The 57553-nt window shown below is 61.6% G+C and carries 49 protein-coding genes and 1 pseudogene (2 of these 50 cut by a window edge); 18 read left to right on the forward strand and 32 right to left on the reverse strand.

Annotated elements, in window-relative coordinates:
- The 3 genes in view from MMW58_RS21520 to MMW58_RS21530 are tightly spaced (at most 47 nt apart) and all read right to left on the reverse strand, a layout consistent with a single transcriptional unit that may run on beyond the window.
- Positions 1–606, reverse strand: partial view of an amino acid ABC transporter permease gene (locus tag MMW58_RS21520; RefSeq protein ID WP_133596705.1) — the 5' portion only. Its footprint begins 60 nt before the window's first position; the window shows 606 of its 666 coding nt (coding positions 1–606); the start codon lies at positions 604–606; its stop codon lies off the left edge, out of view.
- A gap of 13 nt (positions 607–619) precedes the next feature.
- Positions 620–1261, reverse strand: a complete 642-nt coding sequence (locus MMW58_RS21525) for an amino acid ABC transporter permease (protein ID WP_045854390.1) — start codon at positions 1259–1261, stop codon at positions 620–622.
- Between the two features lie 47 nt (positions 1262–1308).
- Positions 1309–2160, reverse strand: a complete 852-nt coding sequence (locus tag MMW58_RS21530; protein WP_133596703.1) for a transporter substrate-binding domain-containing protein — start codon at positions 2158–2160, stop codon at positions 1309–1311.
- A gap of 232 nt (positions 2161–2392) precedes the next feature.
- Between MMW58_RS21530 and pdxR the strand changes: the two genes are divergently transcribed.
- Positions 2393–3859: a MocR-like pyridoxine biosynthesis transcription factor PdxR gene (gene pdxR, locus MMW58_RS21535; protein ID WP_241722063.1), complete on the forward strand. Its 1467-nt coding sequence runs from the start codon at positions 2393–2395 to the stop codon at positions 3857–3859.
- 28 nt (positions 3860–3887) lie between these two features.
- Here the strand turns inward: pdxR and MMW58_RS21540 are convergent, their stop codons facing one another.
- The 7 genes from MMW58_RS21540 to MMW58_RS21570 are packed head-to-tail and all read right to left on the reverse strand — an operon-like array spanning position 3888 to position 11929.
- Positions 3888–5156 carry a Zn-dependent hydrolase gene (locus MMW58_RS21540; protein WP_241722064.1) on the reverse strand — a complete coding sequence of 423 codons (1269 nt, stop codon included), beginning with the start codon at positions 5154–5156 and terminating at the stop codon, positions 3888–3890.
- Positions 5146–6330: an amidase gene (locus MMW58_RS21545; protein WP_241722065.1), complete on the reverse strand. Its 1185-nt coding sequence runs from the start codon at positions 6328–6330 to the stop codon at positions 5146–5148. The genes MMW58_RS21540 and MMW58_RS21545 overlap by 11 nt, the downstream gene beginning before the upstream one ends.
- Positions 6331–6340: 10 nt before the next feature.
- Positions 6341–7360: an ABC transporter ATP-binding protein gene (locus MMW58_RS21550; protein ID WP_241722066.1), complete on the reverse strand. Its 1020-nt coding sequence runs from the start codon at positions 7358–7360 to the stop codon at positions 6341–6343.
- Positions 7350–8393 (reverse strand): ABC transporter ATP-binding protein, encoded by a 1044-nt coding sequence (locus MMW58_RS21555; protein WP_241722067.1) that lies wholly within the window; start codon positions 8391–8393, stop codon positions 7350–7352. The genes MMW58_RS21550 and MMW58_RS21555 overlap by 11 nt, the downstream gene beginning before the upstream one ends.
- A gap of 3 nt (positions 8394–8396) precedes the next feature.
- Positions 8397–9290, reverse strand: a complete 894-nt coding sequence (locus tag MMW58_RS21560) for an ABC transporter permease (protein WP_241722068.1) — start codon at positions 9288–9290, stop codon at positions 8397–8399.
- A 2-nt stretch (positions 9291–9292) separates the two neighbouring features.
- Positions 9293–10246 carry an ABC transporter permease gene (locus tag MMW58_RS21565; protein ID WP_045854382.1) on the reverse strand — a complete coding sequence of 318 codons (954 nt, stop codon included), beginning with the start codon at positions 10244–10246 and terminating at the stop codon, positions 9293–9295.
- A gap of 18 nt (positions 10247–10264) precedes the next feature.
- Entirely contained in the window at positions 10265–11929 is a 1665-nt protein-coding gene (locus MMW58_RS21570) for an ABC transporter substrate-binding protein (RefSeq protein ID WP_241722069.1), read from the reverse strand.
- A 363-nt stretch (positions 11930–12292) separates the two neighbouring features.
- Between MMW58_RS21570 and MMW58_RS21575 the strand changes: the two genes are divergently transcribed.
- Together MMW58_RS21575 and MMW58_RS21580 are read left to right on the forward strand one after the other, a co-directional pair.
- Complete coding sequence (locus MMW58_RS21575) at positions 12293–13408, forward strand: YbdK family carboxylate-amine ligase (RefSeq protein ID WP_133596695.1); 1116 nt, start codon at positions 12293–12295, stop codon at positions 13406–13408.
- A 49-nt stretch (positions 13409–13457) separates the two neighbouring features.
- Complete coding sequence (locus MMW58_RS21580) at positions 13458–14186, forward strand: phosphodiester glycosidase family protein (protein WP_241722070.1); 729 nt, start codon at positions 13458–13460, stop codon at positions 14184–14186.
- Here MMW58_RS21580 and MMW58_RS21585 read toward each other — a convergent pair.
- Genes MMW58_RS21585 through MMW58_RS21595 form a run of 3 tightly spaced genes read right to left on the reverse strand, consistent with a single transcriptional unit; the run spans position 14183 to position 21162 of the window.
- Positions 14183–17287, reverse strand: coding sequence for an efflux RND transporter permease subunit (locus MMW58_RS21585; RefSeq protein WP_241722071.1), 3105 nt, complete (start codon positions 17285–17287; stop codon positions 14183–14185). The genes MMW58_RS21580 and MMW58_RS21585 overlap by 4 nt on opposite strands.
- Before the next feature lie 13 nt (positions 17288–17300).
- Positions 17301–18380 (reverse strand): efflux RND transporter periplasmic adaptor subunit, encoded by a 1080-nt coding sequence (locus tag MMW58_RS21590; protein WP_241722072.1) that lies wholly within the window; start codon positions 18378–18380, stop codon positions 17301–17303.
- Positions 18381–18438: 58 nt separating this feature from the next.
- A complete protein-coding gene (locus MMW58_RS21595) occupies positions 18439–21162 on the reverse strand; it encodes a cation-transporting P-type ATPase (protein ID WP_241722073.1) in 2724 nt (907 codons plus the stop codon).
- A gap of 498 nt (positions 21163–21660) precedes the next feature.
- Here MMW58_RS21595 and MMW58_RS21600 point away from each other — a divergent pair, with 498 nt between their 5' ends.
- Entirely contained in the window at positions 21661–21909 is a 249-nt protein-coding gene (locus MMW58_RS21600; RefSeq protein ID WP_041144484.1) for a DUF1158 domain-containing protein, read from the forward strand.
- Here MMW58_RS21600 and MMW58_RS21605 read toward each other — a convergent pair.
- The gene (locus MMW58_RS21605; RefSeq protein ID WP_241722074.1) at positions 21838–23460 is read right to left on the reverse strand and encodes an alpha/beta hydrolase-fold protein; all 1623 of its coding nucleotides are present in this window, start codon (positions 23458–23460) and stop codon (positions 21838–21840) included. The genes MMW58_RS21600 and MMW58_RS21605 overlap by 72 nt on opposite strands.
- Positions 23461–23614: 154 nt before the next feature.
- Between MMW58_RS21605 and MMW58_RS21610 the strand changes: the two genes are divergently transcribed.
- Complete coding sequence (locus MMW58_RS21610) at positions 23615–25759, forward strand: TonB-dependent siderophore receptor (protein ID WP_241722075.1); 2145 nt, start codon at positions 23615–23617, stop codon at positions 25757–25759.
- Positions 25760–25795: 36 nt separating this feature from the next.
- On the opposite strand, the gene MMW58_RS21615 is transcribed toward MMW58_RS21610, so the two are convergent.
- Both MMW58_RS21615 and MMW58_RS21620 read right to left on the reverse strand, forming a co-directional pair.
- On the reverse strand, positions 25796–26137 hold the full coding sequence (locus MMW58_RS21615) for a RamA family antibiotic efflux transcriptional regulator (RefSeq protein WP_041144482.1): 342 nt from the start codon (positions 26135–26137) through the stop codon (positions 25796–25798).
- Positions 26138–26169: 32 nt separating this feature from the next.
- A complete protein-coding gene (locus tag MMW58_RS21620) occupies positions 26170–27270 on the reverse strand; it encodes an MBL fold metallo-hydrolase (protein WP_133596681.1) in 1101 nt (366 codons plus the stop codon).
- 189 nt (positions 27271–27459) lie between these two features.
- Here MMW58_RS21620 and MMW58_RS21625 point away from each other — a divergent pair, with 189 nt between their 5' ends.
- From MMW58_RS21625 to nfsB, 3 genes are all read left to right on the forward strand, one after another.
- Complete coding sequence (locus MMW58_RS21625) at positions 27460–28041, forward strand: TetR/AcrR family transcriptional regulator (RefSeq protein WP_133596679.1); 582 nt, start codon at positions 27460–27462, stop codon at positions 28039–28041.
- Positions 28041–28409 carry an MmcQ/YjbR family DNA-binding protein gene (locus MMW58_RS21630; RefSeq protein WP_241722076.1) on the forward strand — a complete coding sequence of 123 codons (369 nt, stop codon included), beginning with the start codon at positions 28041–28043 and terminating at the stop codon, positions 28407–28409. The genes MMW58_RS21625 and MMW58_RS21630 overlap by 1 nt, the downstream gene beginning before the upstream one ends.
- A 139-nt stretch (positions 28410–28548) precedes the next feature.
- Entirely contained in the window at positions 28549–29202 is a 654-nt protein-coding gene (gene nfsB, locus MMW58_RS21635; protein WP_045854371.1) for an oxygen-insensitive NAD(P)H nitroreductase, read from the forward strand.
- On the opposite strand, the gene MMW58_RS21640 is transcribed toward nfsB, so the two are convergent.
- Both MMW58_RS21640 and MMW58_RS21645 read right to left on the reverse strand, forming a co-directional pair.
- Entirely contained in the window at positions 29199–30161 is a 963-nt protein-coding gene (locus MMW58_RS21640) for a DUF2157 domain-containing protein (RefSeq protein ID WP_371823016.1), read from the reverse strand. The genes nfsB and MMW58_RS21640 overlap by 4 nt on opposite strands.
- Positions 30162–30335: 174 nt before the next feature.
- The gene (locus MMW58_RS21645) at positions 30336–31205 is read right to left on the reverse strand and encodes a helix-turn-helix transcriptional regulator (RefSeq protein ID WP_045854369.1); all 870 of its coding nucleotides are present in this window, start codon (positions 31203–31205) and stop codon (positions 30336–30338) included.
- 109 nt (positions 31206–31314) lie between these two features.
- Here MMW58_RS21645 and MMW58_RS21650 point away from each other — a divergent pair, with 109 nt between their 5' ends.
- Both MMW58_RS21650 and MMW58_RS21655 read left to right on the forward strand, forming a co-directional pair.
- On the forward strand, positions 31315–32742 hold the full coding sequence (locus MMW58_RS21650) for an MFS transporter (protein WP_241722078.1): 1428 nt from the start codon (positions 31315–31317) through the stop codon (positions 32740–32742).
- 77 nt (positions 32743–32819) lie between these two features.
- Entirely contained in the window at positions 32820–34064 is a 1245-nt protein-coding gene (locus tag MMW58_RS21655) for a mechanosensitive ion channel family protein (protein WP_159235990.1), read from the forward strand.
- Positions 34065–34066: 2 nt separating this feature from the next.
- On the opposite strand, the gene MMW58_RS21660 is transcribed toward MMW58_RS21655, so the two are convergent.
- Complete coding sequence (locus tag MMW58_RS21660) at positions 34067–35047, reverse strand: LacI family DNA-binding transcriptional regulator (protein WP_133596668.1); 981 nt, start codon at positions 35045–35047, stop codon at positions 34067–34069.
- Between the two features lie 308 nt (positions 35048–35355).
- On the opposite strand from MMW58_RS21660, the gene MMW58_RS21665 reads away from it, so the two are divergent.
- A complete protein-coding gene (locus MMW58_RS21665; RefSeq protein ID WP_133596666.1) occupies positions 35356–35772 on the forward strand; it encodes an Exc2 family lipoprotein in 417 nt (138 codons plus the stop codon).
- Between the two features lie 38 nt (positions 35773–35810).
- Here MMW58_RS21665 and MMW58_RS21670 read toward each other — a convergent pair whose 3' ends face one another.
- The 8 genes from MMW58_RS21670 to MMW58_RS21705 form a co-directional block, all read right to left on the reverse strand.
- Positions 35811–36962, reverse strand: coding sequence for a Gfo/Idh/MocA family protein (locus tag MMW58_RS21670; protein WP_159235989.1), 1152 nt, complete (start codon positions 36960–36962; stop codon positions 35811–35813).
- Complete coding sequence (locus tag MMW58_RS21675; RefSeq protein WP_076944846.1) at positions 36959–37987, reverse strand: sugar phosphate isomerase/epimerase family protein; 1029 nt, start codon at positions 37985–37987, stop codon at positions 36959–36961. Before MMW58_RS21675 ends, MMW58_RS21670 begins: the two co-directional genes overlap by 4 nt.
- 17 nt (positions 37988–38004) lie before the next feature.
- The gene (locus MMW58_RS21680) at positions 38005–39210 is read right to left on the reverse strand and encodes an MFS transporter (RefSeq protein WP_166646129.1); all 1206 of its coding nucleotides are present in this window, start codon (positions 39208–39210) and stop codon (positions 38005–38007) included.
- 186 nt (positions 39211–39396) lie between these two features.
- Positions 39397–40773 (reverse strand): phenylalanine transporter, encoded by a 1377-nt coding sequence (gene pheP, locus MMW58_RS21685; RefSeq protein ID WP_133596658.1) that lies wholly within the window; start codon positions 40771–40773, stop codon positions 39397–39399.
- 128 nt (positions 40774–40901) lie between these two features.
- Entirely contained in the window at positions 40902–43100 is a 2199-nt protein-coding gene (locus MMW58_RS21690) for a TonB-dependent receptor (RefSeq protein WP_241722079.1), read from the reverse strand.
- A 62-nt stretch (positions 43101–43162) separates the two neighbouring features.
- Complete coding sequence (locus tag MMW58_RS21695) at positions 43163–44248, reverse strand: YncE family protein (protein ID WP_241722080.1); 1086 nt, start codon at positions 44246–44248, stop codon at positions 43163–43165.
- A 354-nt stretch (positions 44249–44602) separates the two neighbouring features.
- Complete coding sequence (locus MMW58_RS21700) at positions 44603–45907, reverse strand: NAD(P)/FAD-dependent oxidoreductase (protein WP_159235987.1); 1305 nt, start codon at positions 45905–45907, stop codon at positions 44603–44605.
- Positions 45908–46241: 334 nt separating this feature from the next.
- The gene (locus MMW58_RS21705) at positions 46242–47726 is read right to left on the reverse strand and encodes an aldehyde dehydrogenase family protein (RefSeq protein ID WP_241722081.1); all 1485 of its coding nucleotides are present in this window, start codon (positions 47724–47726) and stop codon (positions 46242–46244) included.
- Positions 47727–47881: 155 nt separating this feature from the next.
- On the opposite strand from MMW58_RS21705, the gene MMW58_RS21710 reads away from it, so the two are divergent.
- From MMW58_RS21710 to MMW58_RS21725, 4 genes are all read left to right on the forward strand, one after another.
- Complete coding sequence (locus MMW58_RS21710; protein ID WP_133596648.1) at positions 47882–49183, forward strand: NAD(P)/FAD-dependent oxidoreductase; 1302 nt, start codon at positions 47882–47884, stop codon at positions 49181–49183.
- A gap of 13 nt (positions 49184–49196) precedes the next feature.
- Positions 49197–49562, forward strand: coding sequence for a cupin domain-containing protein (locus MMW58_RS21715; protein ID WP_133596646.1), 366 nt, complete (start codon positions 49197–49199; stop codon positions 49560–49562).
- Positions 49563–49746: 184 nt separating this feature from the next.
- Positions 49747–51246 (forward strand): APC family permease, encoded by a 1500-nt coding sequence (locus MMW58_RS21720; RefSeq protein ID WP_133596644.1) that lies wholly within the window; start codon positions 49747–49749, stop codon positions 51244–51246.
- Positions 51224–51775 (forward strand): DUF3156 family protein, encoded by a 552-nt coding sequence (locus MMW58_RS21725; protein ID WP_241722082.1) that lies wholly within the window; start codon positions 51224–51226, stop codon positions 51773–51775. The genes MMW58_RS21720 and MMW58_RS21725 overlap by 23 nt, the downstream gene beginning before the upstream one ends.
- 51 nt (positions 51776–51826) lie before the next feature.
- Here MMW58_RS21725 and MMW58_RS21730 read toward each other — a convergent pair whose 3' ends face one another.
- From MMW58_RS21730 to MMW58_RS21745, 4 genes are all read right to left on the reverse strand, one after another.
- The gene (locus MMW58_RS21730; RefSeq protein WP_241722083.1) at positions 51827–52942 is read right to left on the reverse strand and encodes a class II histone deacetylase; all 1116 of its coding nucleotides are present in this window, start codon (positions 52940–52942) and stop codon (positions 51827–51829) included.
- Position 52943: 1 nt separating this feature from the next.
- Entirely contained in the window at positions 52944–54131 is a 1188-nt protein-coding gene (locus MMW58_RS21735; protein WP_241722084.1) for an MFS transporter, read from the reverse strand.
- 116 nt (positions 54132–54247) lie between these two features.
- The gene (locus tag MMW58_RS21740; protein ID WP_123706908.1) at positions 54248–54931 is read right to left on the reverse strand and encodes a helix-turn-helix transcriptional regulator; all 684 of its coding nucleotides are present in this window, start codon (positions 54929–54931) and stop codon (positions 54248–54250) included.
- A gap of 152 nt (positions 54932–55083) precedes the next feature.
- Positions 55084–55287, reverse strand: a complete 204-nt coding sequence (locus MMW58_RS21745; protein WP_159235982.1) for a hypothetical protein — start codon at positions 55285–55287, stop codon at positions 55084–55086.
- Positions 55288–55356: 69 nt separating this feature from the next.
- Between MMW58_RS21745 and MMW58_RS21750 the strand changes: the two are divergent.
- The 3 genes and pseudogenes from MMW58_RS21750 to MMW58_RS21760 form a co-directional block, all read left to right on the forward strand.
- A pseudogene (locus tag MMW58_RS21750) lies at positions 55357–55504 on the forward strand (anaerobic sulfatase maturase); the annotation flags it as partial.
- Positions 55505–55588: 84 nt separating this feature from the next.
- Entirely contained in the window at positions 55589–56365 is a 777-nt protein-coding gene (locus tag MMW58_RS21755; RefSeq protein WP_241722085.1) for an SDR family NAD(P)-dependent oxidoreductase, read from the forward strand.
- A gap of 24 nt (positions 56366–56389) precedes the next feature.
- On the forward strand, positions 56390–57178 hold the full coding sequence (locus tag MMW58_RS21760) for a MoaF C-terminal domain-containing protein (protein ID WP_159235980.1): 789 nt from the start codon (positions 56390–56392) through the stop codon (positions 57176–57178).
- A gap of 40 nt (positions 57179–57218) precedes the next feature.
- Here the strand turns inward: MMW58_RS21760 and MMW58_RS21765 are convergent, their stop codons facing one another.
- Positions 57219–57553: the end of an aldo/keto reductase gene (locus MMW58_RS21765; RefSeq protein WP_159235979.1), read on the reverse strand. The gene runs 619 nt beyond the window's last position; the window shows 335 of its 954 coding nt (coding positions 620–954); its start codon lies beyond the right edge, outside the window — the gene reads right to left on this strand; the stop codon is at positions 57219–57221.

The following is a 57553-nucleotide window of genomic DNA, read 5'->3' on the forward strand; positions in this document are numbered from 1 at the left end:
CAGCAGAATGCCGATCGCCCAGTAGAGCGCAATGGCGACGATAAACGCGTTAAACGGGATAAACCAGGTCGCCTGGACGCTGTTGGCGGCGGCGGTAATTTCCTGGACGGTGATAATGCTCAGAAACGCGGTATCTTTCAGGCAAATAATCAGCTGGTTGCCCATCAGCGGCAGCGATGATGAAACGATATTGGGCAGAATAATGCGGGTAAATATTTTGTAGCGCGAAAAGCCCTGGGCCACCGCCGCCTCAATATAGCCGCTGGAGAAGACCCGCCGCTGGCTGCGCAGTATTTCAAAGAAATAGGCGCCGTGATAAATAATCAGCGCCACCAGCCCCGCCGTCCAGGCCTCGAGGCTAATACCGATTTCCGGCAGTCCGTAATAAAGCAGATAGGCGAGAATTAAAAAAGGAATGGCCCGCATCAGGCTGACGAAGCCGATAATGAGCCGGTTAAGGAACTTCTTCTGATATTCGCTGAGATAGCACAGCGCAATCCCGATAAATAAACCGGCCAGCGCCGCGATGATAAAGAGTTCAAGGGTGGCAAGCAAACCGGCAATAAAGCTCTCGCGCACCGACCAGATAACGGCCCACTGATTCATAGGATCTCCTGTTTTAGCGCGCCAGGCGTTTAGCTTTGCGTTCCGCCATACTCTGCAGCTTCAGCAGCAGCCCGATAATGACCACATACAGCAGCCCCGCGGCGAGGATCGGCGATAAAGGTTCGTAGGTCACCGAGGAGATACGGTTTGTGACGCGGGTTAAGTCCACCACCCCAATCACCGCAATCGCCGGGCTGCCTTTGATCAGAAAGGACATTTCGTTCACCAGCGCCGGCAGGCTCTCGATCCACATTTGCGGCAGCATGATGTAGCGGAAGTAGGTCCAGCGCCGCATGCCGACGGACTCGGCGGCCTCGCGCTGGTCGCGGGGGAAAGTGCGAAACGCGTTGCGCCAGATCTCGGCGTTAAAGGCCGAGGTATTCAGCGTCAGCGCCGCGATTGCCGACAGGTTCTTATCGAGGTTAATCCCCATCGTCGGTAGCGAAAGGAACAGAAACAGCACCAGCGTCACCAGCGGCGTGGCGCGGGCGAGGCTGATATAGACGACCAGCAGCTGATCGACAAGCGGAATTCGCATCATCCGCACCAGGGCGATCAGCAGGCCAATCACCACCCCGAGGGCGATGGCGATGGCCGAAATCCAGAGGGTCGTCCACGCGCCTTCAATCAATAACTGCCAGGAAATTGCATCCATGTTGCCCTCCTTCGCATCAACAGGCGGCGGTTGCCCGCCGCGACGTGTTACAGACCCGCCAGCTTATGGAACTGCTCAGGACTGGTTATCGCCTCCGTAGGGAGGTTATCGTAGGTCTCGCCAAACCATTTTTTCTGCAGCTCGGCCAGACGCCCCGTTTCACGCATATGGTTGATAAATTTGGTCATATAGGCCAAAAGCTGCGGTGAGTTTTTAGGAATAGGCCACGCCATATAGCCCGGACCGGACACCGCCAGCCCTTTGGCAAAGACCTTAGGCTTCGACTTCGCCAGGTCGTTTACCGAAATCACCACGTTAATTACGTAGTCAAGGCGCTTGTTGGCGAGATCGGCATAGGCTTCCGGATAGGAGGGATACTCCACCACTGGCCCAAGCTTGCCGCCGGTTTTCTCCAGCATCGCTTTCAGCTCCGGCAGCCGCGCCAGCAGCGCGCTGCCGGCCTGCAGGCCAACCTTTTTGCCGCTGAGGGCGGCGATGGTGTCGAGGGAGTCGTCCCCGGCGCGTTTCACGAAGTAGTGCTGGGCCGACGCCCACGGCGGAGTGAAGTCAAACACCTTCAGCCGGTCGTCGGTAATCACCGCGCCGGTAAGGGCCATATCGTACTGGCCGGTTGAAACCGCCGCCAGCAGGCCGGTCCACGGCAGGATGCTCTGGTCAACGTTGAATTTCGCGTATTTGCGTAACTCATCGAGCATATCTTTGTTAAAACCATCCGCCTGGCCATTATTCATAAAGTTAAAAGGCGCGTAATCATCCTCGGTCGCAACCTTCAGGGTGCCCGCTTTTTCGATTGCCGGCAGATCGGCAGCGGCTGCGTGATAAGAAAAGGCCATTGCCATAACGGCGCCCAGACAAACTGAACCCAATGATTTGTTCATCAATCTACCCCTTATTAATTCGCCAGACTGGTTCACTCCGGAACACGGAAAGGTTTTGCAAAATATGTGCCGACGGACGTTCCGGTCCACGACCGATAGACGGTTTCTTACTGTAGGGAGCGTTTTCAATTTCTGGATAGAGCCAGATTCGCCGCGCAGATGTGTCAGTCATTTTCAGGGTGGTATGGAGTTTGCAGCATGCCCGATACCCTATTTGCGTAAGGAGCTGAGCATGATCCGTCACCTTTTACACGTTGATTTCGACCCGCATCGCGGGCTGCAGGAACAGGTGCGAGAGACGCTGATTGACGCCATTCTGAGCGGCTTCTTCGCCGCCGATACCCCGCTCCCCTCCTGCCGTCAGCTGGCCAGCCAGCTGCGGGTCTCGCGCAATACCACGGCGCTGGTTTTTGAAAGCCTGGTCAACGAAGGCTATCTCATCAGCCGGCCGCGCAGCGGGTTCTATCTGCACCCGGACTACCTGCAGCCCGCCGCCGGCGCCGCCGTGCAGAGTGCACCGGAAGACGAGGCCGCTGCACCACGCTGGGGCGCCCGGCTGCAGATGACGCCCAGCCAGCAGGAGTCGATCCTCAAACCCGCCGGCTGGATGAACTACCGCTATCCGTTTATCTACGGCCAGCCGGATACCCGCCAGTTCCCGCTGGCCACCTGGCGCTCGGCGGCCAACTGGCTGCACGGCGGCGTGCGCGATCCGGCGTGGGTGGTCGATCACGTTGACCAGGACGTGCCGATGCTGATTGAGCAAATCCGCACCCGGGTGCTGCCGAAGCGCGGGATTGTCGCCGCCGCGGATGAAATTCTGATCACCCTCGGTTCGCAGAACGCGCTGTACCTGCTCACCCGCCTGCTGATGTCCTCCGCCACCCGGGTCGGCGTGGAGAATCCCTGCTTTCGCGAGGCGATCAATACCTTCCTGCTGGCGGATGCCGACATCGTGCCGCATCCGGTGGATGACGAAGGGATTGTGCTCAACGACGCCCCCTGCGATTACTACTACGTGACCCCCGGCCACCAGGTCCCCACCGGCGTGGCGATGAGTAAGGCCCGGCGCAGCCAGCTGCTGGAGTACGCCGCGCGCCACGACGCGGTGATCGTTGAGGATGATTACGATTCGGAGAGTAACTTTATGCTCAACCCCCTGCCGGCGCTGAAGGCCAGCGATCGCAGCGGGCGGGTGGTGTACGTCAGCAGCCTGTCAAAGGCGCTGTCGCCGGGGCTGCGCCTGGGCTTTATGGTGGCCGACCCGGATCTTATCGACGAGGCGCGGGCGCTGCGGCGCCTGATCTATCGCCATCCGCCCACCAATATTCAGTATCAGATGGCGCACTTCCTCGCCCAGGGGCACTATGAAACGCACCTGCGGCGCTACCATTACGATTCGGCCCAGCGCTGGGATCGGCTCAATAGCGCCCTGCAGAACCATCTCCCGGAGTGCCGGATCATACCCGGCAGCGAGTACGCCAACGCCTTTTGGCTGGCGACGCCGGAACATATCAATACCCAGCAGCTCACCTGGCGCGCCGCCCATGCGGGAGTGCTGATTGAGCCCGGCGCGCGCCATTTTCTCAGCGACGCGCCGCCGGATAACTTCTTTCGTATGGGGTTCCACGCCATCAACCCCGACGCCATCGAGCAGGGGGTTGAGGTGCTGTGCGGCCAGCTGGAGCAGATGGGGTAGCCCGGCTAAGGGCTACCGTTGCGCAGGACTATAGCGCCCGGGCGTACTGCAGCATCACCTGCAGCAGCACGTTGGCGCCGGCGGTGACGTGTTCCGGCGAGGCGTACTCGATTTCGTTATGGCTGATGCCGTCCCTGCAGGGGATAAAAATCATGCCGGTGGGCGCCAGATAGCTCATGTACACCGCGTCATGACCGGCACCGGAGACGATCTCGCGGGCCGGATAGCCCAGCCGCTGCGCCGCGGCGGCAATCGCGGCCTGACAATCAGGATGGAACGGCGCGGCCGGATAGTGGCTGACCTCTTTCAGCGCCACCGCGAGGCCGCTCTCCTGTTCGATTTTGGCGATAAACTCCCGTAGCTGGCGGTCCATCTCATCCACCAGCGCGTCGCTGAGATTGCGCATATCAATAGAGAAGGTCACTTCACCCGGCACCACGTTGCGGCTGTTGGGATAGACCTGCACCCGGCCAACGGTCCCGCGCCCCTCTTCGCTGCGCCCGGCGATCGCCACCACCTCCTGCATAATGTGGGTTGCCACCTGCAGGGCGTCTTTGCGCAGGCGCATCGGCGTCGGCCCGGCGTGAGACTCCTGGCCGCTGACCACGCAGTCGTACCAGCGAATGCCCAGCACGCCCTGCACCACGCCAATCACCTTCTCTTCGGCTTCGAGGATCGGGCCCTGCTCAATATGCGCTTCAAAGTAGGCGCCGACCGGCCGATCCCCCGGCGTCTGGCTGCCGATATAGCCAATGCGCGCCAGCTCTTCTCCCACCGTTTTCCCTTCCGCATCCTGCACGGCATAGATATCTTCCAGCGCAAACACGCCGGCAAAGACCCCGGAGCCCATCATCACCGGTACAAAGCGCGAGCCCTCCTCGTTGGTCCAGAACACCACCTCAATCGGCGCTTCGGTTTCGATATCGAGGTCGTTCAGCGTGCGCACCACCTCCAGCGCCGCCAGCACGCCGTAGTTGCCGTCAAACTTGCCGCCGGTGGGCTGGGTATCGATATGGCTGCCGGAAACGATCGGCGGCAGCTGCGGGTTGCGCCCTTCCCGGCGCATAAAAACGTTGCCGATTTTATCAACGGTGACGCTCAGCCCGGCCTCTTTCGCCCAGCCGATCACCAGATCCCGCCCCTGCCTGTCGAGATCGGTTAAGGTCAGACGACAGCAGCCGCCTTTCGGCGTCGCGCCAATCTCCGCCAGCGCCATTAACGAATCCCACAGCCGTTCGCCGTTGACCCGACCGGCGTCAACCCCGGCGACCGGGGTAAAAAGGACATCACTGCTCATTGTCTTCTCCTTGCACAAAAGCGGCGGCCAGCCCCACCAGCAGACGATCGCTGTCGCGCGGCCCCAGGAATGAAATACCCAGCGGCAGGCCGCCCACCAGGGCGACCGGCAGCGTCACCTGCGGGCGCCGGGTCATAACGGAAATCAGCAACAGATCGTGCGACAGGCGGCGCACCGCCTCAATTTCAGCGGCCTGCGCCGTCAGCAGCGGCGCGCCGTCGGGCACCGTCGGCAGCACTAAGATGGCCTCGCCCAGCTGCCGATCCCACCAGGCGCTGAAGCGGGCCCGCTGCCGGCAGGCGCTGTCGAACTGCGCCGCCGTCACCGCTTTCCCCCACAGGAACCGCTCGCGCACGTCCGGCCCCAGCTGCAGCCCGTAGCGCTCAATCGTCTCTCCCTGCGCCTGCCAGGCTTCATAACCCTGAATCTGGCGGAAGGCGAGATAGATCTCATCGACGTCCGGCAGCGGCGCGCTGAGCGAGGCGATTTCACCAAAAGCGCGGCCCAGGCGCTGGCGTACCGGCAGCAGCGCCTGCTGGCTGCGCAGCGGCAGACGCGAAAACAGCGCCTCGTGGCTGGCCAGCCTGACGCCATCTACCGCCGGGCGCTCGCCGCCGAGCAGGCATTCGGCGACGGCGCGAAAGACCTCCGCCGAGCGGGCAAAGAAGCCGCAGGTGTCCATGGTGGCGCACAGCGGCTGGCAGCCGTCGAGGGAGATCCCCCCGTGGGTTGGCCGCAGGCCGAACAGCCCGCAGTAGCTCGCCGGCGTGCGCACCGAACCACCGGTGTCGGTGCCGAGGGCAAAATCGCAGACCGCACTGGAGACCGCCGAGGCCGACCCCGAGGAGGAGCCGCCGGGAATATGATTCGGCGCCGCGCCGTTGCGCGGGGTGCCGTAATGCACGTTGTGGCCGCTCATCGAATAGGCCAGCTCGCTGGTGTGGGTTTTACCCATAAAGCGGGCGCCGCTATCCAGCAGCCTCTGCACGACCGGCGCGGTGCGGCTTTTAATCCCCGAGAGCGCCAGCAGATGCGGATTGCCGCCGCCGGTCGGGTAGCCCGCCACGTCGAACAGATCTTTTACCGCAAAGGTCATACCGCTCAGCGGCCCGCCGTGCGCGTGCGGCACCGGGTGCGCCGGATAGGGCATAAACGCGCGAATATCATCCTGCATGCTTGTCTCCTTATTTGATTCTGGCGTACTGCGCCGGGCTCTCGACGCTGGCGGCCAGCTCCCGCCAGCGATGGCAGCTCACCACGTGGCGCTCGCCAGCCTGCTCCGTCGCCGGCTGGCTTTGCCCGCAGACCGCCCTCGCATGGGGGCAGCGGTCGGCAAACGCGCAGCCCGCCGGCAGGCGCGCTAAGTCCGGCGGCGAGCCGGGGATGCAGCGCAGCGCATCGCCTTTTTTAAGCCCCTCTTTCGGGCGGCTGCCCAGCAGAACCTGGGTATAGGGGTGGCGCGGACGGTAGAGAATATCCTCCATCGACGCCTCTTCGACGATGCGCCCGGCGTACATCACCGCCACGCGGTCGGCAATCTCCACCGCCGCGCCGATGTCGTGGGTAACAAAGATAATCGACAGCCCGCGCTCCTTTTGCTGCTCGCGCAGCAGGATCAGGATCTGGATCTGCACCGTCGCATCGAGGGCGGTGGTCGGTTCATCCGCCAGCAGCAGCTGCGGGTTGCACGACAGCGCGAGGGCGATCATCGCCCGCTGGCGCATCCCGCCGGACATCTCGTGCGGATAGGCATCCAGCCGCCGCTCGGGGCTCGGAATGCGCACCTGACGCAGCGCCTCCAGCGCCCGCTCCCTTGCCGCCGGGCGCGAAAGCCCTTCATGGCGGCACAGGCCTTCGACGATCTGCTGCCCGACGGTATACACCGGATCGAAGGCCAGCAGCGGCTCCTGAAATATCATGGCGCAGCGCGCGCCGCGATAGCGCCGCAGCCGGGAAGCGCTCATCTCCAGCACCGCTTCGCCATCCACCCGCAGGGTTCCGGAAAGGACGCTGCTTTTGGGAGGATGCAGGCGCATCAGCGCTCTGAGGGTCACGCTTTTTCCGGAGCCGGACTCGCCAATCAGCGCCAGCACCTCGCCCTTTTGCACATCAAAAGAGACGCCGTTGACCGCATTGATCGTCTGACCGTCGCGGCGGAACTCAACCCGCAGATCGCGGATATGAACAAAGGCTTCATGCGACATGGCGTACCTCCCGTACGGCGATAGCGTGATGCCAGGGCGACGCCGGCTGCGCCATCAGGCAGGCGCTTTGATGCCCCTCCCCCACGCTTTCGAGGGCGGGTTTCACCTCGGCGCAGACCGCTCTGGCGTGCGGGCAGCGGGTATGGAAGCGGCAGCCCGCCGGGGGGGAAATCGGGCTGGGCGGATCGCCGCTGAGCGGCGAGGTCAGGGTGCGGTTTTTCGGGTCCATTGACGGCATCGAACTCAGCAGCGCCCGGGTATAGGGATGGGCCGAGGCGGTAAACAGCTGCTCCGCTGGCCCGATTTCCACCACCTCGCCGAGATACATCACCAGGATTCGATCCGACAGCCAGCGCACCACGTGCAGATCGTGGCTGATAAATACGTAGGTCAGCTCCAGCGTGCGCTTCAGCTCCTGCAGCAACTGCAGCACCTGCGCCTCCACCGATTTATCCAGCGCCGAGACCGCTTCGTCGAGGATCACCAGCCGCGGCTTCATCGCCAGCGCGCGGGCAATATTCACCCGCTGGCGCTGGCCGCCGGAAAGCTCGTGCGGATAGCGGTGGGCAAAGCGCCCCGGCTCAAGGCCCACGTGCGCCAGCAGATAGCGCGCGTACTCGCTGGCCTCCTTCGCGCTGACCCCGTGCACGCGCTGGCCGAAGGCAATGCTCTCCTCCATGGTCATTCGCGGGTTGAGCGAGGCGTAGCTATCCTGAAACACCATCTGCACCTGGCGACGGTACTCTTTCATCGGCAGGCGGGACGATCCCACCTCAAGTCCGTCGAAAACCAGCTCCCCGCGATCCTGGTTCAGGAGCTGCATCAGCAGCCGCGCGGTGGTTGATTTCCCGCAGCCCGACTCTCCGACGACGCCCAGCGTTTCGCCTTTGACCACCGTAAAGCTGACGTCATCCACCGCCTGCACCACTTCATGTCCCTTCCCGCCGCCGGCGCGAAAGTACTTCAACAGATTGTTGACCTGCAGCAGCGGCTGGGCCGGGCCGCCGAGGTCAATATTGACAAAAGGTTGCATCGTTTACTCCTTGATCGCCATCGCCGCGCGCAGGCGGTCGGCGAGGATATTGAACGAAATGGAGGTGATAAAAATCATCAATCCCGGCAGGGCCGCCACCCACGGCTGGGTGTAAATCGCCGTGCGCAGCGTGTTGAGCATCAATCCCCACTCCGGCTCGGGCGGACGCACGCCCAGCCCAAGGAACGAGAGCCCGGAGGCGAGGATCATGCAGACCGAAATTAAGCCGGTTGAGAAGACGAAGATCGGCCCCAGCACGTTGCCTAACACCTGAACGCGGATGATGGTCAGCGCGCTGGCCCCGGTTGCCCGGGCGGCGTCGATATAGTCCATGTGCCGCACCTGGGCGGTGACGCTTTCGGCAATGCGCGCCACCTGCGGGACGAAAACCAGCGTCAACGACAGCAGCGCGTTGCCAATGCCGGCGCCTAGCGCGCCGGAGAGCGCAATCGCCAGCAGCACCGAGGGAAAGGCGTAGAACACGTCAACGGTGCGCATAATAATGGTGTTGGTTTTGCCGCCCGCGTAGCCGGCAACGATGCCGATCGCTCCGCCGATGAAAAAGGCGAAGACCACCGGGACAATCCCCATAAACAGCGACAGCCGGGTGCCGAGAATCAGCCGCGACAGCATATCCCGGCCCAGCTCGTCGGAGCCCAGCGGGAAGCCGTCGGTACCAATCGGCTTCAGGCGCAGAAACATCGACGTCTGGTAAGGGTCTTTCGCGATCAGCCACGGGCCAAACAGCGCCAGAATAAGCAGCAGCAGAATAATTGACCCGACCGCCACGCCGCCGGGATCGCGCAGCAGGCGGCGGAATACGCCGCGCCAGTAGCCCTGGCGGGCGGGGATAGCCGGGGGAACGGGTCGCGCTTTCGTCGTCAAGGTATCTATCATGGTTAGCTCCTCTTAATGCGCGGGTCGAGGGCGGTTTGCAGAATATCCACCAGCAGATTGAGCAGCACGAAGAACAGCGCCAGCACCCAGATGGTGCCCTGCAGCAGCGGCAGATCGCGCTGGAAGATAGCGGTGTTGAGCAACAGGCCGGTGCCCGGCCACGAGAACACCGTTTCCACCAGAATCGAGCCGCCCATCAGATAGCCCACCTGCAGCCCCATCACCGCCAGCGCGGTGGGGGCGGCATTTTTCACCACGTGGAGGAAAATGCGCGATTCGCCCAGCCCGCGGGCGCGCAGCCCGACGATAAACTCCTGGCTGAGAATATCGGCAACCTGCGAGCGCACGGTGCGGGCAATGATCCCGGTCGGGATCACCGACAGGGTGATCGCCGGCAGCAGCATAAACTGCAGATGATCCCAATCCCATTGCCAGCCGATTTCGCCGATCGGCCCGCCGCCGGTGGCGGGTAAGACCGCCAGCTTGACGCTAAAGGCAATCACCAGCAGCATTCCCAGCCAGTAGTGCGGCACGCTGACGCCAAACACCGACAGCACCGATGCCAGACGATCGATGATGCTGTTGCGAAAATAGCCGGCGACAAAGCCGAACAGGCTGCCGAGCACGAAGCCGATAATCGTCGCCAGCAGCGCCAGGCGCAGGGAGTAGCTGACGGCGGTCATCACTTCGCCGATCACCGGGCGTCCGGTGGCGACCGACATCCCTAAGTCGCCGTGCAGCGCTCGCCACAGCCAGTGAACGAACTGCAACGGCAGCGGTTTATCAAAACCGTAGGCCTGCATCAGCGTCTGGCGCAGCGCCTCCGAGGCGTCCGGCGGCATCACCGACACCAGCGGATCCCCCGGCGCAATCTGCACCAGCATGAAACAGATTACCGCCACGCCGAGCATGGTCGGTACGGCCAGCAGAACGCGGTACAGCAGCGTATTGATCATCTTTGGCTCCCGTCTCGATTACTCTTTCTTACTCACCAGGCTGAGATCGATAAACCAGCTCTGCGGCTGCACCACGCCGCTAACCGCCGGCGAAATTGCCCGCGGTCCAACGTCATGCGCGACGAACAGGAACGGAACCTGGTCCACCAGCGCGGCGTGGAGCTCGCCGGCCGCTTTGTTCATCTCTTCGGGGGTAAAGGCGTGCTTCACCGCCGTTGCCAGCTTTTCGGTTTCCGGGGTGGAGAAATAGCCCCAGTTCGTCGCCACCGGCGGGAAGGCTTTGGCGGTTGAGAAGCGGATCATGCCGAAGTAAGGGTCGTTAACCGCCGCGCTGACGTTGATGGCATCAATGCCTTTTGCCGAAGGGTCTTTTGCCCCGAGGCGCCAGTTGGTGAACAGGGTGTTCCATTCGGCCACCTTGATGTCGACGTTAAAGAAGCAGCTTTTCAGGCTCTGCTGAATGTACTCATTCATCGGCAGCGGCTGCATCTGTCCGGAGCCGGACGCCGAGGTGGCGACGGTAACGTGCAGCGGTTTGCCGGTGCTGTACCCGGCTTCGGTCATCAGCTTACGGGCGGCTTCCGGGTCATATTTGATCTGGAAGGAGGGCTTGCCGTGCCACGGGCTGTCGGCCTCATAGACGCCGGTCGCTTCGGTCATATAGCCGCCGAGGTAGCTCTTCAGCTCCGCGCGGTTAAGGCACAGGTTGGCCGCCTTGCGCACGCGAATATCCTGCCACGGCGAGCCCTCTTCGAATGAGAACTGCCACGGCCACAGGTGTGGCTGGGTGTTGGCGTAGATTTTAAAGCCCTGGGCTTTGATTTGATCCACCGCGTCCGGGGCCGGAGCCTCAATCCAGTCCACCTGCTTCGACAGCAGCGCCGCGGTGCGGGCATTGGCCTCCGGGAGCGGGATCAGCACCACCTTATCGACCCGCGGGATGCGGTCTTTATTCCAGTAGTCCGGGTTTTTATCGAGGATCAGCTGCTGGCGGGGAACCAGTTTTTCCATTTTGAACGGGCCGCTGCCCACAGCATGGGCGGCAAACTCCGTCCACGCCAGCTTGCCGCGCGCGGCGGTATCGCCGGCGCTGGCCGGTACCGCGGCATACAGTTTCTGCCATGCCGTCGGCGAGACGATAAACAGGTTGGTAATGTTGTACGGCAGCAGGGCATCGGCTTCGGAAGTGGTGAGCGCCACGGTGCGATCGTTAATTTTTTCGGCCCCGGTCAGCGTCGGCATGCGGGACAGCGTATTGCCGATCTGCCCTGGGGCATACTGCGGCGCATTTTTGTTTAAGACCTTATCGACGTTCCAGACGATGGCGTCGGCGTTAACGTCGGTACCGTCATGAAACTTCACCCCGGGGCGCAGGGTAAAGATCCAGCGGGTCTGATTTTGCGGGTCAACGTGCCACTCCGTCGCCAGGCCCGGCACCAGCCCGCTCGGTTTCTCCCCCTGCGAGAGGTCCCATTCCACCAGCGCATCATACAGCGGGATGCCGGTAAAGCGGTTGCCTTCATAGCCCTGGTCAGGCTGGCCGAGGGTTAACGGGATATCGGCGGCGGTCATCGCGATCCGCAGCGTTGAGGCGCTCGCCTGCAGGGAGGTCAGCAGCGCCAGCGCGCCGGCCGCGGCGACAAGGGGGCGGCGTTTACGCAAGGGTAAGGTATTTTTGAGCATCACATTGTCCCTGTTAAATAAAAAGTCGTTATTTAACAGGCAAGATGCATACCACTTCTGAAAGCAAGGAAAATAAGTGTGAAAGCGCTTATAAAATAAGAATAAATTATACTATCTACATGATATGTATTAATAAAATAATAACAGCTTATTCTTACGCACCGCCGTTGTGAAATATGTTGCAGAACTGCACCAGCCTATTTTGTCGCGGCAGGTAATAATAACGCAGCGTAACTTAATATAAAATAAATTCATAATTCTGCTTTATTTATAAGGGCTCGCGCCGATCGCCTGATGTGGGCCGACGCTGAGCCGGAGAAATTTTACCTATACTTCCTGCATATCCGTACGCAAGGAATCGCCATGTCATTACCTGATTTTCACGTTTCGGACCCTTTTACGCTCGGTATCGAGCTGGAGCTGCAGGTGGTCAACCCGCCGGGATACGATCTGAGCCAGGACTCCTCGGCGCTGATTGCCGCCGTGGAGGACGCCATTCCTGCCGGGGAGGTGAAGCACGATATCACCGAGAGCATGCTGGAGGTGGCGACCGGGATTTGCCGCGACATTCACCAGGCGATGGCGCAGCTGACCACTATTCAGCAGGAGATACTGCGCGCCGGCGCGCAGCAGCATCTGCAAATCTGCGGCGGCGGCACCCACCCGTTTCAGGCCTGGCAGCGCCAGCAGATCAGCAGCAACCCGCGCTACCTGAAGACCGTCGAGCACTTTGGCTACCTCGCCCAGCAGTCAACGGTGTTCGGCCAGCACGTCCACGTTGGCTGCCAAAACGGCGACGATGCGATTTATCTTGTCCACGGATTGTCGCGCTACGTGCCGCATTTTATTGCCCTTAACGCGGCATCGCCCTGGCTCGACGGGGCCGACAGCGGATTCGCCACCGCCCGCCTGAACCTCTTTTCCGCCTACCCCGACAACGGTCCGATGCCGTGGGTTACCGACTGGCAGGCGTTTAACGGGCTGTTCCGGCGCCTCAGCTATACCAGCATGATCGACAGCATGAAGGATCTGCACTGGGACATTCGCCCCAGCCCGCGCTTCGGCACCGTTGAGGTGCGGGTGATGGATACCCCGCTGACCGTGGCGCAGGCGGTGAATATCGCCGGCTATATTCAGATAATTGCCTGCTGGCTGCTGGCGGAAAGGCCGTTTAAGCCGCAGCCCGAGGACTATCTGCTCTATCCCTTCAACCGCTACCAGGCCTGCCGCTACGGCCTCGAGGGGATCGTCACCGACGTCCACTCCGGGGAGCAGCGCAGCGTCCGGGAAGAGATTCTACGCCTGGCAGAGCGCCTGGCGCCCTTCGCCCACCGGCTCAACGCCACCAGCGCCCTTGACGCCATCGTCCGCCAGGCGCAGCGGGATCGCAGCGAGGCCCAGCGGATGCGCGAATTTGTCGCTAACGGCGGCTCGCTGATCGGCCTGGTGCAAAAGCACTGCGAGATCTGGGCGGCGTAGCGGCGGCAAAAAGGTATACTGCCCGCCTTTGCCGCCTCAAGGAATGCCCATGGCCCCGCGCCTCTCGCCGCGACTCGTCGCGCTTATGCTGTTGCCGTTTTCGGCCTTTGCCGCCGCAAAATGCGCCCTCACCGACCCGTCGCTGACGCTGCAAAGCTACGCCGTCAATCCGCAGCAGGAGCGGATCGCCATGTACTGGAAAAACGACGCCGGCAGCGCCTGGGGCTCCCTGCGATCGCTGCTGGCGGATATCAATCGCGACGGCCGGGTGCGGATGGCGATGAACGGCGGGATTTACGATAAAGCCTATGCGCCGCTGGGGCTGTATATCGAAAAGGGCAAACAGAGGGTTGCGCTCAACCGCGCCTCCGGCGGCGGCAACTTTTTCATTCGTCCCGGCGGGGTCTTTTTTGTTAAAGGCCAGCAGGCGGGGATCGTCAGCATCGATAAATACCGGCCGTCGCCGGCCATCGATTACGCCGTGCAGTCCGGCCCGATGCTGATTGAAAACGGCAGGATTAACTGGCGGCTGAAGCCGTCCGCCGGGTCGCGCAAGCTGCGCAACGGCGTCGGCCTCACCCGCCAGGGTCAGGTGATATTCATGCTCAGCGCGCGCGAAACCAACTTCTACGATTTCGCCTGCTACGCGCAGTCAAAGCTCAACGTCCGGCAGATGCTCTACCTCGACGGCACCATTTCGAAAATGTACCGGCAGGGCGGCGGCGTGCCCTGGCAGTACCATCCGTTCGTCAGCATGATTACGGTGGAAGCCCGCTAGCGCCGGGCCGACATCCGGCGGTGCCCCCACTCGCGCAGGCGCTGAAAAAGCACAAACAGCGTGGGGATAAACAGAATGCCGATTACCGTCGCCACCAGCATGCCGCTGAACACGGTGGTGCCGATAATCCGCCGACTCTGCGCTCCGGCGCCGGTGGCGAACATCATCGGCACGATCCCGATAATAAACGAGACCGCGGTCATCAGCACCGCGCGGAAGCGGCGGGTGGCCCCTTCGCGGGCGGCATCGGCTATCGACATCCCCTCTTCGCGCTTCGCGCGGGCAAACTCGACGATCAGGATCGCGTTCTTCGCCGCCAGCGCGATAAGCAGCACCAGGCCAATCTGCACGTACACGTCGTTGGCGTAGCCGGCTGCCCACAGCCACAGCAGCGCCCCGCCGATGGCGAACAGCACCGACAGCATCACGCTCGCCGGCAGCGTCCAGCTTTCATACTGCGCGACGAGGAACAGCCACGCCATCGCCACCGCCGCCAGCACGATCCAGATAGCCTGGTTGCCGGTCTGCTGCTCCTGCCACGAGATCCCGCTCCAGGCGTAGTCGTAGCCCTGCGGCAGATGGGCCTGCAGAATCTCCGCCATTGCCGCCATCGCCGCCCGGCTGCTGACGCCCTCAGCCGCCGAGCCGCTTATCGATACCGACGGGGACTGATTGTACTGCTGGATAAACGGCGCCCCCACCGCCGGGGTGACGGTGACCAGATTGCTCAGGCGCACCCGTTCGCCGTGGTTGCTGCGCACGTAGAGCTCGCTTATCTGCTCCGCCCGCTCGCGCCACTGCATCTCGTTTTGTATCACCACGTGGTAGACCCGATTATTGATGCTAAAGTCCCCGGCGCGGGTGCCGCCAAATGCCGTCTGCAGGCTGCTGAAGATCCGCGCAACCGGGACATCCAGCCGGGCGGCGCGGTCGCGATCGACGCTCAGCGTTAGCTGCGGCACGCTGCTGCTCCAGGTGGTAAAGACCCGGCTCAGCTGCGGATGCTGATTGGCAATTTGCAGCACCTGCAGCGCCACGCGCTCCAGCTCCGCCGACGATTGTCCGGCCTGGGCCAGAATGCGCAGGTTAAAGCCCGAGGCGTTGCCCAACCCCGGCAGCGTCGGCGGCGCAAAGGCCATAATCGTCGCCTCCGGCAGGGCCAGCAGCTGCCCCTGCAGCTTGCTCATCACCAGCTCCAGCGACGGCCGCCGGTGCCAGTCTTTCAGCATCACCGAGATAAAACCGCCGTTTGAGGCGCTGGTGCCGTTCAGAATATTGAAGCCCGATACCTGAATGACGTCCTCCACCGCCGGATTGGCCAGCAGCAGCTCGCGCGCCTGGGCCATCACCGCTTCGGTGCGCTCCAGCGAAGCCGCCTCCGGCAGCTGGACGCTGGCGAAAAAGTAGCCCTGATCTTCTTCGGGCAGAAAGCCCTTCGGCATGCTGCTGAAGCTGAACGCCACCGCCCCGGCAGCCAGCGCGACCGCCGCCAGCGCCAGCCACGGACGGCGGTTCATGCGGGCGACGAGCGCCCCGTAGCCGTCGCGCAGTCCAGCGAGGCCGCGATTGAACAACCGCCAGACGGCCGCGGGCTGCGCCGGACGCGGGCGCAGCAGCAGCGCGCACAGGGCCGGCGTCAGCGTCAGCGCCACGACGCTCGACAGCGTGACCGCCGTGGAGAGGGTGACCGCAAACTGGCGATAGAGCTCGCCGACGATGCCCGGCAGCAGCGCCACCGGCACGAACACCGCCAGCAGCACCAGGGTGGTGGCGATAACCGGCCCGGCGATTTGGCGCAGCGCCTGGGCGGTGGCCTCAAGGCGGCCCAGGCCTTCCGCCATCTGGCTCTCGACGCTCTCCACCACCACGATGGCGTCGTCCACCACCATCGTCAGGGCGAGGATCGCCGCAAACAGGCTGAGGGTATTGGCGCTGTAGCCCAGCAGATAGAGCACCGCGAAGGTGCCGATCAGCGAGACCGGGATCGCCAGCGCGACGATCAGCGTCGCCCGCCAGCTTTGCAGGAACAGCGAAACCACCGCCACCACCGCCAGCAGGGTGAGCACCAGCGAAACGGCAATCTCTTTGATGGTCGCCGCCACGAAGCGCGTGGTGTCGAACTTCACCTCCCAGGTGAGATCCGGCGGGAAGCGCGCGTGTAGCCGCGTGAGCTCGGCGCGCACCGCGCTGGCAACCTGCAGCGCGTTGGCGGTCGGCGTCGGATAAACCCCGAGATAGGCCGAGTCGCGACCGTTGAGCTGCGCGCCGGAGCTGTAGCTGCGGGCGCCGAGCTCGATGGTTGCCACCTCGGCCAGGCGCACCAGCTGCCCCTGCTCGCCGCTGCGGATCGCTATCTGTCCGAAGCTTGCCGCATCGCTCAGGCGCCCAATACCGTTGATGGTCAGCGTTTGCTGCTGGCCGTTAAACACCGGCGGCGTTCCCACCCGCCCGGCGGCGCCCTGCACGTTCTGCTCCCGCAGCGCCTGGGCGATATCTTCGCTGGTGACGTTGAGCGCATTCATGCGATCCGGACGCAGCCAGACGCGCATGCTGTAGTCGCGGGCGCCGAACATCTGCACCTCGCCGACGCCCGGCAGCCGGGCCAGCGCCTCGCGCACCTGGGTACTGGCATAGTTGCTGACAAACAGCGGCGAGAGCGTTTCCGTCGGCGAATAGAGGCTGATCCCCATCAGCAGATTGGTCGCCCGCTTGCGCACCTGCACCCCGTTCTGCTGCACCTCGGCGGGCAGCTGCGCCACCGCCTGCGAGACGCGGTTCTGCACGTCGATCGCCGCCAGGTCGGCGTCGGTGCCGGCCGCAAAGGTCAGGCTCAGGCTGTAGGCCCCTTCGTCGGAGCTGGTGGACTCCATGTAGAGCATATGGTCAACGCCGTTGAGCTGGGTTTCCAGCGGCGCGGCGATGGCCTCGGCCACGTCTGCCGCGCTGGCGCCCGGCCAGCTGGCGCTGACGCTAATCACCGGCGGCGTAATCTGCGGATACTGCTCAACCGGAATCAGCTTCAGCGCCACCGCGCCGGCAAAGGTTATCAGCAGCGCAATCACCATCGCGAAGCGCGGGCGACGGATAAAAAACGTCAGCATCCCTTCTCCTTTCTTATTTCAGTAGCCGTACGGCGGCGCCGTCACGCAGGCGCTGTACGCCTTCCGTCACCACGCGCTCGCCAACGTCCAGCCCCCGTGCGACCGCGTAGCGCTGTCCCTGCTGCTCGCCGAGCGTCAGCCGACGCAGCGCGGCGGTGTTATCTTCCATCAGCACCCAGCTATAGAAGCCCTGCGCGTCCTGCTGCACCGCCGCCAGCGGGATGGTCAGGCTCTCCTGCTGCTGGCGCGGGCGCAAAATCACCGTCACGCTGCCGCCCGGCAGCAGGCGATGCTGCGGATTAGCAAACTCGGCGCGCATCACCACGCTGGCGGTGCGGCTGTCGATGCGGTTATCCACCGAGGTCAGCACCCCCTCTTCGCGCGCGCCGCCGGGGGCAATCAACGCCTGCCACGCCTGCTTCAGCGCGCTAATATCGTCGTGCTGCCCCGCCTTACTGTAAAAAGCGTTTTCATCTAAGGCGAAAGAGACGCGGATCGGGTCGAGCTGGACGATATCCACCAGCGCGCCGCTGGCCGGATTCACCAGGCTGCCGACGTGAAACAGGCTGTGGCCCACGCGCCCGGTCACCGGCGAATCAATGCGGGTGTAGCCGAGCGTAATCTGCTGCGCGGCAACGCGCGCCTGCGCCTGCTCCACCGCGGCGGCGGCGACATCGCGCTGCATCTGCGCGTTATCGACATCGTTGCGGCTAATCGAGTGGTTGTTTTTCAGGCGCTGATAGCGGCTAAGCAGCTGTTCGGCCTGGCGCAGCGAAGCCCGGGCGCTTTTCAGCTCGGCCTGCGCCAGCGCCAGCGCGGCGCGCGGCTGGGCGTCATCGAGGGTAAAGAGGCGGTCGCCCTGCCTGACGTACTGTCCGTCCGCAAAATGGCGCTGAACGATAGCGCCTTCGGTACGGGCGCGGATCTCGACCGCGTGAATCGCCTCGACGCGTCCGGGGATCTGCCGCTCATCGACGTGGGCGGCGCGTTCGACGGTCGCCACGCGAACCGGAACTGCCGGCGCCGCGGCGGCGCTGAGGGCGTAGCCGGCCAGGCCGCAGGCCAGGAAGGCGCAGCGGAGTATTTTTTTCATAGGGGGAATTCCTTGCTGACGTTATCGCGCCCCTCCCGGAGGGGAAGGGCGCGAAGGTTCAGGCGGTTTTACGCCAACGGCGGGTCAGGCGCTTCTCAACCTCCACCACCAGGAACATCACCATGCCGATGGCAAGAGTGACAAACCAGTAGCGCAGCGGCAGCCCTTCGGTACCGAACATCGTCTGCATCAGCGGGACGTAGATAATGACCAGCTGCATCAGCAGCAGCACGCCGCTCACCAGCCAGATGCCTTTATTACGCAGCAGGCCCATGTTGAGCGAGAAGCTGTCGCTGCTGCGGCAGTTGATCATATACACCCACTGGGCGGTCACCAGCATCTGCAGCAGCACGGTACGGATAAACTCCGGGCTGTGGCCGCGCGGCGCCAGCCAGGCCTCAAGGATAAAGGCGGCGACGGCGATCATCGTGCCGACGAACGCCACCCGCCAGACGGCGAAGGCATCCATCACGTGCTGGCCGGTTTTACGCGGCGGACGGTTCATGGCGTTGCGCTCGGCGGCTTCAAAGGCGAGGCCGAAGGAGAGCGTGGCGGAGGTCGCCATGTTCATCCACAGGATCAGCACCGGCGTCAGCGGAATAATGTTCCCCGCCAGCAGGGCGATGATAATCAGCAGCCCCTGCGCCAGGTTGGTGGGCATGATAAACAGGATGGTTTTCTTCAGGTTGTCGTAGACCCGACGCCCCTCTTTTACCGCGCTGGCGATGGTGGCAAAGTTGTCGTCGGTCAGCACCATATCGGCGGCTTCTTTGGTGACCTCCGTCCCTTTGATCCCCATCGCAATACCGACGTCGGCCTGACGCAGCGCCGGCGCGTCGTTAACGCCGTCGCCGGTCATCCCGACCACTTCGCCGTTATCCTGGAGAGCCTTCACCAGGCGCAGCTTATGCTCCGGGCTGGTGCGGGCGAAAATATCGTACTCTGCGGCGACTTTTGTCAGCTCGGCGTCATCCATGTGCTCCAGCCGGTAGCCGGTCATCGCCTGGCTGCTGTTGGCGATCCCCAGCATCTGGCCGATGCTCATCGCCGTCTGCGGGTGATCGCCGGTGATCATCTTCACGCGGATCCCCGCGTTCTGGCAGGCGTGAATGGCGTCGATGGCTTCCGGACGCGGCGGGTCCATCATCCCGGCGATGCCGAGGAACACCAGGCCTTCGCGCAGATCATCATGGGTCAGCGTCGCGCTGCCGGCGGCGGCCGGCTTGCTGGCGGCGGCAACCATACGCAGGCCCTGACGGGCGAAGCGCGCCATCTCATCTTCCCAGTACTGCAGCTCGAACGGTACCGCGCCCTGCTTGCTCATCTGCTGGCGGCACATGGCGAAAATAACGTCCGGCGCGCCGGTAATCAGCACCCGCGCCTCATCGCCAATCTGCTGCAGGGTGGCCATATATTTGTACTGCGAGTCGAACGGAATTTTGGCAATCAGACGCGTGTCAACCGGCGCCAGCTGCGCTTTCGCCGCCAGCACCTTCAGCGCGCCTTCGGTTGGCCCGCCGGTAATGCCCCACAGCCCGCGCTCGTCCTTGACGATCTGGCTGTCGTTACACAGGTCGATGGTGCGCAGCCAGCTTTCCAGCACGCTGCCCGGCTTAATCTGCACCGGCTCGTCGCTGCCTTCGAGGCAGATATCGCCCCGCGGCTCGTAGCTGTCGCCTTCGACGCGGTAGCAGCAGTCGGCGGTCACGATCGCTTTGACGGTCATTTCGTTCATCGTCAGGGTGCCGGTTTTATCCGAGCACACCACGGTCATCGCCCCGAGGGTTTCGACGGTCGGCAGCTTGCGGATAATCGCCCGCTGCCGCGCCATCGCCTGTACGCCCAGCGATAAAATAATCGAGATGATGGCCGGTAAACCTTCCGGTACCGCCGCCACCGCGAGGCTAATCAGCGACAGCAGCAGTTCGCCAAGCGGGATGTCGCGCAGCGCCAGGCTAAAGAGGAACAGCGCGGCCATCATCGCGAGGATGATGACGAAAATCGCCTTCCCGAGCTTGTCCATCTGCACCAGCAGCGGCGTGCGGTGCTTCTCAATCCCCGCCATCATCTGGTTGATATGGCCGAGCTCGGTCTGCTGGCCGGTGGCGGTCACCACGCCCACGCCAGCACCGGCGCTGATGGTGGTGCCGGAGAAGAGCATATTGGTGCGATCGCCCAGCGGCAGCTCGCCCTGCAGCGCGTCGGTGGTCTTATCCACCACCGTCGATTCGCCGGTCAGGATCGCCTCCTCCACCCGCAGGCTGTGGGTTTCAATCAGGCGCATGTCCGCCGGGACGCGGTCGCCGGCGCGCAGAATAACGATATCGCCCGGCACCAGCTCGCGGGTCGCCACGGTTTCGTGCCTGCCGCTGCGCTGCACCCGCGCATCGCTGGAGAGCATGTTGCGAATGCCCTGCAGGGATTTTTCGGCGTTGCTCTCCTGCACGTGGCCAATCAGGGCGTTGATCACGGTGACGCCAAGAATAACCAGCGTATCCACCCAGTGGCCCATCACCGCGGTGAGCGCGGCGGCGGCCAGCAGGACAAAAATCAGGACGTCGTTAAAGTGCGCGAGAAAGCGCAGCCAGCCCGGCTTGCCTTTCTTTTCCGGCAGCGCGTTAGGGCCCCAGCTTTCCAGGCGCTCTGCGGCCTGGGCGGAAGTCAGGCCCTCGGCACGGCTCTCTTGCTGCGCCAAAACTTCAGCCACGGTCTGCTGATAAGCCTGACGGGATGCGGCCTCCCCTGAAGGGGGCGTATTACGGGGATTTATCTTTTTGGTCAAAATAAATTTTCCTTATAAATTCCGTGAAGCGGAAAGCCTGAAATCATTTCTGGCCAATGAAAGATTATAATTTCACGGGGCGAGAGAAATGACCCTGGGGAAATTTTTAATCTCTCGCAAAATTCAAAATATGTGATAAGTTATTTCTCAGACCAACTATTACAGAAGATTAATAAACCTATATTAAACGAGGGGCAATATGACTAAAATCTACCGCGGAAGCCGCCTGGCGCTGTACGTTGTGCTGGCTATCCTGATTGCCACGCTGGTGGGCTACAGCACCTATAGTTTTGTAAAGGCGATGCTCTAATAATGACTTTAATTTACATTAAAGCGTTATTAAATTAATCACAAAAATCTCGATTAAAATTAACAGAAAAATTAAAACCGAGGTATCAGATATAATACAAAGAGGGGCAAATAATAGCCGGTGAAATAATATTGCGTTAAAGAATATTTTACCCGACAATATGTTTTTTAACTGACGATTAACAAGTAATGAAACATCCGCTTGAAACGCTGATCTCCGCCGCCGGTATTCTGCTGCTGGCTCTGCTCTCCTGCCTGCTGCTGCCGGCCCCCTCCCTTGGGCTGACGCTGGCGCAGAAGCTGGTTGCGACCTTTCACCTGCTCGATCTCAACCAGTTCTACACCCTGCTGTTTTGCCTGTGGTTTTTAGCGCTGGGCGCGATTGAATACCTGGTGCTGCGCTGGGTCTGGCGCCGCTGGTTTTCCCTTGAGCGTTAGGCCGGTGAAATCGCGCATTCCCGCCACCAGCGCCTCGCACCACGCGGCATAGTCGTGGCCGCTGGAGGAGGGGTGGAAGCTGACGCGATAGCCTTTGTCGCGCAGCACCTGCCCGAACTCCAGCGTATTGGCATAAATCCCGCCGTCCGGCCCCGAGGTCTCAAACTTGCCCGCCTGCAGCCAGAAGCGCACCGGGTAGCGCGGCGACTGCTGGTACTGCCGCGTCAGCCAGCTCGCCTCCTCCCCCTTCGGCGCCCACCAGTACGACCCCGACAGGCTGAGCACGTTGGCAAACTGACGCGGATAGCGTAGCGCCACCCATGAAGCGGCCAGGCCGCCGTAGCTCGAACCGGCGACCACGGTTTTTTGTCGCGTCGGGTTCAGCCCCTGCTGGCGCAGCCAGGGCAGCAGCTCGTGGGCCATAAAGTCGGCGAAGAAGGGATTGGGCGGCAGCTCTTTGGCCCGCCGCGGGTGGTCGAGGCTGTCGATAAACACCACGTTAATCGGCGGCAGCGCGTGGCTGGCGATCAGGCTATCGAGGACGTTGGCGAAGTGGTATTCATCCTGGTAGGTTTTGCCATCAAACAGCATCAGCGTCCAGCGCGCCGGCTGCGGCAGGCGCGGGCGATAGATCGATACCTCCCGGCTATTTTGCAAAAAGTCGCTGTGCAGCTGATGGCGGGTCAAGGTGCCGTAGCGCAGCGGCTGCGCCATCCGCTGCGGGGTGCAAAAACGCGCCGGGTTGAGGGCCAGCAGCGAATAGCGGTTCCAGCGATCGCTGGCGGCGTTGACGCTTTGCGGATTCAGCGGATCGGCCTGGGCGCTGACCAGAATTGCCCGCCGCTGATCGCGCGCGCTGCCGTCAATCACCGGCACGTCCGGCGCCAGCTTGTACTGCATCAGCGTATCCGACGGGACCACGTAGCTGCGGAACCAGACGTCGGAGCTGCCGAGACGAAACAGCGGATCGTGATCGCCCGCCGGCGATCCCAGCAGAAACACGTTGCGGCTCGCCCCGCGCCACAGAAAGGTAACGCGCTTATGGCCGGCGTCCAGCGCCTCAACCATCGGCGTCCCCTCCTGCTCACGCTCCTGCCAGAAGCCCGCCGTTGAGCCTCCCGCCGCCAGCTCCCGCATCAGCAGCTGCAGACGCGGGCTAACGGGGTCCAGAGGCTGGTTTTTTGCCAGCGCGGTCGTCTCCTTCATCCGCCACTGAAAGCGCCAGCGGGCCCCCTCTTCGCCGTGCAGCACCAGCGCCGAGGGGCGGTTAACCGGCAGAGAAAACAGCACCGTCTGTTCGCCGTCCGCCGGTCCGCCCGCCAGCAGCGTGCGCAGACGGCGGTTGTGCTCATCCAGCAGGCGGGCATCCGTTACGCCGGAGAGGGTCGCGGTGACGTAGTTTTCCCCCAACGTCGGCAGGTCAAAACAGACCTCACCGCTGGCATCGAATTTTCCCTGCAGCTCTCCCTGCAGCGAGGGAGACTCGCAGTTCATTGCCGCCGCCGGTAGCGCGCTCATCCCCACCAGCAGACCACTCCATGCCATCTTCATTGCCCGATTATCCCTGTAAGAATTTGTTACCAACGCTAATGCAAATAGGAATGATTTGCAATAACATCTGGGCGGTTGGTGATGACCGTTACATTTTCCCCTGGCGGAAAAACGGGTTTCTATGGCAATTAAAACCAAGGATGTAGCTAAAAATATGTTTAACAATAATAAGATAACAAAAATCTGGGTCACGGGTATGGCGCTGGCTTCATGCGCGGGGCAGGTGCAGGCGGCGGAGGAGACACTGGTGGTCACCGCGGGCAGCGGGGAAGATCCTACCGCGCCGCTGAAGGGCATCGTGGCGACAAAAACGCTCTCGGCCACCAAAACCGCCGCCGAGCTTATCAAAACGCCGCAGTCGGTCTCGGTGGTCACCCGCGATCAGATGCAGGCCCTCGACGTCACCTCGGTATCCCAGGCGCTGCGCTACAGCGCCGGCGTCTTTACCGAGTATCGCGGGTCGTCCAACCGCAACGACGAGGTCTTCGTTCGCGGCTTCAGCTACGTGCCAAAGTATCTCGATGGCCTGAGCTACGGCGCCACCGCCTCCTCGCAAACCGGCACCGTTGACCCGTGGCTGCTGGAGCGCGTGGAGCTGGTACGCGGCCCGGCCTCGGTGCTGTTTGGTCAGGTCAATCCCGGCGGGCTTATCAGCATGACCAGCAAACGCCCCACCGCCCAGCCGGTTCACGAGGTGCAGTTCCGCACCGGCAACAACCATCTCGCCGAAGGCGCCTTTGATTTTGGCGGCCCGCTGAGCGATGACGGCAGCCTGCTGTACCGCCTGAACGGTATCGCCCGCACGCAGAATAACCAGGTTGACGACTACAAAGAGACGCGGATGGCGATAGCGCCGGCCCTGACCTGGTATCCCAACCAGGCCACCCGCTTCACGCTGCTCACCAGCTATCAAAAAGATCCCGATGCCGGCTACCGCAACTTCCTCCCGCGCTACGGCACCGTCAGCAGCGTCGACGGGAGCTATATTCCGCGCGATTTTAACGTCAGCGACCCTAACTATGACCAGTCGTGGCGCGAACAAACGGCGATCGGCTATGAGTTTGAGCATCAGCTCAACGACACCTTTACGCTGCGCCAGAACGCCCGCTACGCCACCATCAAGCAGAAGTATCGCTATCTGGTGTACACCACCAGCGACGCCAACAGCTCGGTACTGTCCCGCCGCGCCCAGCGCGAGGAGCGCCAGACCGATGAGTTCGGCATTGATAACCAGCTTGAGGCGCAGTTTACCAGCGGCCAGCTGGCGCATACCGTCATCGGCGGGCTGGACTATAAGACCAGCAAGGATAAACAGTACCTCGGCCGCGCCGGCGGCGCGCAGTACGATATCGACTGGCGCCATCCGGCGTACGGCGTTAACGTCGACGAAAGTACCTTCAGCACCGCCAGCGACGAGCAGCAGAATCTCGACCAGATGGGGGTCTACCTGCAGGATCAGCTGAGCTGGGAGAGCTGGGAGCTGCTGCTTTCCGGCCGCTACGACTGGGCGGAGGTGCGAACGACCGACTTTACCGACGCCAGCCGCAGCCAGAAAAACGACAGCAAGTTCACCTGGCGCACCGGCCTGCTGTACGCCTTTGATTTCGGCCTCTCTCCGTACATCAGCTACAGCACCTCCTTTGAACCTAACCTGCAAACCAACCGGGCGCCGGGGGTGGGTCCGTTCGACCCGAGCGTGGGCAAGCAGCTGGAGGTGGGCCTGAAGTATCAGCCAAACCAGAATGCGCTGATGACTCTCGCGATGTACGACCTGACGCAGAGCAACGTCGCCACCTACAACAGCGCGGCGGGATGGTTTGAAAACAGCGGCAAAGTGCGCTCAAAAGGGATTGAGGCCGAGGCGCACGCCACGGTCTTCGACAACCTGAACCTGATTGCGTCCTACACCTGGACCGACGCCGAAACCGTCAGCACCACCGTGGCGGGAACCGAAGGGAAAACGCCGGCGCGCATCCCGACGCATATGGCGTCGGCCTTCACCAGCTATACGCTGCCGGACGGCGCGCTGAAAAGCCTGACCGCCGGGGTAGGCATGCGCTATATCGGCACCAGCTACGGTGACGCCAAAAACACCTTCAAGGTGCCGGCGGTGGATCTGTATGACGCGATGGTGAGCTATGAGTTAGGCGAGCTTAGCCCGCGCCTGCAGGGGGCGAAGGTGCAGTTCAACGTGAATAATATCGCCGATACCAAATACGTCGCATCATGCGCCAGCGATAGCGCCTGTTTCTACGGTATTGGCAGAACGGTAACGGCGACGGTGAACTACGCCTGGTAAGAAAAGCATCCGCCGGTCTCCCCCGGCGGATGCGTCTCAATGGGCACGATGGTGGTTTTCTTTACGGTAGGCGCCCGGCGGCTGGTTAAACGTCCGGGTAAAGATGCGGGTAAACGTCTGCTGCGAATCAAAGCCGTATTTCAGGCAGATATCGTAAACCCGCTGGTCGGTATCGCGTAGATCGCGCGCCGCCAGCCGCAGCTTACGTTCACGAATATAGCGCCCCAGACTCTCCCCTTTATATTGTAAAAACAGTCGTTGCAGATGCCATTTTGAGTAACCGGAGTGGCGAGCAATATCATCAATACGCAGCGGCTGATGCAAATTGTCATCAATCCACCCGACGATAGTCTCAATCACCTGAGCGGAAATAGTCATAAGTCCTCTCTCCTCTTGAACCATACTGGCGATTACTGCCACCAGGCATTAAATGATTGTTTCTTATCAGCGACCCAAACCGGCTCGCCCAGCATTGGCGTCAGCAAACGCCATGCGCGTTTTTCACTGGCCGCAGCCAGCCGTTTATAGGGGTCGTCCCAGCTGTGCTTTGCCAGCACGAAACGCCCGGCATGTCCCGGCAATACCGCGCGAGCGCCGAGATCGTCGGCTGCCTGCGCCGTCTCATCCGGCATCATATGAATATATTTCCAGTCCTGGTCGTACTGGCCGTTTTCCATAATCGCCAGATCCACCGCGCCAAACCGCTCGCCGATGGCCTTGAAATGCGGGCCATAGCCGCTATCGCCGCTGTAGTAAATTTTCTGCTGCGGCGTCACCAGCATAAAGCTGGCCCACAGCGTCTGGTTGCGCTTGAGGCCGCGCCCGGAGAAGTGGCGGGCCGGCAGCACGTGCACGGTGAACTCATCGCTGATCTTCACCGACTCGTTCCAGTCCGCCTCGCTGATAATCGCCCCGTCCATTCCCCAGTAGCGCAGGTGTGAGCCGACGCCAAGCGGCGTAACCACGCGCTTAATTTTCGGCATCAGCGCTTTGATGGTGGCGTAATCGAGATGGTCGTAGTGGTCGTGCGAGATAATCAGCAGATCGATTTCCGGCATCTGCTCGGCGCGCCACGGGTAGTCACCCGGGAAGGCTTTGTTGATAAACGAAAACGGCGCGGCATAGTTGCTGAAGACCGGGTCAATCAGGATACGTTTGCCCGCCAGCTGCAAAAACCAGGAGGAGTGGCCAAGCCACACCATCGCATCCTGCCCCGCCGGCAGGCTGGCAAGATCGGTATTGACCAGCGGCAGCGGCTGCTGCGGCCTGGCGTTTTCGCGTTTGGTCACCAAAAAATCCCACATCGCGGCCAGCATATTTTTCTGCCCGGTAAAGCTCGGCGTGGACAGCTGGTTATGAAACTGGCCGTCATGATAGTGCGGCGATTGTTCAACGAGGCTAAGCTGTGCGCCCTGTGGCGCCTTACCAAACCCGGCATTTAACACAAACGGTAAAGCTGTTGCTGAGGCTAATAACATGATGGCGACCACGCTGACAATGACACGGTTCATATTCGGACCAGGCTAAACCCTCTGTCCCAAAGGTTTTGCTATAAGACTTGATTATGAGTGAGTAAGCACTCATTATTAGGAAGAAGACGAAAGTCGTCAAGACGATTTTCAATTTTTGACATACACCGTTGCAGTGCCATCACCAGGCATGCTTAGATCCGGGTTTAATTACGTGTGAGGTAAAGCGCAGTGGCTCGTCCTAAGAGTGAAGATAAAAAGCAGGCGTTACTGGAGGCCGCAACCGCCGCCTTCGCCCAGTCAGGTATTGCCGCCTCAACGTCGGCCATAGCCCGCAGCGCGGGGGTTGCCGAGGGGACGCTGTTCCGCTATTTCGCCACCAAGGACGATCTGCTCAACGAGCTGTACCTCTCTATCAAAACCGGTCTGGTTGCCTCGATGGTGGCCGGGCTGACGCCGAACGAGAAGCGCCCAAAAGAGAACGCGCGCAACATCTGGAACGGCTATATCGACTGGGGTATTCGCCACCCGATGGAGAACAAGGCCATCCGCCGGATGGCGCTTAGCGAAAGGATCACCGACGAAACGCGCACCCGCGTTAAAGAGATGTTCCCCGAGCTCAACGAGATGTGCCAGCTGTCGATCAAGGCTATCTTCCAGAGCGACGCCTATCGCGCCTTCTGCGACGCGCTGTTTCTGTCGCTGGCGGAAACGACCATCGAATTTGCCAGCCACGACCCGCAGCGCGCCAGGGAGCTGATCGCACTCGGGTTTGAGGCCATGTGGCAGGCGCTGCATGAGGATGCCGCCTGATGACTCCCGATTCACTGCACAACAGCGCCCGGCGAATCGCGCTGACCTACCCGTTTACCGAGCACTGCTGGCCGTTCGGCCCGGAGTACGACGTGTTCAAAGTAGGCGGACGCATTTTTATGCTGACCACCCACGTTCGCGGCCGGGCGCTGGTGAACCTCAAGGCCGAGCCGCAAAAATCACTGCTGAATCAGGAGATTTATCGCAGCATTGAGCCGGGCTACCACATGAACAAGAAGCACTGGATTACCGTGGTTCCCGGCGCCGATATCAGCGAAGATCTGCTGGCAGAGCTGATTGACGATTCGTGGAACCAGGTGGTGAACAAACTGCCGAAAAAGGTCCAGCAGCGGCTGCGCCCTGAATGATTTTCAGCGCAGCGCGATAAGTGTTATCGCATTTTTGTCTCTTATCATTTCCCCGGCATCGCTGTACTCTTCCTTCACTGAATGCTCCGTAAGGGGCTGTAAACTCAAATTATCTTGAGATTAAACCTGAGGAAGAGTTATGGATATCGTTGCCGTCGCCCTAAAGCGCCACTCCACCAAGGCATTTGATGCCAGCAAGAAGTTGACCGCAGACCAGGCGGAAAACCTGAAAACGCTGCTGCAGTTCAGCCCGTCGAGCACCAACTCCCAGCCGTGGCACTTTATCGTTGCCAGCACCGACGAAGGCAAAGCGCGGGTGGCTAAAGCGGCCAGCGGCACCTACGTGTTCAACGAACGTAAAATCCTCGATGCGTCCCACGTGGTTGTTTTCTGCGCCAAAACCGAGATGGACGATGCCTGGCTGGAGCGCGTGGTCGATCAGGAGGAGGCCGACGGCCGCTTCGCGACGCCGGAAGCCAAAGCGGGTAACCACAAGGGCCGCACCTTCTTCGCCGATATGCACCGCAAAGATCTAAACGACGCCAGCCACTGGATGGGCAAACAGGTCTATCTGAACGTCGGCAACTTCCTGCTCGGCGTGGCCGCGATGGGCCTCGATGCGGTGCCGATTGAAGGCGTCGATTTCGCCATTCTGGACGCTGAGTTCGACCTCAAGGCGCAGGGCTATACCAGCCTGGTGGTGGTGCCGGTTGGCCATCATAGCGTCGAAGATTTCAACGCCGCGCTGCCAAAATCACGCCTGCCGCAGGCGACCACCATTACCGAGATTTAATCGCCCCCGGCACGCCGCTCGCCGGCGTGCCAGATTCTTTCCGCGTAGCGGCCGAGCACGGCCAGCGACGCCGCCAGAATCAGAAAGAACACCACCTTATGCATGCTCCCCCAGAAATACTCGAAAAAGCGGGTATAGAGATTTATGGCGAGGAACGTCAGGCCAAACCCCCGCAGCATGCCGTCATCGGTTTTCAGGCTGATATAGATACAGATACCCGCCGCCGCGCCAAACAGCAGCGCCCACGGCAGCAGCTGCGTCGGCGAAAGGCCGTACCAGCTATCCAGATCGTGGTTGCCAAAAATCGACAAAATCCATAGCGCAATAAACAGATAGGTCAGGCCCGTCGCCTTGCTGACGCTAAACAGCCGCCGCTGGCGCAGCCGCTTTTGCAGCGCAAAACAGAGCGCCAGCAGCGCGCCGCCAAACAGCACGAAGCGAATCGGGTAGCTCATCCCCAGCCAGTAGGCGCCCCACCCTGATACATAGCCGGTTTCCGCCCCGAACCAGTTGCCGAGCGCCAGCAGAAAAAATAGCCATACCAGCCCGGAGCGGCCGGCGTAGCCAATGGCGCCGTAAATCGCACAGCCAACGAGGAACAGCGGGGCGATATGGCCGCTGCCGTCATCCAGCCGTACGCCGAGCTGCCAGAGCGCCACCGCGGTAAACACAACGCCGGTAAAGAGAATCGCCTCGGTGCTGTAGTGCCACTGCGCTTCTCGCCGCTGGCGGCGAAAGCCCCAGGCATAACACGCCAGGGCAATCACCGCCGGCAGGGCAATACGCGCCAGCGCCGAGTCGCTAAACAGGCCCACCAGCCAGGCGATCGCGTCGCTATCGGCGAACAGGCTGCCCAGCGCAATGAGCAGGCAGGCCAGCGCCGTCCAGAAGGCGTAGCGGCTCAGGCGCTGCCAGTCGAAGGGGGAACGAACTAGATGCGCGTTTAAATGCTGCTGCATCCGCTCGTCGATAACGTTATCTTCCCGCCAGCGGCTCACGGCCGCGCGAATAATCTTTTCCTGTCTGCGCGTCACTTTCATTGATAGTCATATCCCTACGGCAATATCGCGTAAGTATGACACGGAAAGTGCGCCGCGGCCTGCCGGCACGGAGCGGCGGCAGGCGAAGCCCTCTCAGCCCTGATTATCCAGCCACGCCAGCGCCCGCTCGCCGGCCTCATCCATCGGCAGATAGACCAGCAGCCGCGAGCCGTTGCGCGGCGCCGAGTACCAGTACATCTGCTGCAGGCTAAAGCGCCCCAGCTGCGGATGGTTGAAGTTCTTCACCTGATTCTCCACGCCGCGGACCTCGTAGCGCTGGTGCCAGAGCGCCTCAAACTCCGCCGAGGCGGCGAAAAATCGCGCCAGCTTATTTTCCCACAGCGGATCGCCCCGATGCTCGGCCATCGCCGCGCGGAAATAGGAGACAAAGGTCGCCAGCACGTCGCGGTTTTCAATCCGGCTGCGCCAGGTTTCGTTGGTCAGATAGAGATAGATACAGTTGCGGTCCTCTTCCGGGAGGCTCGCAAAATCGAGGCCCATCAGGCGGCAGAAGCTCTCGTTCCACGCCACGATATCGAAGTTCGGCTTCTGGATACTGGCCGGCTGGGGCATCAGGCTGTCGAGCATCCGCCGGGTGCCGGGGCTTATCCCTTCGCACACCGTTACCTGCGCGGCCTCCGGCGGCGTCACTCCCGCCAGCACGAACAGGTGCCGGGTTTCCAGCGGGCTGCATTGCAGCGCATTCGCCACCGCAACCAGCACCGATTCCGAGGGATTTACGTCCCTCCCCTGCTCCAGCCAGGTGTACCAGGTGACGCCGACGTCGGCGAGCATCGCCACCTCTTCGCGGCGCAGGCCGGGCGTACGCCGCCGTCCGACGCGCGGCAGGCCGAGACGCTGCGGATCGAGGCTCTCGCGGCGGGCGCGCAGAAAGGCGCCCAGCTGCTTACGGCTGTCGTCGGGCGCGACCGGCAGCGGTGCGCGTTGCGGCATTACGGTCATATGACCTCCAGCATGGTAGTGCCAATACCAGTATAAGCAGGAACTGGTACCCGTTTAATTTATCGTTGATGCTACGACCATCCGCTGAATGACGCAATGGAGAGATCCAATGAATTCGTCTGCTGTTTCACCCGGCCGCGCCGGTTTATTCCTGCTGTTAACCGGTCAGATGCTGCCGCTGATCGATACCTCAATCACCAACGTCGCGCTGGATTCCATCACCCGCTCGCTGGACGCCAGCGCCACCCAGCTGGAGCTGATCGTCGCGCTCTACGGCGTCGCCTTTGCGGTGTGCCTGGCGATGGGCAGCAAGCTCGGCGATAACTACGGTCGCCGGCGCCTGTTTATGTGGGGCGTGACGCTGTTCGGCGTCGCTTCTCTGCTCTGCGGGATGGCCAGCTCCATCGGCGAGCTGCTGGCGGCGCGTACCCTGCAGGGCGCCGGGGCGGCGCTGATCGTCCCGCAGATCCTCGCCACCCTGCACGTTACCCTGAAGGGCAGCGCCCACGCGCGCGCCATCAGCCTCTACGGCGGCATCGGCGGGATTGCGTTTATCGTCGGCCAGATGGGCGGCGGCTGGCTGGTCTCGGCGGATATTGCCGGGCTGGGCTGGCGCAACGCCTTCTTTATCAACGTGCCGATCTGCCTGCTGGTGCTGGCCTTTAGCCAGCGCTACGTGCCGGAAACCCGGCGCGAAGGCCACTCGACAATCGACTGGCAGGGCACCTTCAGCCTGGCGCTGATCCTCTGCTGCCTGCTGTTCCCGATGGCGCTGGGGCCGGAGCTGCACTGGCCGTGGACGCTGCAGCTGATGCTGGCGGCGGTGCTGCCGCTGCTGGTATGGATGCGCGCGAGCGCGCTGCGCAAACAGCGTCGCGGCGAGCAGCCGCTGCTGCCTCCGCGCCTGCTCAGGCTCACCAGCATTCGCTTCGGCATGGCGACCGCCCTGCTGTTTTTCAGCGCCTGGTCCGGGTTTATGTTCTGCATGGCGCTGAACATGCAGGCCGGGATGGGAATGGCGCCGTGGCAGTCGGGCAACAGCTTTATCGCCCTAGGGATTGCCTATTTCGTCTCCGCGCTGTACGCGCCGAAGCTGATTGCCCGCTACAGCATGGGCCGCATTTTGCTGATCGGCCTGACGGTGCAGATTATCGGCCTGCTGCTGCTGATGGCGACCTTTTATCATTTCGCCACCCGCACCTCGGCCCTGGCGCTGGTGCCTTCCACCGCGCTGGTCGGCTACGGCCAGGCGCTGATCGTCAACAGCTTTTACCGTATCGGGATGCGCGACATTAGCGCCAGCGACGCCGGAGCCGGCAGCGCGATCCTCAGCACCCTGCAGCAGGCCTCGCTGGGGTTGGGCCCGGCGCTGCTCGGTTCGCTCTTTTTAGCCCTCGCCCGGCGCAGCGGCGGCGACTACGCGCTGGCGCTGATCGACTTTCTGGCGGTTGAGGTGGTGATGATGCTGCTGCTCGGCGCCATTGCCCTGCGCCTGCGCCATCATCTGAATATTCGCCCGCTGGTCGTCGCCTCATAATTCATCGGCGCGCAGCCGGAGATTTGCATAATAGGCATCCAGCGGTCATCATAACCGCTGGATGTAAAGGAGACGTTATGCAGGAATTAATATCGCAAATCGCCGCAGCCGGCATCAAAATTACCCCGACGACCTCGCTCATTATTATCTTCGGCATTATTTTTCTGACTGCCATTGTTGTCCATTTAATATTGCACAAGGTGGTACTGCGGACCTTCGAAAAGCGCGCGCAGGCCAGCAGCCACCTGTGGCTGCAGATCATTACCCAGAACAAGCTGTTTCATCGGCTGGCCTTTACCCTTCAGGGTATTATCGTCAACGTGCAGGCGGTTCTCTGGCTGCAAAAAGGCAGTGAAGCCGCCGACATATTAACCACCTGCGCTCAGCTGTGGGTAATGATATATGCCCTGCTGTCCTTCTTCTCACTGCTGGACGTGGTGTTCAACCTCTCGCAAAAATTCGCCACCGCGTCGCAGCTGCCGCTGAAGGGCATATTCCAGGGCGTAAAGCTGGTCAGCGCTATTATCATCGGAATTCTGGTAATTTCGCTGCTGATTGGCCAGTCGCCGGCCATTCTGATTAGCGGCCTTGGCGCCATGGCCGCGGTCCTGATGCTGGTGTTTAAGGACCCGATTCTCGGCCTGGTGGCCGGTATCCAGCTCTCCGCCAACGACATGCTCAAGCTCGGTGACTGGCTGGAGATGCCGAAATACGGCGCCGACGGCGCGGTTATCGATATCGGCCTGACGACGGTCAAAGTCCGCAACTGGGATAACACCATCACCACCGTGCCGACCTGGTCGCTGGTTTCTGACTCCTTTAAGAACTGGAGCGGCATGTCGGCCTCCGGCGGCCGTCGAATTAAGCGCAGCCTGAATATTGACACCACCAGCATCCATTTTCTCGATGAGCAGGAGCAGCAGCGTTTAGTACAGGCGAAGCTGCTGAAACCCTATATGGACTCGCGGCATGAGGAAATCAGCCTGTGGAATCAGCAAAACGCCGCCGATCTCTCGGTGCTGAACCTGCGCAAGATGACCAATATCGGCACCTTCCGCGCCTATTTGCAGGAGTATCTACGCAACCATCCGCGGCTGCGTAAAGATATGACGATGATGGTGCGCCAGCTGGCCCCGGACGCCAACGGCCTGCCGATTGAGATCTACTGCTTCACCAGCACCGTGGTGTGGGCGGAGTATGAGAGCATTCAAGCCGATATTTTCGACCACATCTTCGCCGTGGTCGACGAGTTTGGCCTGCGCATTCATCAGTCGCCTACCGGCAACGACATTCGTTCGCTGGCCGGGCATATCGGCACCTGACCTCAGGTACTGGCGCGGGTAATCACGCGCCAGTCCATCATCACCCGCTCGGCTTCCGCCGTCGGGTTATCGATTTTCTTCAGCAGCAGGGTCACCGCCGTGCGGCCAATATCGCGCGACGGCTGCTCAACGGTGGTCAGCTGGGGCGAGACCATCTCCGCCAGCTCGGTGCCGTCAAAGCCGATCACCGCGATATCTTCCGGCACCCGCAGTCCGGCCTGGGCAATGGCCCGCAGCGCGCCGGCGGCCAGCGAATCCGCCACCGCAAAAACCGCATCAGGCCGCTCTTTCGCCGCCAGCAGGCTTTCCATCGCCGCCTTTCCGGCCGCCGCGCTGAGATCGCTGGCGTAGGCCACCTGCTGATAGCTGAGATCCCGCACGTGCAGCACGCTTTTATAGCCGCGCTCGCGCAGGCGGGCGTAGCGATAGCTCAGGTCGTGGTTAATCAGGGCGATTCGCTGGCGACCGCCCTGCGCCAGGCGCAGCACCGCCCCCTGCGCCGCGTCAAGATCGTTGATCCCCACGCAGGAGATATTGCCGGCATCGGCGTACTCGGCGCACTGCACCCAGGGCGCGTCGCCGATAAGCGTGGTCAGCTCCGGCAGGCTGGCGAGCGCGTTCATCGTAATCACGCCATCGACCATTTTCCCGGAAAGCAGCTGCAGCCCGGAGGTCGAGCGCGCCAAATCGGAGCCGGAGTGGCAGAGCAAAATACGATACCCGTGCTTTTCGGCCTCCTCTTCTATCCCCTTCACCACCTCGGCGCAAAAGGGATTGGCGATATTTGAGACCATCACCAGGATCATGTAGCTGCGGGCGGTGCGCAGCTGGCGGGCCAGCAGATTGGGCTGATAGTTGCTTTCCTCAATTGCCTGCAGCACGCGCTCGCGGTTTTTCGCTTTAACGGTCTCGCTGTTGTTGAGCACGCGCGATACCGTCGCCACCGAGACGCCCGCCAGACGAGCAATTTTCTGAATTGACATAGGGGCTGCACTTCCTGCGATAAGCGTAATATGACGCAGGCTATCATAAATGAGCGTGCCGCAGGCATCCAGCGTCGTCGGGAGCGGCGCGATGGCCCGCCCGGGCCGTAAAATCCTTCGCCGGGCCGGCCGCGGCGAAAACTATCAATTATCAGGGCTCTTATCTTCTGGCGTTTACGCTGTCTTTTTTTTATGCAAAATAGGGCTCAAAGAAGACGCCAGCGGTGCGTTAGCCGCGCCTTCGATAAATAGATAATTATTATATTTTCAATAAGTTAATAAACTCATAATTAGGGATGATGTTACCAATGAAATTAAAATCAACGATTATCGCTCTCGGCTGCGCGGCGGCCCTTCTTTCCGGCTGTAGCGCCTCAAAGCCTTCGCCCGAACGCCACGCCTACTACTTTGTCTCCCACCGCTCCGATTTTGTCGGCGGCAACTTTGCCGTCAATGTCCAGGATAATTACCGCTTAAACCTGCCGACGTTCAGCAAAATCTATCAGCTCGGCAAAGAGGATCGCGCGGCAGGAATGAGTGAAAGCGATGCCAGAAGCCGGGCCGAGCAGATTAAGCAGCAGGCCAGCCAGGGGACGAAGACCGAGCACTCTTTTGACGGTAAGGCGGACGATAAGTGGACCTCATCGATGGAAGATAAAGACGCCCAGCTGTTTGGCCGCGAGCTCTCCGGCGCCTATCTCGATGGCTATCTCGGCGTGAAATAGCCCGGCCATGCGCCACCCGAGGTGGCGCATCTCCCTCGCTACCGCTCTACGCTAACCCAGCGCTGCTGCTGATGGCTGCGCAAAATAGCCTCAACGATGTACATCACGTCCGCCCCTTCATAAAAGGAAGCGAACCGCCGGGAGCGCGCATCCGGCATCGCCCCGGCCCGCACCGCCTGGTAGAAGCTCAGCATCATGTTTTTGAAGGCGTCCGGCCAGCCCTCAATGTGGCCGGCGGGGAAGTGGGCGCTGCCGGCAACGTCGCGCTGCATCAGGGAGGGGTCATCGCTGAAGGTCTGATTGGGCCGGTCGCGCTGGCCGACCCACAGCCGCTGGGGGATCTCCTGATCCCACGCCAGGGCGCAGGCGCTGCCGCTGATTTCAACCGTCAGCTGATTCTTCCTGCCGGCGCTCACCTGCGAGACGCTGAAGCAGCCTTTACTGCCGTCATCAAAGCGCACCAGCACCGATCCCCGATCTTCGGTATCCACCGCCCGCTCCTCGTGGCCCCGGCCGTCGCCCTGCTGGCTGAAGGTGGCATCGCCCTGCAAAGCCGCCCGGCGGGTCGGCCACACCGTCGAGAGGTCGGCCATGACCTCGGTGATGCGGCGTCCGGTCATAAACTGCACCGTATCGCACCAGTGCGAGCCGATATCCGCCATCGCCCGCGACGCCCCGCCCAGCTCTGACTCCACCCGCCAGTTGTAATCGGTTTGCAGCAGCATCCAGTCCTGTAAATAGCTGCCGTGCGCCGAAAACAGCCGCCCGACCAGCCCTTCACGGATCATGCTGGCCGCCTGCTGGACCATCGCAAACTGGCGGTAGACAAAGCTCACGCCGTGCACCACCCCGGCCTTTTCCGCCAGCGCCACCAGCTCGCGCGCCTCCTCCGGGCGCATGCACAGCGGCTTTTCCGAGAAGACGTGCAGCCCGGCGCGCAGGATCTGGCGATTAATCCCGGCATGCAGATGGTTCGGCGTGCAGTTGTGCACCACCTGCAGGCCCGGATGCGCCAGCAGGCCTTCGACGCTACCGTAGGCATGGGCTACGTTCAGCTGCCGGGCCTTTTGCTCCGCCTGCGCCAGGCTATGGTCGCCCAGCGCCACCACCTCTATATCGCCCACCCGGCGCAGCGCCTCAATATGCGCCGGGCCGATAAACCCGCTGCCAATAATGCCGACCTGAATCATCCCTGCACCTCGCTTCCGGCGGCAAAATCGTCAAACGCGCGCCCGGAGGCCGGAATGATATGGCGGCGGATAAATTCGCTGCCCTCGCGGGCGCCGGCCTCAGCCTCTTTCAGGCAGCACTCCCACTCCAGCACCGCCCAACCGGCATAGCCGTACTCGGTGAGCTTGCTAAAAATCCGCTTAAAATCGATCTCCCCATCCCCCGGCGAGCGGAAGCGCCCCGCCCGCTGGAGCCAGTTCTGGTAGCCGCCGTAAACGCCACAGCGGCCGTCGCGGCGGAACTCCGCGTCCTTAACGTGAAAGGCTTTTATCCGCTGATGATAGATGTCGATGTAGGCCAGGTAGTCCATCTGCTGCAGATGCAGATGGCTGGGGTCGTAGAGCATATTGCAGCGCGGATGGTTATCCACCAGCTGCAGAAAACGCTCGAAGGTCACGCCATCGTGCAGATCTTCCCCGGGATGAATTTCGTAGCACAGATCCACTCCCTGCTGGTCAAAGCCGTCGAGGATCGGCCGCCAGCGGCGGGCCAGCTCGCTAAACGCCTCCTCGAGCAGCTGCGGGTTGTGCGGCGGCCAGGGGTAAAAATAGGGCCACGCCAGCGCCCCGGAGAAGGTCGCGTGCGCCGTCAGGCCTAAGCGCCCGGAGGCGATCGCCGCCTGCTGCAGCTTTTCGCAGGCCCAGCGCTGCCGCGCCTGAGGATTTCCGCGCAGCGCGGGGGGCGCAAAGCCGTCAAACGCCGCGTCGTAGGCCGGATGTACTGCCACCAGCTGCCCCTCCAGGTGCGTAGAGAGCTCGCTAATCACCAGCCCGTGCGCCGCCAGCCGTCCCTTAACCTCGTCGCAGTAGGTCTGGCTCGCCGCCGCCTGCTCGAGGTCAAAGATAGCCGGATGGTTGCACGGGATCTGCAGCGCCCGATAGCCCAGCCCCGCGGCCCACTCCGCCAGCCCGTCGAGGGTGTTAAACGACGGCTGCGTGCCGATAAACTGCGCCAGAAAGATGCCCGGCCCCTTGATAGTTCTCATCACCACCTCCGAAAAAATTAGCGCGGCTCTTTCTCGTTATACTGGAAAGAGAAAAGGAAAATCAGTGCGATAACCGCCGCCGCAACCGCCGGGATCCACCAGAAGGTGACCCACGCCTGCGGTACGGCCTGTCCGGCAACCAGCTGGTTATACAGCGCGCCGGAGATTTGCGAACCGAGCAGCATGCCGATGCCGTAGGTAAACATTACAATCATGCTCTGCGCCTGGCCTTTTACCTTCTCTCCCGCCACCCGGTCGGTATAGATAAAGCCGACGACGAAGAAAAAGTCGTAGCACACGCCGTGCAGCAGAATGCCGAGATAGAGCAGGAAGCGCCCCTCTTCGCTGACGCCGAGGGCAAAGAAGGCGTAGCGGACGAACCACGCCAGCATCCCCACCAGCAGCATATATTTCACCCCGAGGCGGCGGAACAGCAGCGGGATCACCAGCATAAAGACGATTTCTGACATCTGACCGAACGACATCGCGGTGCTGACGTCAGCCACGCCGGCATCCGCCAGGTATGAGGCGGTGTAGGCGTAGTAGGTCCCCAGCGGAATGGAGATCAGCGTGGCGCACAGGCAGAAGATAAAGAAGTGGCGCGTTTTCAGCAGCGCAAAGGCGTCGGCACAGAGCAGATCGCGCAGCTTTACCGGCATCCCCTTCGCCGGCGCCGGCGTATGGGGCAGCGTCAGGCTGTAGAGCGCCAGCGCCACCGAGCACAGCGCCGCAAGGCTGAAGATGGCGGTGGTGTTGGAAATACCGGTCACCCCGATGCAGATCCCGGCGATAATCCAGCCGATGGTGCCGAAGACGCGCACCACCGGAAAGGTTTTATCGACGTTCGCCAGGCTGTGGAAAGCGATATTATTGGTCAGCGCCAGCGTCGGCATATAGCACAGCGTATAGCCAAACAGCAGGCCGATCAGCAGCGCGCCGTTTTGCGCGACCAGCGCCTGCGGGACAAACCACAGAATCGCCGCCCCCGCCAGGTGCATCACCGCCATCACCTTCTGCGACGGGAAGAAGCGATCGACCAGCATCCCCAGCACAAACGGCGATAAAATGGAGGCAATCGGCCCGGCGGAGAACGCATCGCCGATCAGCAGCGCCATATCGTAGCGCGTCATCACCAGGCCGAGGGTGACCGACCAGCTCCCCCAGATAAAGAACTGCATAAACATCATTAACGACAGGCGCGGCACCAGAAACCGGTGCTGCACGCGAACACTTTCACGACCTTCAGCTGTTGATACCATTTTGATCGCCCTCAAAAAGTAATCGATTACAAAGTATCTCAATGGACAAAGTAATCGATTACAAAAAGAAGATCCTTAAGCAAATGCGCTAAGCGCGAAGAAGATCACAATAAAGGATTACGGCTCCGTCGGACGACGGAGCCGCGGGCGTTACGCCGGACGGCGCAGCAGCTTGAAGACCACAAACAGGAACAGGATCCACACCGGCAGCAGAACGGCCGACAGGCGCATTCCGTCGATCGTGCACATCAGCACCAGAATCAGCCCCAGGAAGGCGATGCAGAGATAGTTTCCGCCAGGCGCCAGCAGCGCTTTGAACTTCGACTCGCGTCCCTTACGACGCTGCGCGGCGCGGAATTTCAGATGCGCCATGCAGATCATTATCCAGTTCAGCAGCAGCGTCGCCACCACCAGCGCCATCAGCAGGCCTAGCGCCTTTTGCGGCAGCAGGTAGTTGAGCAGCACCACCAGGGAGGTAATCACCCCGGAGAGGATCAGCGAGTTGACCGGCACGCCGCGCTTGCTGACCCGGGCGAGAAACTTCGGCGCGTTGCCCTGCACCGACAGGCCGAACAGCATCCGGCTGTTGGAATACACGCCGCTGTTGTAAACCGACAGCGAGGCCACCAGGATGACGAAGTTAAGCGCGGAAGCCACCACGTTGCTGTCGAGATTATGAAAAATCATCACGAACGGGCTGCTGTCAGATTTAACGTCCACCCACGGATAGAGCGCCAGCAGCACCACCAGCGAACCGATATAGAACAGCAGGATACGGTAGACCACCTGGTTCACCGCTTTCGGGATGCTCTTTTCAGGATTCTGCGCTTCCGCGGCGGTGATACCGATAAGCTCCAGGCCGCCAAAGGAGAACATAATCACCGCCAGCGACATCACCAGGCCATGCCAGCCGGTGGCCAGAAAGCCGCCGTGACGCCACAGGTTATCGAATCCCGCCTTGCTGCCGCCGTGGCCGCCGAACAGCATCCACAGGCCGAAGCCGATCATCCCGACAATTGCCAGTACCTTAATCAGCGCGAACCAGAACTCCGCCTCGCCGTACAGGCGCACGTTCACGAGGTTAACGGCGTTGATGATAATAAAGAAGACCGCGGCCCACACCCAGGTCGGCACGTCCGGCAGCCAGTACTGCATGTAGATGCCGGCGGCGGTCAGCTCCGCCATGCCCACCAGCACGAACATTACCCAGTAGTTCCAGCCGGAAAGAAAGCCGGCAAACGGGCCCCAGTATTTATAGGCAAAGTGGGCAAACGAGCCGGATACGGGCTCTTCGACAACCATTTCGCCAAGCTGGCGCATGATCAGAAAGGCGATAATCCCGGCGATGGCGTAGCCAATCAGGACCGCCGGTCCCGCCATTTGAATAGCCGGGCCAATGCCGAGAAACAGGCCGGTGCCGATTGCGCCGCCGAGGGCGATGAGCTGGATATGTCGGTTCTGTAAACCGCGATGAAGCGTCGGGCCGCCGTGTTCTACGGTATCCGACTGCGTTGACGCGTCTTTCACGTCGATCCCCTGTCATTTTTAGTGAAGGGGCACCTTTTACACTTATGCTCGTCCGACTTCAAGCCGCAGATGCGTTTGTTGCCGGCAACGAGGGGCGAGCCGTCCGGGCCCGCCCCCGCGCTTTGGCCTTAGAAATCGTAGCTCATCGATACGCGAACGGTGCGCGGATCGCCCACCGACAGGTAGGTGCCGGAATCATCGACGCCGGACCAGTACTTCTCGTTGGTGACGTTAGTGACGCCCGCGCGCCAGACCATTTCATTGCGATCGGCGTTGAGGCGCATGCGGTAGCGAACGCCCAGATCGAGGGTGGTATAGCTGTCGAGCTTCTTCGTATTCGCCGCATCGGCGTACTGCGAACCGGTGTGGTTCACGCGAGCGGTGGCCGTCAGGCCCTCGACCGGCTTGATATCATACTCGGCCCCCAGCACCGCATAGAAGCGCGCCACGCCAACCGCGTCTTTTCCGTCGTTGACGCCCTTAGCCGTTTTGGTCTGCTCGGGATCGAGCCACTGCGTGCTGCCGTTGAGGCGTAGCCCCAGCATCGGCTCGCCAAAGACGTTCAGCTCGGCGCCGCGGTTGCGCTGCTCGCCGTCCAGCCCGTAGTAGCCGCTAGCATCGGAAATCGCGTTCGGCTTTTTGATTTGAAACAGCGCCAGCGACCCGCCGACGGTACCGTAGTCAACCTTCACGCCCACTTCATCCTGCTTCGAGTGCGCGATCCCGGTGCTCTGCCCGGCGTTGGCGGCGGTATTCGGCGCCACGCTGCCCGGCTGCAGCGCTTCGGTGTGGTTGGCGTACAGCGACAGCGTTTCCCACGGCTTGTAGACGAGGCCCACGGTCGGCGTCCAGCGGCTTTGGGTATAGAGCGAAGCGGGGTCCTCCACGCCGGTTTTATTGCTGTAGTTACGCACCACCACCTTCTGATGACGGGCGGCGGCGGTCAGCAGCACCTTGTCGTTGAAGAAGCCCAGCGTATCGCTCAGCAGCCAGCCCTGAGTGCGGCTGCGCGAGGTGGTCAGCGGGTCGAAGTAGTTGCCGCCAAACAGGGTGTTATCCGGCATCGGCACGTCGTGGCCGTCATAAATATTGGTGGTCGGGTTTTTCGTCGACATCCGCCACGCGGTTTTATCGCGCTTGATCTGCGCCGAGTAGCCGACGTTGACCTGATGGGAAATTGCGCCGGTGTTGAAATTGCCGCGCACGCCGCCCATGCCGCTGAAGGCATCGATAATCCGGTTGGTATCCAGACGCCCGGCGGTGGCGTCGCCGTTTTTATTCAGCAGCTTCGCCGTGCTGTAGGTGCCGGTCTCGTGCGCGTGCTGGCCGCCGAGGGCGCCGTACAGCGTCCAGCTGTTGCTGAGATCGTACTCCGCCTTCGCCATCCCGAATTCGTTTTCGATATCGCTGTAGCCCCACTTCTGGCCGTAGTTTTTGCGGTTATCCGGCACCGCGGGCACGAAGTCGACGCCGCTGACATTCACCCCCATCTCGCCGCCGTGGAAGGTTTTTTTCTGGTAGCCAAAGTCGAGCGATGAACGGAAGCGGTCGCTGCGGTAGTCCAGCCCCAGGGAGGCCAGCGTCGTGCGGCGGCGGTCGTTTTCCACCGCCGACTCACCTTCGCGATGCACCAGGTTGACGCGCGCGCCGAACTGGTTGTCGTCGCCAAAACGACGGCCGAGGTCGAGGCTGCCGCCGACCTGAGAATCGGAGGTATAGTCGACGCCCACCCGAGCGGTGGGAATATCCTCAGCCCGCTTCGGTTCAAGGTTGATCATCCCGCCGACGCCGCTGCTGGCCGCGCCGTTGAGCAGGCCGTTGGCGCCCTTAAAGATCTCCACCCGCTCCAGCATCTGGGTATCCATCACCTGACGCGGCACCACGCCGGCGAGGCCGCCCATGGTCATGTCGTCGCCGTCGAGCTTAAAGCCGCGAATGCGGTAGGTTTCGGCAAAGTTGCCGTAGCCCTGCACCGTCTGGATCCCCGCATCGTTGCCGACCACGTCGGCAATGGTGTGCGCCTGCTGGTCCTGAATCAGCTTTGCGGTGTAGCCGATGACGTTAAAGGGGACGTCCATCGCCTTTTGTTCGCCGAGCATGCCCAGTCGGCCGCCGTGGGCAATCTGCCCGTCGAGGAAGGCCGGAACCACCAGGTCGCCGCCGGCTTTAAAGTCGCCGCCTTCGCTCGCCTGGACGACCATAACCTCTTCGTTTTTTTTGCCGGCGCTGGCGTCGTCCGCCGCCGCAGCGCCCTGGGCTATGGCGCCAATCGTTAACGCCAGCAGCGTTTTACGCAGCGGAAAGGATGAAGTATCAGTGACGTGCATAATGTGTCCCGTGGAGGAGAAAAAGAAGTGAAACAAAGGGCCCGCTGCCGGGCCAATTTTATTTATTTACTCGTCAGGTCGATGCGGGCAACGCTGTCCGGGCCTTTGGTCGAATGATCTTTATTAAACGGCTGCTTGACGGTCACAAACAGCGTCTGACCATCGGCAGAGAGCAGCAGGCTGTTGGGGTTGGCCGGGATATCCCACTGACGCTTCTGCGCATAGCTGGTGCCGTCGAGGCTGATGACCTTGCCGGACTCGCGCTGGGAGATATAAATCTCATTGCGTTTCGGGTTGAACAGCACCGCCAGAGAGTCGCCCACGTCGAGCTGCTTAATCACCTTGCCGCTGTGAATATCCAGCACCAGGGTGGTTTTCGCTTTTGAGTTATCGGTGACGAACAGGCGGCCGGTCTCGCTATCTTCGGCGATATTCAGCAGCAGCGCCGGCTTGTCGCCCAGCGGCTTCCAGCGCTGTTCAATACGGTTATTGCGCGGGTTGATCACGAGGATTTCCCCGCCGCCGTTGGCCGCATACAGACGCCCGGTTTGCGCGGAATAGTGCAGGCCGGTCATCCATTTGCCGGTATTTTTAATCCGCGCTTTCAGCTTCAGCGTATTGGCATCAACCACCCAGATTTGCGCCGGGTCGGCAACCGCCCCCACGTAGAGGGTATCGTTCAGCAGCAGGATCTGGCGCGCGCCGTACGGCAGCCCCTTCTCGTTGCGCTCGCTAAACAGCAGGCGCTTTTTGACTTTGCCGGTGGCGGTGTCAATGGCGCTGATGCCGCCGTCAAGCGAGTTGGTGACGAACAGCGTTGCGCCATCCGGCGTTATCTGGACGGCAAAGTTTTTCAGGTCGGTGTAGCTCAGGCCGATGGTCTTCAGGGTTTTCGGGTCGAGCTTATAGACCGCCCCGCCCTGCACGTCTTTAAAACCTTCGGCGCTGGCAACGTACAGCGCATCGCCTTTCGGGCTCAGCGCCATTTCATAGAGGCCTTCGGCCAGCTCGCGCTTCAGCGGCTGCGCCACGGTAGCAGCGGCGGCGCTTTCGACAGCCGGTTGAGCAACGGGAGGGGTATGGGTAGCGGCGCAGCCGCTTAAGATCGCAGAGATAGCCAGCGCGAGGGCCGGGATAGCGTATTTCACAGGAGGAATCCTTTACATAATCAATGACCTGATGGAAGCTCCTGGCCGATATTTTTTGCTTCAGCCTTGCCGTACCGAGCCCCACCCTATGCCTTCGCTGTTTCCCTGTGAGCGACTCACTGACGCAGGTTATTCCCTACTTAGCCTGCAAACAAAAAGAAGAATGAGAACTATACTCATTATCGACACTCAGGCAAGCGTAATCGCTTCCGTTGCGGGCAAAAACAATAATCTGCTGATTTTAGAACATGATACGCGGAGGGATTTGTCGCCGGATTAGCGCCGGGACGGGCAGCCGGATTTAACGCCTTCCGGACCGCCGCCTGCGCCGCCGTCCGGGAGGCTATCTCACCTTTAGTGCAGCTTGAGGTGCGGACGAATGATGCGGTTGATCCCGCCGGAGAGCATCAGCAGGCCGGTTTTCACGTAGCCGTGCAGCGTCACCTGATGCATACGGTACAGCGAATCGTAGACCAGGCGCGCGAGCCTGCCCTCCACCATCATCGGCCCCACCGGCAGATGGCCCATAATGCTCCCCAGAGTGGTATAGCCGGAGAGCGAGACCAGCGAGCCGCGGTCGCGATAGACGAACGATTTCAGCGGCCGGCCCTTCAGCTGCGCAATAATGTTATTCGCCGTGAAGAGCGCCATCTGGTGAGCCGCCTGGCCGCGCGGAGGAATAAATCCGCCCTCCGGACGCGGGCAGGCGGCGCAGTCGCCGAAGGCAAAAATATTGGCATCGCGCGTCGTCTGCAGCGTCGGCTCAACGACCAGCTGGTTAATCCGGTTGGTCTCAAGGCCCGCAATTTCGCGCATAAAGTCCGGCGCCTTGATGCCGGCCGCCCACACCATCAGATCCGCGCTAATTACGCTGCCGTCTTTGGTATGCAGGCCCTGCGCGTCGGCGCGGGTAATCAGGGTTTGGGTCATCACGTTGACGCCCAGCTTCGTCAGCTCGTCGCGCGCGGCCAGGGAGATGCGCTCCGGCAGCGCCGGGAGAATACGCTCGCCGGCTTCAACCAGGCTGACGTTCAGCGCCTCGTTGGTCAGACGCTTATAGCCGTAGCGCTGCAGCTCTTTCACCGCATTGTGCAGCTCGGCCGACAGTTCGACGCCCGTCGCCCCGCCGCCGACAATCGCAATATTCACCTTGCCGAGGCTCTGCGGGTTAGCCGAATGCCTGAGAAACAGGTTAAGCATCTGCTGATGGAAGCGTTTTGCCTGCTCGGCGCTGTCGAGAAAAATACAGTTCTCTTTTACCCCGGGGGTATTAAAGTCGTTGGAGGTGCTGCCCAGCGCCATCACTAAGGTATCCCAGCCGAGGGTGCGTTCGGCAACCAGCAGCTCGCCGTTTTCATCGCGCAGCTCCGCCAGGACGAGGGTTTTCTCGTCGCGATTAATATCGATAACGGCACCGTGCTGGAACTCAAAATAGTGCTTACTGGCATGCGCCATAAAGCTCAGGGCGTCCACGCCGGCATCGAGCGATCCGGTCGCCACCTCATGCAGCAGCGGCTTCCACAGGTGGCTGTGGCTGCGATCGACGAGGATAATCTGAGCCTTATTACGTCGACCAAGCTTATGCCCCAGCTGCGTGGCCAGCTCCAGACCGCCGGCACCACCGCCGACAATGACAATTTTTTTTAATGGCGCAGTCACTGCGACCTCCTAAAAATAAAAAACAAATGTTAATTAAAAATTATTAATTAATGTTTAATTAACAACAGTTCGCCGAATAGCGATAAGCAAAAGAAATAATTCCGCAGGCTGTAGTAATAATGCCGAAATGGATAAGCAGCCATTTTTAATCCGCTTATTATTGTACAAGTTTTCGCTGAATTCTCTGGCACACATATATGAGGTAAATAAAAAGGCCACTAAGTTGTTAGCTAGTGGCCGGAGGGAGGATGATTTAAATATTAGCCCAAAGTATTATTTTATTTGCGACAAGAGTTAAACCCTAAAGAGTATATTTCGTCAGGCCCGTCGGCTATTAATAGCGCACCATCACGGATTTAAGTTCAGTGTAATCATCAATAAACGCGCTGCCAAACTCGCGCCCGAGGCCCGAGCCTTTCATGCCGCCAAAGGGAACCGCCGGGTCGAGGAAGGTGTGCATGTTGATCCATACGATACCGGCATCAATAGCCTGCGAATAGCGCAGCGCCTTGCGAATATTATCCGACCAGACGCTGGCGGCGAGGCCAAACGGCGAGGCGTTGATGCGGGACAGCGCATCCTCTTCACTATGATAGCCAATAAAGCTGCACACCGGGCCGAACGTCTCTTCATGCATCAGGGTGCTGCTTTCGCTACGCACCCTGACCGCCGCCGGAGAGATAAAGTAGCCGTCGCCGGGCAGCGCTTCGCCGCCGCATACGATGGTGTCACCCTCTTCCCGCGCCGTCTGCAGCAGGCTCAGCACCTTTTCATACTGTACCCGGTTAGCCAGCGGCCCCATTTGCGTGCGCTCATCCAGCGGCGAGCCCGGCTGGAAAGCCGTCAGCCGCTGCTTCAGCAGATCCAGCACGCGATCCAGCTTGCCCTGCGGCAGATAAAACCGCTCGGCGGCGGCGCAGATCTGCCCCTGATTGAGATAGCCCGCTTCGATAACGCCGTCCGCCATCGCCTCCGGGCTGAGATCGTCGAGAAACAGGGCGGCGTTTTTCCCTCCCAGCTCAAGGGTGACGCGCTTTCCGCCGGCGGTCGCCGAGCGCTGCACCTTCTCGCCGGTCGCCACCGAACCGGTGAAACTGACCTTGGCGCAGGCCGGATGGCTAATCAGGCGCTGGGCTATCTCACCCCCCGCGCCGTTGACCACGTTGATGACCCCGGCGGGGATCCCCGCCTCCGTCGCCAGTTCCGCCACCCGCAGCAGGGTTAGCGGAGTGTATTCGCTCGGCTTCAGGACGATGGTGCAGCCGCAGACCAGCGCCGCCGCCAGCTTCCAGATGGCGATCATTATCGAGAAATTCCACGGCACAATCCCGACCACCACCCCGACCGGCTGGCGATGGGTAAAGGCGGTGTATTTCTCCCCGGCCATCGACGGCAGCGAGACGTCGAGGGTTTCGCCGGTAACCTTGCCCGCCCAGCCGGCAAAGTAGCGCAGGAACGCCACCGACTGATCCAGTTCGAGCATCCGCGCCAGCATGATGGTTTTCCCCGAACAGAGGCTCTCGAGCTGCGCCAGCTCTTCGCGGTGGGCCGCCAGGCTATCCGCCAGCTTCAGCAGCAGGGTGCCGCGCTGCAGCGCCGGCAGCGCGCGCCAGCCGGAGAAGGCCTCGCGGGCGCTCTCCATTGCCCTGGCGGCCTGCCCGCCATCCGCCTCCGTCACCTCAGCAATCGCTCTGCCGGTTGCCGGGTTAATCACCGCCAGCGTCCGGCCGCGGCCCGCCAGGGCTTCTCCGGCAATAAACTGCCCGTGGGGGCGGGCTAAAAAGGCGCTGACTTCTGCAAGTAAAGTGACTTCGTTCATCGGTGACACCCGTTTTTTCAGGAAATTCCCGCCATCACAGCACCTGCTTCGCGCGCTGAACATCGTTCTAAAGAACGTCATTCTTCCGAACGATATTCAGCCGGTGCCCGGCATGCTGTGATGTTGGTCTTAGCCAGGCGAGACAGGGTAACGCTATGAATATCAAAATCGATGCGCTGAACTACTACGGCGCGACGAAAAAATACCAGCTCCATTTTCCGGCGCTGCAGGAGGACATTGAAGCCGACGTGGTGATTATCGGCGGCGGATTTTCCGGCATTAACACCGCCCTGGAGCTGGCGGAACAGGGGATCACCAACGTGGTCGTACTCGAGGCCCGCCATTTAGGCTACGGCGGCACCGGGCGCAACGGCGGGCAGGTGATGGCCGGGATTGGCCACGACATCGAGGCGGTGAAAAAGCACGTCGGTAAAGAGGGGCTGGAGACGCTGTTTAAGATCTCTAACCTCGGCGCAGGGATCATTCGCGAACGGATTAAGAAATACAATATCGATGCGGATTTCGTGCCGGGCTACGGCTACCTCGCCTATAACCAGCGGCAGCTGAAAACGCTGCAGCAGTGGGAAAAAGAGTTCAAGGCGGCGACCCCGGATGAGGATATCGCCCTCTATACCGGCAAAGAGGTGCAGCAGATCGTCGGCTCCGAGGTTTACTGTGGCGCCCTCAAGCACATGGGCGGGGGGCAGATCCACTCGCTGAATATGCTGCTCGGCTCGGCGACGGCGGCGCACTCCCTGGGGGTGAAGATTTTTGAATCCTCGCCGGTAGTCGAGGTGAATTACGGCAAAGAGGTGCGCGTGCGCACCGCGATGGGCAGCGTGCGGGCGGCAAAGCTGCTGTGGGCCTGCGACAGCTTCCTCAACAATCTGGAGCCGGAGATCTATAACAAGACCCTGGTGACCTACTCCTGGCAGGTGTCGACGGCTCCGCTGTCCGATGCGCTGATCGAGCGTATCAGCCCGCTGCGCGGCGCCTTCAGCGATATTCGCCCGGTGATTAACTACTACCGCATTACCAAAGAGAACCGCCTGCTGTTCGGCAGCGCCACGCGCTATGTCGAATATACGCCCAACGATTTTGCCGCCTGGAACCGCACGCTGCTGGGGCAGGTATTCCCCTACCTCAAGGATGTCAAAATCGACTTTGCCTGGGGCGGCCCGATGGCCTGCAGCGCCAACCTGTTCCCGCAAATTGGCACCCTGCGCGAGCACAACAACGTCTTTTACGTTCAGGGGTACTCCGGCTTTGGCGTCACCCCCTCGCACATCGTGTGCAAAATTCTCGCCGAGGGGATCAGCGGCGGCTCGGACCGCTACCGCCTGATGAGCAGCATCCCCCACGCGACAATCCACGGTCGTGACAGCCTGCGCCTGCTGCTGGTCACCGCCGGAAAACTGATGCACCAAACCGCCGGCTACTGGAAAGGCCGGAGTTAACCAGGAGAACGCTATGCACGCTTTTAAACTCAATCAACCGGTCCCCGAACTGCAGCCTATCGGCAGCGTCAGCCTGCTGGGCGCCACGCCAACCGAAGGCGACCCGCAGGTTGCCGGGGCGATGATCTACGGCGAACCGCAGGATGCCTTTACCTGCGGTCTGTTTTCGTCCACTCGCGGGAGCTTTACCATGACCTATCCGTTTACCGAACACGCCACCGTGCTGGAGGGCGAAGTTGAGCTGACCGTCGCCGGCGGCGCGGCCCAGCGCTTCGTCCCCGGCGATAGCTGGTTTGTTAAGCAGGGAACCGAAGTGGAGTGGAAGATCCTCACCCCGCGCTTCGTGAAGCACTACCTGGCCAACGTCGAAGGCCGCTAGCTTCCCGCACGCCGCCCCCGACAGCGGGGCGGTAATCATGCACTGCGTCACAGAATCAACCGCCGCTCTCCACCTTCAGGACGATATTCGTTGAGCCGGATACCAGCCTAAATTATGACTATCCGGAATGGCTGTTCCCACGCGGCCACTCCCTGCCCTCCCCTATATTGCGCAGAGGTTGACTATGTTCAGTAACAGGCTCGCCCGCCATCTCGAACGCGGCGTTGTCGGCTTTCCCACCACGCTGGCCAGCTCCGTCGGGCTGATTATGGCCAGCCCGGTCATTCTGACCGTCACCAGCGGTTTCGGCATGGGCGGCGACACCTTCGCGCTGGCGGTGCTGCTGGCATTTATCATGATGCAGGCGCAGGTCACCACCTTTGCCGAAGCCGCGACGCTGATCCCGACCACCGGTTCGGTATATGACTATATCGCCTGCGGCATGGGCCGCTTTTTCGCCATTACCGGCGCGCTGTGCGCCTATCTGATCGTACATATTTTTGCCGGCACCGCCGAGACCATTCTCGCCGGGATCATGGCGCTGGTGAACTTCGAGTCGATCAACGCCCAGATGGCGGCGCACCAGAATACCTGGATGGTTGGCGTCGGGATGGTGGTGATTTTCGGCCTGCTGAACGCCGTCGGCGTCGAGGTCTTCGGCAAGGTTGAAGTGGTGCTCACCTTCGGGATGTGGACCACCCTGACCATCTTCGGCCTGTGCGGCATTTTTATGGCCCCGGTGACCCATCTCGCCGGCTGGTTCGGCACCCCGCTCAACGTCAGCGACATCTCCGGCCTGTTCGGCTATATCGGCATGGCGATGTTTATGTTCGTCGGCTGCGAGCTGGTGACGCCGATGGCACCGGAGATTAAGCAGGCCCACCGCACCATTCCGCGGGCGATGGCCCTCGGCCTGTTCGGCGTGGCGAGCTGCATGTTTATCTACGGCGCGGCGATTAACCGTCAGGTGGAGAACGTGGTGCTGGATGCGGCCAATAACGTCCACCTGCTGGATACGCCGATGGCGATCCCGGCGTTTGCCGAACGGGTCATGGGCCACGCCGGACAGTACTGGCTGGGCGTCGGGCTGCTGCTGGCGGGCTGCGCCACCATCAACACCCTGATGGCGGCGGTGCCGCGCATCATCTACGGGATGGCGCTGGACGGCGCCCTGCCCCGCTTTCTCACCTGGCTGCATCCACGCTTTAAGACGCCGGTGATCGCCATTGCCATCGGGGTGGCGATCCCCTGCCTGCACGCCTGGTATCTGAACGGCGACCTCGACCGCATCGTGCCGCTGATCCTCGCCGCCGTCTGCGCGTGGGGCGTCGCCTATCTGCTGGTCACCCTGTCGGTGGTGGCGCTGCGCATTCGCCGTCCGGACCTCCCCCGCGCCTACCGCTCGCCGTGGTTCCCGCTGCCGCAGATTATCTCCAGCGTCGGGATTATTATCGCCATCTTCAACATTACGCCGCCGGGAATGGACAGCCGCGAAGTGCTGGTGCCGTTCGGCATTATGCTGGGGATCACCGCCGCCTACGCCCTGTTCTGGACGGTGTGCGTCCAGCGCGTCAATCCGTTCCGACCGCTGGAAGTGGAAGAGGTGGTGGAGCGCGCGATGAGCCACTATGAGAGAAACGCTGCCGGGGAGATAGCGCCTGATGCCCTCCGCCCTCTGGTTTGAGACGCCGTTAATGAACGCCGTGCAGCGCGACCTCGCGGGCTGGCACAGCGAAAAGCTCAGCGAGCGGAGCGCGGTTTTACACCTCACGCCCACCGCGAAAGTGACCTATAGCGTTCGCCAGAAACGGCTGTTTATGGCGAGCATCCACAGCTGCGAGTTTGTCATCGAGGGGCCGCTGTCCCGGCCCGCTCAGGGCAGGATCCGCGCCCATCAGCCCGGCTGGCTGAAGCGCCGACCGATCCGCTTTAGCGGCAGAGAGGGCACCGCCGATCTCGCCGACTATCTCAATCGCTTTCCCAATCTGCAGCAGACCCTGAGCGAGCTGGACTACCGGCGCTTCTCCCTGACCTGCAGCGGGCAGCGCTGGCGCTGCGGCATTGAGCCGTGGGCGGCCAGCGAAGTGGTGTGTAAAATGCCGCCGCTGCGGCGCTATCTGCGGCTCGAAAAGCAGCAGCGCATGCTGCTGCTGAGCGTCATGAATATGCTCGATCGGGCCATCGGTCGGTGGATGCAGCGGGAGGGAGATTAGACGAAACGGGAGCGCGTCTCTCCCCCGCATTGGCGGAGAGACGCAGAGCGCTTACTGCAGGCCAAACCGGCTCGCCAGCTCATCAATCGCCCGGCGCTGGAAGCGGGTAAAGGCCTCTCGCGGCTGCTGCTGCTGAATAAACGCCAGCAGCGGATCCTGTACCTCGGTTTTTATCCCGCTCAGGGTTTCCATCACCGCCAGGCCGCAGAACGGCACGTAGGATTCCGCGTAGCCCCCTTCGTGCACCATCACCAATCTGCCGCCGCACAGGCGATCCGCCGCCTGCTGCACCAGCCCGGTCATAGAGCGAAAGCTGTCGCTGTGCAGCTGCATCCGCGCCAGCGGGTCCATGGCGTTAGCGTCGTAGCCGCAGGCGACGATAATCAGCTGCGGCTCAAAGCGCTCCAGCGCCGGAATAACGATCGTTTCCAGCGCATAGCGCCAGCTGTCGTCCCCGGCGCCGGCCATCAGCGGAATATTGATATTGTAGCCTTCACCCGCGCCGACGCCGCGATCCTCCTCTCCGGCGTAGCCCGGCGGGAAGCAGCCGTCCTGATGCACCGAGATGGTCAGCACATCGTCGCGCTGCAGGTAGATATGCTGGGTGCCGTTGCCGTGGTGCACGTCCCAGTCGAGGATCGCCACCCTGCCGAGGCCGTGCAACGCTTTCGCGCGCTCGACGGCGATGGGAATATTGGCGAGGAAGCAGAAGCCCATCGACTGGTCCGGCAGGCAGTGGTGCCCCGGCGGGCGCGACAGGGAGTAGGCGTTATCCAGCTCGCCGCGCAGTACCGCCTCCACGGCGGCGCAGGCCAGCCCGGCGGAGAGGCAGGCAATTTCATAGCTCCCCGGCCCCAGCGGCGCCTCTTTGCCCAGCATGCCGCCGCCGCTGTCGCTGATCGCCTTAAAACGCTCCAGATAGCGGTCGGGGTGGATACGGCGTAAATCCTCCTCGCTGGCGGCATCGGCGCTGCGCAGCTGCAGCTGCGGGGTCAGCCCCGACACGTCCATCAGGTTTTTCATCCGCCGCTTGGTTTCCGGCGATTCCGCGTGGCCGCCTCCCGCAGGAGGCTGGACCCAGCCGCCGACCGGCAGCGTCACCGCGTGCAGGCCGGTACTGTGCCAGAAACAACGTTCATCAAAGAAGAAACCGGTTTTTCTTTTCACTCTATCCTCCGTTGGCTAACCCTTTCCCGGCGGACGAAGCCGCGAGAATCAATCCTGCAGAGACCAGCGCGCAACCGCCCGCCGCGGCGAGCAGCGCGTCGGCGCTGGCGAAATGTTGCAGCAGCGCGCCGGCCAGCGCCGGGCCGGCCGCCATCCCGCCGCCAATCACCAGGTTGATGCTGTTCATCAGGCGACCGCTGTTATCCAGCCCGGCGACGCGCGCGAGAATAAAAGGCAGGACAAAGGTCCAGGTAAATTTGAACAGCACCGCCGCCAGCGCGAAGCGCATCAGCAGCGGGTGGCCGACCAGCAGCGCGATGCTGGCGATCAGCAGGGCGTAGCCCAGCCATACCGGGATGCGGTCCGGGCGCCGGGTGCCGCGCAGCGCCGCCCCTCCCGCGCCGACAATGCCGAACACCGTTGCCGCCGCCAGCACCATGCCAATGTGCGACGGGGTCAATCCTGCCGCGCTGCCGATGGTGCCGATAAAGGTCCACACCGCGCTGAGGCTGATATAAAAGGTCAGTACCGCCAGCACCGCCAGCACCTTGCGCAGCGGCGCCACCGGGGGGCGAAGGCCGGAGGCGGACATCGGCTGAAAGCGCAGAGGGAATGCCGCAACCAGCGGCAGGCAGCAGAGCATGATGGCCGCCAGGATCAGGTACACCGCCTTCAGGCCGAAGCTGGCAAACAGGCCGGGGAGGATCAGCAGCCCGAGCACCCCCAGCAGCAGCTGGCCGAGCACCCAGAAGGCATATACCCGCGAAGGGTTGGCGGTACCCGCCGCGCAGCTGATGCACAGAATCATCAGCGTGCCGCCCGCCAGCGAGGCGACAAAGCGGGCGATCAGCAGCGTTTCATACTGGCTGACCGTCGCCGAGACCAGGTTCGCCACCAGAAACACCGCGCAGGCGCACAGCGCGACGCGGCGCCAGCTGAGGCGGCTCATCCACCACCAGGCCGGCAGCGTCGCGAGGCTCATCGCCCCCAGCTCCGCGGAGAAGAGATAGCCGATTTGCCCGGGGCTTAGCCGCCATTCGCTGGCCAGCTGCGCCGCCACCGCCGGCGCGGTCATCAGGATCCCCGGCGCAATGGCGGCAAAGATGACAATCGCCGCCAGCAAACGTGCGGTGAAGACCAGCCCGGACGGCTGGGTTAAGGCGTGTTCGGTCACGGGCGTGCTCGACATCGTGATGCGTGCTCCAGTCAAAAAGTCTCCCCCCGGATAATTATCCAGGGAGTGATACCGTCAGGCATCAGGAAAACGCCGCGGTCGGCGGCGCGCGCGGGATGCGATGGGTCAGATTACGGATGCAGCGTGCGCTGAGCGGAGGGCATCCAGGTTCGGCAAACGAGTTCGGTGCGGTTGACCACTTCCGTCTTGGCGAAAATGTTGCGTAAGTGGGTCTTGACGGTGGAGAGCGAGATATCCAGCTGGCGGGCAATCAGCTTGTTGCTGGCCCCTTCCCGCACCATACCGACAATTTCACGCTCCTTGGCGGTGAGCATTGCCGGCAGATCGTCCTCGTCCTGCAGAAAATCATGGATCGCCAGCTCCACCAGCGGCAGCACGGCCTGGGCGCGCAGGCGCTCTTCGCTGGAGAAAGGCACGTCGCGCATCAGGGAGATACCGGCAATAATCCGCCGCTCCCGGCGAATAAAGACCTCGGTCATGTCGCGGACGTTATTAGGCAGCATAAACTCATGGTAATAGTGGCGATGGCGATCGCAGACCCCGGGCGTCATCGCCGCCATGGTAATCGCCTGATGGCTAAAGCGGGACGGCAGCAGCGGGTCCAGCGGCTGAAAACACTCCAGATATTGCCGGTGCGTAGTCGCGGAAATATTATGCAAAATATAGTGTTCGGGTTTTAAACAATTATTAACCCGATAAAAAACCGCCGACGACAGTGGAATTAACTGGGAAATAGTCTGTAGACAACGGGTAATTATCGCATCATTACGACCGGCTTTTAATAACGCAGACATGAGCTTCTCCCGGCGAAGTAAAAGTACGCGAAACGCGGATAACCAACACTATCTCAAAGCATACATTTCACATTTAAGTAACACAATCATTAACATGTTAACAATGTGATATGGGTTACAATATTTTATTTAACATACTGTTATTTAATAAGTTAATAATCAGCATAGCCTTGCGTTATCGACCAGGCGATAAAACATAAACAGAAGTTATTAACTTTTCCGTCGCGGATTTTTTTACCGCTTAACGCACGCGTTTTTTTGTTACGTTCTCGTCCTTTAGAACGATAGCCTTTTAAAACCACTTCTCTATACCTAATGGACCTTGCCGCAATAATTATCCTCAGGCGCTTAATCATGATGCAGGCCCTGGCTTTTCTGCTGCGCGAATAATCTCGCCGGCGGAAATAATAAATAGGATCTAAACGATGCTGAATATCGCCGCGCTACGCCAACAGCGAATTCCGCTGGCCGTTGAACCGCGGGCGCAGGTGCCCTTTCATATCCTGATTCCCCCCTGGCCCGGCCTGCAACCTCACCTGTCGCGACTGCGATTGTCCGCAGACGATGCGGCCGGCTCCGGCCTTCGTTCTTTTGAACGATAGCCGGGCGGCGATCCCCTTCATAAGGTAGAAAGACGATGCTTTCGGGAGAGATGAAATGGGCAAAGTGGTGGTAATAACCGGCGGAGGAAGCGGCATTGGCGCCGCCTGCGCCCGGCTGATGGCCGCGGCGGGCGACAGGGTGGTGATTATCGGCCGCCGTCAGGCCCCCCTGCAGGCGCTGGCGGCGGAGACCGGCGCCGTGGCGCTGACGGGGGATGCCGCCAGCGGCGACGAGTGGCGGCAGCGCCTGCTGCCGGCGATTAGCGAACGGGCGGGCCGGATCGACGTTTTAATCTGCAGCGCCGGCGGAATGGGCTACGGCGCCGCCGCCGACACCAGCGACCCGCAGTGGCGAGCGGCACTCGACGGCAACCTCAACAGCGCCTTTGCCAGCGTCCGCGCCTGCCTGCCGTCGCTGATCGCCAGCCGGGGCTGCGTGCTGTTCGTCGCCTCGATTGCGTCCCTCGCCGCCGGGCCGCAGGCCTGCGGATACGTTACGGCCAAGCACGCGCTGATCGGCCTGATGCGCTCGGTAGCGCGGGACTATGGCCCGCAGGGGGTGCGCGCCAACGCTATTTGCCCCGGCTGGGTCACCACCCCGATGGCCGACGAGGAGATGCAGCCGCTGATGGCGGCGCAGGACATCAGCCTCGAGCAGGCCTATCAGCAGGCGTGCCGCGACGTGCCGCTGCGTCGCCCCGCCAGCCCGCAGGAGATAGCCCTCGCCTGCCGGTTTCTCTGCTCCTCTCAGGCGTCGATTATCAGCGGTTCAACGCTGGTCGCCGACGGCGGCGCCAGCGCGGTCGATGTTCCCACGCTGGCGTTTTCGTAACCCTCTTAAACCCTAAGGATCCCTATGACTGCAGAAGCTGTGTTTATTCAGGTCGGCGCGCTTGCCGACGGCTTTGCGCCCCACGGTAACCTCCTGGCCGACGCCGCGCTGCCCGCCGGGAAGTCCCTGACCTTCTCTCTCGCCGACGGCGGCGAACAGCAGCTGGTGATTGAAGACGCCCGGACGCTGCGCTGGAACGGGAGGCCCGTCGCCTGGCGCGCGACGGCTATTCGTCCCGATATTCTGTTTATCGACTTCCTCGATCCCGACGCCGAAAACGCCAGCATTAGCGCCATTTGCAACCTCAGCGCGGGCAACGCCACCCTCGTTTACGGCCAGCTGCCGACGGAATCCGCCGCCCGCCTCGACGCCTTTAGCCGCGTCGAGCAGGGGCTCCCGCTGACCGCCGTTGCAGCGACGTTTCACTTTGCGCGCCTCGACCGCCGCCCGGGGCCGCTGCCGGCCTTTAGCCAGGCGCTCATCGGCATGCGCAATCAGTACGTCTACAGCCCGACGGAGCGCTACGAGCACATTTATCTCAATGAGAATCTCTACGCCTGGCAGTGCCTGGACGGCGTGGAGAAGGGGCTGGCGGATGTCGATCGCTGTCACTACGTGGCGGTCGCCGACGATCTGTATCTCTTCGTCTGGCGAGAGAAAATTATTCCGACCCTCGGGGTGATCCTTATCGATCTGCAGCAGATGCGTACCGACGGGAAGATCATGGGCTATCAGGGAAGTGATTTTAGCGCGATCAGCAACTTCCCGGTCGGCGCCAGCGCGCAGGTGCTGAACGTAACGACGCACCGCTAGCCGGGAAAAGCCGGAGCCCGACGGCTCCGGCAGGCGGCCATCAGGCGCTGGCGATCTCGAGCCGCGCCAGCTGCGCGGCGTTGAGCGTCAGCCCGGCGGCGCGGGCAAAGCTCTCAACCTGGGCGACGCTGGTCGCGCTGGCGATCGGCGCGGTCACCCCTTCCCGACTCATCAGCCAGGCGAGGGCCACCTCCGCCGGCTTAGCGTTGTGCTGTCCGGCAACCTCTTCGAGGGTATCGAGAATGCGTATCCCGCGCGGATTGAGGTACTTGGCGATGCCGCCGCCGCGCTGGCTCTGCGCCAGGTCGGCCTGTTGGCGGTATTTGCCGGTTAAAAAGCCGGAGGCCAGGCTGTAGTAGGTCACCACGCCAATCT

Origin of the sequence: Klebsiella sp. HC6, from assembly GCF_022605325.1 — a bacterium.
Taxonomy (GTDB): Bacteria; Pseudomonadota; Gammaproteobacteria; order Enterobacterales; family Enterobacteriaceae; genus Klebsiella; species Klebsiella terrigena.

What these genes read in the sequence shown, in the direction of transcription:
- MMW58_RS21655 (WP_159235990.1), top strand. Translation starts at nt 32,820, where the DNA reads ATGCAGGAATTAATATCGCAAATCGCCGCAGCCGGCATCAAAATTACC.
- MMW58_RS21715 (WP_133596646.1), top strand. Translation starts at nt 49,197, where the DNA reads ATGCACGCTTTTAAACTCAATCAACCGGTCCCCGAACTGCAGCCTATC.
- MMW58_RS21570 (WP_241722069.1), bottom strand. Translation starts at nt 11,929, where the DNA reads ATGCTCAAAAATACCTTACCCTTGCGTAAACGCCGCCCCCTTGTCGCC.
- MMW58_RS21615 (WP_041144482.1), bottom strand. Translation starts at nt 26,137, where the DNA reads ATGACTATTTCCGCTCAGGTGATTGAGACTATCGTCGGGTGGATTGAT.
- MMW58_RS21565 (WP_045854382.1), bottom strand. Translation starts at nt 10,246, where the DNA reads ATGATCAATACGCTGCTGTACCGCGTTCTGCTGGCCGTACCGACCATG.
- MMW58_RS21550 (WP_241722066.1), bottom strand. Translation starts at nt 7,360, where the DNA reads ATGTCGCATGAAGCCTTTGTTCATATCCGCGATCTGCGGGTTGAGTTC.
- MMW58_RS21760 (WP_159235980.1), top strand. Translation starts at nt 56,390, where the DNA reads ATGACTGCAGAAGCTGTGTTTATTCAGGTCGGCGCGCTTGCCGACGGC.
- MMW58_RS21665 (WP_133596666.1), top strand. Translation starts at nt 35,356, where the DNA reads ATGAAATTAAAATCAACGATTATCGCTCTCGGCTGCGCGGCGGCCCTT.
- MMW58_RS21720 (WP_133596644.1), top strand. Translation starts at nt 49,747, where the DNA reads ATGTTCAGTAACAGGCTCGCCCGCCATCTCGAACGCGGCGTTGTCGGC.
- MMW58_RS21735 (WP_241722084.1), bottom strand. Translation starts at nt 54,131, where the DNA reads ATGTCGAGCACGCCCGTGACCGAACACGCCTTAACCCAGCCGTCCGGG.
- MMW58_RS21670 (WP_159235989.1), bottom strand. Translation starts at nt 36,962, where the DNA reads ATGATTCAGGTCGGCATTATTGGCAGCGGGTTTATCGGCCCGGCGCAT.
- MMW58_RS21675 (WP_076944846.1), bottom strand. Translation starts at nt 37,987, where the DNA reads ATGAGAACTATCAAGGGGCCGGGCATCTTTCTGGCGCAGTTTATCGGC.
- MMW58_RS21590 (WP_241722072.1), bottom strand. Translation starts at nt 18,380, where the DNA reads ATGAAAAAAATACTCCGCTGCGCCTTCCTGGCCTGCGGCCTGGCCGGC.
- MMW58_RS21605 (WP_241722074.1), bottom strand. Translation starts at nt 23,460, where the DNA reads ATGAAGATGGCATGGAGTGGTCTGCTGGTGGGGATGAGCGCGCTACCG.
- nfsB (WP_045854371.1), top strand. Translation starts at nt 28,549, where the DNA reads ATGGATATCGTTGCCGTCGCCCTAAAGCGCCACTCCACCAAGGCATTT.
- MMW58_RS21740 (WP_123706908.1), bottom strand. Translation starts at nt 54,931, where the DNA reads ATGTCTGCGTTATTAAAAGCCGGTCGTAATGATGCGATAATTACCCGT.
- MMW58_RS21525 (WP_045854390.1), bottom strand. Translation starts at nt 1,261, where the DNA reads ATGGATGCAATTTCCTGGCAGTTATTGATTGAAGGCGCGTGGACGACC.
- MMW58_RS21540 (WP_241722064.1), bottom strand. Translation starts at nt 5,156, where the DNA reads ATGAGCAGTGATGTCCTTTTTACCCCGGTCGCCGGGGTTGACGCCGGT.
- MMW58_RS21545 (WP_241722065.1), bottom strand. Translation starts at nt 6,330, where the DNA reads ATGCAGGATGATATTCGCGCGTTTATGCCCTATCCGGCGCACCCGGTG.
- MMW58_RS21640 (WP_371823016.1), bottom strand. Translation starts at nt 30,161, where the DNA reads ATGCAGCAGCATTTAAACGCGCATCTAGTTCGTTCCCCCTTCGACTGG.
- MMW58_RS21560 (WP_241722068.1), bottom strand. Translation starts at nt 9,290, where the DNA reads ATGATAGATACCTTGACGACGAAAGCGCGACCCGTTCCCCCGGCTATC.
- MMW58_RS21745 (WP_159235982.1), bottom strand. Translation starts at nt 55,287, where the DNA reads ATGATTAAGCGCCTGAGGATAATTATTGCGGCAAGGTCCATTAGGTAT.
- MMW58_RS21575 (WP_133596695.1), top strand. Translation starts at nt 12,293, where the DNA reads ATGTCATTACCTGATTTTCACGTTTCGGACCCTTTTACGCTCGGTATC.
- MMW58_RS21530 (WP_133596703.1), bottom strand. Translation starts at nt 2,160, where the DNA reads ATGAACAAATCATTGGGTTCAGTTTGTCTGGGCGCCGTTATGGCAATG.
- MMW58_RS21645 (WP_045854369.1), bottom strand. Translation starts at nt 31,205, where the DNA reads ATGACCGTAATGCCGCAACGCGCACCGCTGCCGGTCGCGCCCGACGAC.
- MMW58_RS21610 (WP_241722075.1), top strand. Translation starts at nt 23,615, where the DNA reads ATGTTTAACAATAATAAGATAACAAAAATCTGGGTCACGGGTATGGCG.
- MMW58_RS21725 (WP_241722082.1), top strand. Translation starts at nt 51,224, where the DNA reads ATGCCCTCCGCCCTCTGGTTTGAGACGCCGTTAATGAACGCCGTGCAG.
- MMW58_RS21620 (WP_133596681.1), bottom strand. Translation starts at nt 27,270, where the DNA reads ATGAACCGTGTCATTGTCAGCGTGGTCGCCATCATGTTATTAGCCTCA.
- MMW58_RS21580 (WP_241722070.1), top strand. Translation starts at nt 13,458, where the DNA reads ATGGCCCCGCGCCTCTCGCCGCGACTCGTCGCGCTTATGCTGTTGCCG.
- MMW58_RS21705 (WP_241722081.1), bottom strand. Translation starts at nt 47,726, where the DNA reads ATGAACGAAGTCACTTTACTTGCAGAAGTCAGCGCCTTTTTAGCCCGC.
- MMW58_RS21755 (WP_241722085.1), top strand. Translation starts at nt 55,589, where the DNA reads ATGGGCAAAGTGGTGGTAATAACCGGCGGAGGAAGCGGCATTGGCGCC.
- MMW58_RS21660 (WP_133596668.1), bottom strand. Translation starts at nt 35,047, where the DNA reads ATGTCAATTCAGAAAATTGCTCGTCTGGCGGGCGTCTCGGTGGCGACG.
- MMW58_RS21710 (WP_133596648.1), top strand. Translation starts at nt 47,882, where the DNA reads ATGAATATCAAAATCGATGCGCTGAACTACTACGGCGCGACGAAAAAA.
- MMW58_RS21650 (WP_241722078.1), top strand. Translation starts at nt 31,315, where the DNA reads ATGAATTCGTCTGCTGTTTCACCCGGCCGCGCCGGTTTATTCCTGCTG.
- pdxR (WP_241722063.1), top strand. Translation starts at nt 2,393, where the DNA reads ATGATCCGTCACCTTTTACACGTTGATTTCGACCCGCATCGCGGGCTG.
- MMW58_RS21585 (WP_241722071.1), bottom strand. Translation starts at nt 17,287, where the DNA reads ATGCTGACGTTTTTTATCCGTCGCCCGCGCTTCGCGATGGTGATTGCG.
- MMW58_RS21690 (WP_241722079.1), bottom strand. Translation starts at nt 43,100, where the DNA reads ATGCACGTCACTGATACTTCATCCTTTCCGCTGCGTAAAACGCTGCTG.
- MMW58_RS21630 (WP_241722076.1), top strand. Translation starts at nt 28,041, where the DNA reads ATGACTCCCGATTCACTGCACAACAGCGCCCGGCGAATCGCGCTGACC.
- MMW58_RS21555 (WP_241722067.1), bottom strand. Translation starts at nt 8,393, where the DNA reads ATGCAACCTTTTGTCAATATTGACCTCGGCGGCCCGGCCCAGCCGCTG.
- MMW58_RS21600 (WP_041144484.1), top strand. Translation starts at nt 21,661, where the DNA reads ATGAAACATCCGCTTGAAACGCTGATCTCCGCCGCCGGTATTCTGCTG.